The following is a 47,920-nucleotide window of genomic DNA, read 5'->3' on the forward strand; positions in this document are numbered from 1 at the left end:
GGAGCCTGGGCCGCGGCCGGAGGTGCCGGCGCGGGGGCGGCCTGGGCCGGAGCAGGCGCAGGCGCCGGGGGGGCCGGCGGTGCGGTTGCGGGCGGGGATTTGGCCATCGCGCCCGGCGGCTCGACGGCAGGCGCAGATACCGGCGGCTGGCTTTCGGCTGGCGGCTTTTCCGGCGGCGGCGGTTCGGCAGGCGAGGATGCGGCCGGCGGGGTCGCCGATGCGGCGCCTGCCGCCGGGGCGGGCTCCGCCGGCGCAGGCATTGGTTCGGCAGGCGGCAAAGCGGGCGCGGCCGGCTTCGCCGCCAATTCCGTCGCGCGTTGCGCCACCGGCGGCGGCTCGCCCTGCCACCACAGCCAGCCGACGAACAGGCCCATGGCCACGAACAGGGCCAAGCCAACAGCCGCGGGCGGGCTCATGCGCCGCCGGCCCCCACCGGACGGATCAACCCGGGCCGTAGACCGATCGTTCATGCCATCCGACGCAGCCCCTGGCGACCCCGGTGGGGTCGCCGCTTATCGGTTTATTTGGTCGCGGGGGCGGATCGAGCACCGAGCTGCGGGCCGCTGCGCAGCAGCTCGAGCGCCCGCTGCAGCTGCGGATCGCTCTGCAGGTCGGTCGGGATCGGTCCCGCCTCGAGCGGCGCCGCCGGCTTGCCGTCTTCCTCCGGCTTGCTCGGATCGCCCGAGAGGTGATTGCGCAGGTCGGCCTCGCCGCGGCGTGTCGCCTGATCGGCGCCTTCGGCCTTGACCTGATGCACTTCGACATCCGGCTCGATGCCGACCGCCTGGATCGAGCGGCCCGACGGCGTGTAGTAGCGCTGCGTCGTCAGCTTCAGCGCGCCCTGACCCTGCAGCGGGATGATGGTCTGCACCGAGCCCTTGCCGAACGACTTGGTGCCGATCACGACGGCGCGCTTGTGGTCCTGCAGCGCGCCGGCGACGATCTCGGAGGCCGAGGCCGAGCCGCCGTTGATCAGCACCACGACCGGCTTGCCGTCGGTGATGTCGCCGCGCTTGGAGTTGAAGCGCGTGCCCTCGTCCTGCTTGCGCCCGCGTGTCGAGACGATCTCGCCCTGGTTCAGGAAAGCGTCGGAGACCGACACTGCCTGGTCGAGCAGGCCGCCCGGATTGTTGCGCAAGTCGATGACGTAGCCCTCGATCTTGTCGGCGCCGATCTCCGATCGCAGCTTGTCGACCGCGCGGCCCAGACCGCCCGAGGTCTGCTCGTTGAACGTCGTGATGCGGATATAGGCGGCGTTGCCCTCGCGGCGCGAACGCACCGACTGCACCTTGATGGTGTCGCGGGCAAGCGTCACGTCGAACGGCTTCTCGACATTCTTGCGCCGGATCGTCAGCAGGATGCGCGAGCCGACCGCCCCGCGCATCTTCTCCACCGCTTCCTGCAGGGTCAGGCCCATGACGGGCTTGCCGTCGATGCCGGCAATCAGGTCGCCCGGCAGCAGGCCGGCGCGGCTCGCGGGCGTGTCGTCGATCGGCGCCACCACCTTGACCAGGCCGTTCTCCATGGTGACTTCGATGCCGAGGCCGCCGAACTCGCCCCGGGTCTGCACCTGCATCTCCCGGAAGCTCTTGGGATTGAGGTACTGGGAATGCGGATCGAGCGAGGCGAGCATGCCGTTGATGGCGCTCTCGATCAGCTCGCCCTCGTTGACCGTGTCGACGTAGTCGCTCCGCACCTTCTCCAGCACGTCGCCGAACAGGTCGAGCCGCCGATAGGTTTCGGAACTGGCCGCTTCCAGCGGGCCGACCGGCAGCGTCAACACCGCCGCCACCCCGGTCAGCGCCAGCGCACTGACCGCACCGAGCATGAAATTACGCATCAGCCGTCGACCTTTCGTTCTGCTTGCGCGAGCCAGGATTGGGGGTTAACGGGCTCGCCCTTCCGGCGCAGTTCCACATAGAGAAGCGGCTCAGCATCCGCCTCTTCGGCCATGAAGCCAATCGGTTCACCCAGAGCGACCGCTTGGCCCACATTCGCATCGATACGCCCGAAACCAGCGATGAGTAGATGATATCCGTCGCCATGCGCCAGGATCAAGAGTTGGCCATAGCCGCGGAACGGGCCGGCAAAGATCACTTTGCCGTCAGTCGGCGCATAGATTGCCGCGCCAAGGGTTGCCGCGATCTTAAGACCCTTCTCCACTTGGCCGCGCTCACCCGGATCGCCGAAACGGCTGACCACCCGGCCGCGCACCGGCAGGATCACTCCTCCCTCGCCGGAGGGTACCTGGATACGCGGCGCCGGCGTCAGCGCGGCCATCTCGGTCGGTTGCCGCTCCGAAATTGCCGTCTCGCGCGCTTCGGCTCCCGCCGCGGCTTGGTTCCCTGCCTCGCTCAGGGCCTGAACCTGCGCCTGGACCTGAGCCTGCATCTGGGCCCGGGCGCGGGCCTGTTCAAGAGCCTGCTGGCGGGCCTCCTCCTGCGTCCGGCGGCGCTCCTCCGCGGCAAGCCGCTCGATCAGCTGCTTCACGTCGCGCGCTTCGGCGGCAAGCTTGCCGAGCCGTTCGCGCTCCGCCTTGCGCGCCGCCTCGGCTCCGGCAAGCGCCGCATCGCGCTCGGCCAGGCTGGCGCGCAGCGCCTGGCGCCGCTCTTCCAATGCGCTGGTCGCCCCGGCCAGGCGCTCGCGCTGGCGCCGCGCGTCCGCCTGCAGGGCAACGAGCCGGTCGAGCGTCTCGCGCAGCGCCGTGGCATCGGTTTCCAGCCGCCCGGCGGAACCGCCGAGCAACAGCGCGGCACGCCGCGTATCGACCGGCGAGGTGCCGACCAGGGTGGCGAAGCCTTCGGGCAGCCGCGCGACCACCACGAGCCCGCGCAGGCTGCGTTCCAGCTCGGCGCGGCGCTGCTTCAACTCGTCGGCCATTGCCGCTTCGTCCGCCGCGAGCGCCGCGAGATGCTCTTCGATGGCGCCGACCTGCGCCTCTTGGTTCTGCAGCGCCCGCCCGGCATCGCGGATGGCCCGCCGCAGGCGCCCCTGCTCCGATGCGATCGTGGCGGCGCTGCGGTTCAACTCCTGCACCCGCTTCTGCGCCTCGCGGGCTTCCTGCTGGATTTCCTGCAAGCGATCTCCGGGCGCGGGGTCGGCGAGACCTCCGCGCGGCCATACCGCCGTCAGAGCGGCGCCAACGAGCGCGATCCGGACAACGCTAGGCAACGGCCCTCTCGCCGGCTCTTTTCCCGGCGGCGTCGACCAGCAAGGGTGTGCCGGTCATCTCCGGCGGCTGCGCAAGCCCCAGGAAGCGCAGCAGCGTCGGCGCGAGATCGCAAAGCCGCCCATCGGCCAGGCGCCAGGCGCCGGCGCCAGGCCCGCTCAGCACCGCCGGCACCGGATTGGTGGTGTGCTGGGTGTGCGGCGAGCCGCTCGACGGATCCCACATCTCCTCGAGATTGCCGTGATCGGCCGAAATCAGCAGCACGCCGCCGGCCTTGTCCACTGCCGCTTCCAGCCGGCCAAGGCAGACATCGATGGTCTCCGCCGCCTGCACCGCCGCCGCCAGGACGCCGGTATGCCCGACCATGTCGGGATTGGCGTAGTTGACCACGATCAGGTCGTAGGTCCCGGCCTCGATCGCGCCGACCAGCCGGTCGGTCACCTCCGGCGCCGACATCGAAGGCTGCAGGTCGTAGGTCGCCACCTTGGGCGAGGGCACCAAAATGCGATCCTCGCCCGGGAAGACCGCCTCCTCGCCGCCGTTGAGGAAGAAGGTGACGTGGGCGTATTTCTCGGTCTCGGCGATGCGGAGCTGCTTCAGGCCCGCCGCCGCCACGACCTCGCCCAGGGTCTTCGGATAGCGGACCGGCGGGAACATGGTGGCGAGGTAGGGGTTGAGCGCGGCCGAATACTCGGCCATGCCGGTGGCCGCCGTGAAATCGACGACGCGGCCGCGCGCGAAACCGTCGAATACCGGATCGAGCAGCGCGGTCAGGAGCTCGCGTGCGCGGTCGGCGCGGAAATTGGCCATCACCAGCCCGTCGCCGTCGCGCATGCCGGCATAGCCTTCCAGGACGGTCGGCAGCACGAACTCGTCGGTCTCCTTGCGCCCCGCCGCGGCGGCGACGGCAGCCGCCGCATCGGCGGCGCGCTCGCCCTGGGCGTCGACCAGGGCCGCATAGGCCTTGGCGACGCGGTCCCAGCGCTTGTCGCGGTCCATCGCATAGTAGCGGCCGGAGATGGTGGCCATGCGGACGCCCTTCAGGCCTGCCACGTCGCGCTGGAACTGGGCCAGGTATTCCGCGGCGCTGGAGGGCGGCGTGTCGCGGCCGTCGAGGAAGGCATGCACCGCGACCGGAACGCCTGCTTTCGCCGCTGCCTTGGCGAGGGCCGCCATATGGTCCTGGTGCGAATGGACGCCGCCGGGCGAGAGCAAGCCGAGCAGGTGCAGGGTGCCGCCCGAGGCCTTGGTCTTGGCGAGCAGCTCCTGCAATGCCGGATTGTCGAAGAAGCTGCCGTCGGCGATGGCGTTGTCGATGCGCGGCAGGTCCGGCACGGCGATGCGGCCGGCGCCGATATTCATGTGCCCGACCTCGGAATTGCCCATCTGGCCGGGTGGGAGGCCCACATCGGTGCCGGAGGTGCCGATGCGCGACCATGGCTTGCTGCGCATCAGGCGGGTCCAGTTGGGCAGCCTGGCCTGGGCGAGCGCGTTGTTCTCGCGGGCATCGCGCAGGCCCCATCCGTCCAGGATGCAGAGCACCACGGGACGCGGGCGTTCGTTAACGGCCTTGCTCATGACGGGCGATTGCCGATTCGTGACGAGCTCAACATGGGATGCCTATATAGCGCAGCCTATGGGAGACGAGTTGATAATTGGCTGTAACGGCGGGATGCGGCTAAAACATGGCCCGAGGAAACGCTTAACGAAGAGGGCCGCCCGTGAACTTCGATTTCTCGGATGATGAGAAGCGGCTGAAGGAGGAGGCGCACGGCTTCCTGAACGACCGCTGCCCGCCCAAGGCCGTGCGCCGGGTGCTGGAAGGGGAGCTGCCGTTCGACCGCGATCTGTGGCGCGGGGTGGCCGAGCTTGGCTGGACCGGCGCGGCGATCCCGGAGGCCTATGGCGGCGTCGGTCTCGGCCATGTCGGGCTCTGCGCCCTCGCCGAGGAGCTGGGCGCGGCGCTGGCGCCGATCCCCTTCGCCTCCTCGATCTACCTCGCGGCCGAGGCGCTGCTGCTCGCGGGCACCGAGGCCCAGAAATCGCGCTGGCTGCCCAAGCTCGCCACGGGCCAGCTGATCGGCACCATCGCGGTCGCCGAAGGCGCGGAAGCGCGCAGCGGCAAGCCGCTCGCGACCTCGGCCGAGGGCGGCCGGCTTTCCGGCACGAAGCTGCCGGTCGCCGACGGCGCCTATGCCGACATCGCCATCGTGGCGGCCCGCACGGCGAAGTCGCCGCTGGCGCTGTATGTGGTCGAGCTGAACCAACCGGAGATCGACCGCGCGCCGGTCAAGACCATCGATCCGAGCCGCGGGCATGCCCGGCTCACCTTCCGCGGCGCCAAGGCGGAGCCGCTCGGCAGCGAAGCCGACGGCGAAGCGATCCTGAAGCGGCTCTACGACCGCGCGGCGATCCTGGTCGGCTTCGAGCAGGTCGGCGGTGCCTCGGTGGCGCTCGACATGGCCTGCAATTATGCCCGCGAGCGCTATGCCTTCGGCCGGCCGATCGGCAGCCAGCAGGCCGTCAAGCACAAGCTGGCCGACGTCTATTGCGCGGTCGAGCTCGCGCGCTCCAACGCCTATTGGGGCGCCTGGGCGCTGGGTGCCGATGCGCCGGAGCTGCCGCTGGCCGCCGCCACTGCGCGCGTGGCCGGCAGCCGCGCCTTCTACGTCGCCTCGAAAGAGAACATCCAGGTGCATGGCGGCATGGGCTTCACCTGGGAAGGCGATTGCCACCTCTACTACCGGCGGGCCAAGCATCTCGCGCTGATGCTGGGCGCGGCGCCGGAGTGGAAGGAAAAGCTGGTCAACGAGATCGAGCGCCGCAACGCGGCCTGAGGAGAGGATTGGCCATGGATTTCAACGACAGCCCCGAAGAGGCCGCCTTCCGCGCCGAGGCGCGCGCCTTCTTCGAGAAGAACGCGACTCGAAAGTCCGGCCACGCCGCAGCGCAGCGCTCGCGCGCCGACGACGCGGCGAACCTCGCCGCGGCGAAGGACTTCCAGCGCCGCAAGGCGGAAGCGGGCTTCGCCGCCATCACCTGGCCGAAGGCCTTCGGCGGCCGCGGCCTGCCGCCGATCATGCAGGTGATCTTCAACCAGGAGCAGGCGAGCTTCGAAGTGCCGCGCGGCTTCTTCGAGATCGGGCTCGGCATGTGCATCCCGACCCTGATGAAGCACGGCACGCCGGAGCATGCGAAGCGCTACGTGCCGCCGGCCGTGCGGGGCGACGAGATCTGGTGCCAGCTGTTCTCCGAGCCGGTCGGCGGCTCCGACCTCGCCGGCCTGATCACGCGCGCGGTGCGCGACGGCGACGACTGGGTGATCAACGGCCAGAAGATCTGGACTTCCGGCGCACATTACTGCGACTTCGGCATCATCGTGGTGCGCACCGACCCGAACGTGGCGAAGCATGAAGGCCTGACCATGTTCTTCCTCGACATGAAGTCGCCCGGCATCGAGGTGCGGCGGATCAAGCAGGTCTCCGGCACGTCGAACTTCAACGAGGTGTTCTTCACCGATGTCCGCGTGCCGGACAGCCAGCGGCTGGGCGCCGTCGGCGAAGGCTGGAAGGTCTCGCTCACCACGCTGATGAACGAGCGGCTGGCGGTGGGCGAGGCGCCGGCACCGGATTTCGACGACATCTTCCATCTGGCGCGGGAGGTGACCGTCGAGGGCAAGCCCGCCATCGCCGACCGCGCCATGCGCGAGAAGCTGGCCGACTGGTATGTCGAGACCCAGGGCCTGAAGCTGACCAAGTTCCGCACCATGACGGCGCTGTCGCGCAGCCAGACGCCGGGCCCCGAGGCCTCCATCACCAAGCTGGTCAGCGCCACCAAGCTGCAGGAGATCGCCTCGACCGGCATGGACCTGCTGGGCGAGGGCGGCAGCCTGATGGAGGAAAGCGAGGTTCCGGCGGCCGCGCTGTTCCAGCAGGCGCTGCTCTACAGCCCGGGTCTGCGCATCGCCGGCGGCACCGACGAGATCCTGCGCAACATCATCGCCGAGCGCGTGCTCGGCCTGCCGGCCGACATGCGGGCCGACAAGGAGCTGCCTTTCAACAAGATTCCGCGGGGCAAGCGCTGATAGATCTTGAAATTCGCGGTTTGCGAAGCATTTGTGACAGCCGAGATTCCGCTTGCGTCGACGGGCAATTTTGGCCAGTTAGTGCGCCCTCGCGACGGGATCGCGGCTTAACCGGACAGCTTGTCCAAGGAGGGTCCGAGGAATGGCGAAATCGCAGACCAGCGTCCGCAAGCTCGAGGTGGTGGAGAACAGCCTGCCGCCATGGCTTCCGGAATCCGGCGGTTTCGTCGTCAAGGACGGACTCACCTATGCCGGTACGCATCTGACCATCGATCTCTGGGGCGCCAAGCGTCTGGACGATCTGGGCTTCATCGAGCGCGCCATGCGCGAAGCGGTGGCCGCGACCGGCGCCACCCTGCTGCGCATCGACCTGCACCATTTCGAGCCGAATGGCGGCGTCAGCGGCGTGGCGCTGCTCGCCGAGAGCCATATGAGCATCCACACATGGCCGGAACGCGGCTATGCCGCGCTGGACGTCTTCACCTGCGGCACCTGCGAACCGCACAAGGCGGTGCCGGTGTTGAAGCGCGCCTTCGAGCCGGATGCGGTGCAGCTGAACGAGCTGAAGCGGGGCATATCGCTCTGACGGCGCCGGTGCCGCCATGGCCTGGTACGGCGAAAATCTCTATCCCGACGTAGCGCAGACCTTCGAGCTGCGCGCCGAGATCCTGCGCGCGCGCACGGCCTACCAATCGCTCTTGATCGTCGACACGGTGCGGTTCGGACGCATGCTGGTGCTGGACGATATCGTGCAGACCACCGAGGCCGACGAGGCCGCCTATCACGAGATGATGGTGCATCCGGCGCTGTTCGCCCACGGCGCGCCGCGGCGCGTGCTGGTGATCGGCGGCGGCGACGGCGGCATCATCCGGCAGGTGCTGAAGCACAGATCGGTCGAGCGCTGCGTGATGGTGGAGATCGACGGCGAGGTCGTGCAGGCGTGCCGCGACCACCTGCCGGCGGTCAGCCGCGGTGCGTTCGACGACCCGCGGCTGGAGCTGATCATCGGCGACGGCGCGAAATTCGTCGCCGAGGCGGCCGAAAGCTTCGACGTGGTCGTCACCGATTCCGGCGACCCGATCGGCCCTGCCGAAGTGCTGTTCGACAGTCCGTTCTATGCCGCCTGCCGCGACCGCCTCGACCCCGACGGAATCCTGGTGACCCAGAACGGCGTGCCGTTCCTGCAGCCCGAGGAAACCACTTCCACCTGGCGGAAGCTCGGCCGCCTGTTCGCGCATCGCGGCTTCCACCTGTCGCCGGTGCCGACCTATTACGGCGGCCACATGGCCTTCGCCTGGGGCGCCGCGCACGACCTCTATGCGCAGGACTGGGAGGCGGTGGCGCAGCGCATCGCCGCCGCGGCGCTGGATCTCGAGCACTACAACGCGGAAATCCACCGGGCCGTCTATGCGCACCCGGCCTGGTTCAAGCGGCTGCTGCGGAACTGACCGGCGGGGCGGCGATCAGCGCCGCCATGAAAGTCTCGCGCCAATGCGTGATGTCGTGCCGGCGCACGATGTCCATCATGCCGCTCCAGCGGGCACGCCGTTCATCGAGCGGCATGCGCAGCGCCCGGTGCATGGCGGCGGCCAGCTGGTCGATATCGAACGGATTGACGATCAGCGCACCGTCGAGCTCGCGCGCCGCGCCGGCGAAGCGCGAGAGGATCAGAACACCCGGATCGGCCGGATCCTGCGCGGCCACGTATTCCTTGGCGACCAGGTTCATGCCGTCGCGCAAGGGCGTGACGAGGCCGACGCAGGCGAAACGGTAGAAGCCCGCGAGCGTGGTGCGCACGAAGGCCCGGTTGAGATAGCGCACCGGCGCCCAGTCGAACTCCGCATACTTGCCGTTGATGCGGCCGGCGAGACCTTCGAGCTCGCGCCGCAAGGTCCGGTACTGCGCCACCTCGCCGCGCGAGATCGGCGCGATCTGCATGAAAGTGACCTTGCCGCGATGCTCGGGATGCGTGCCGAGCAGCTCCTGGAAAGCCTCGAAGCGCTTCGGCAGGCCCTTGCTGTGGTCCAGCCGGTCGACGCCGATCATCAGGCGACGGCCGGCCAGGCTGTCCTTCAGGCGCTGCGTTTCTTCCGAGGCGGCGGCCTTCACGGCGGCCTCGGCGAAGGCTTCTGCATCGATGCCGATCGGGAAGGCGCCGACGCGGAGCCGCCGGCCGAAGGCCTCGACCCAGCCGTCGCCGACCCGCCCGCCCGCCTCGCTGGCGATGTAACCCTGGAAGGCCTCGACGTCGCCCTGGGTCTGAAAGCCGACGAGATCATAGGCGCAGAGATCGGCGACCAACCGCTCATGGCCCGGCAGCGCGGTCAGCACCTCCTTGGCCGGGAACGGAATGTGCAAGAAGAAGCCGATGCGATTGCGCAGGCCAAGCTTCCTGAGCTTGGTCGCCATCGGGATGAAGTGATAGTCGTGCACCCAAACGAGATCGTCGGGCTCCACCATCGGCGCGAGCGCCGCGGCGAAGCGCCGGTTGACGCCAAGATAGGCCTCGAAGGCGGCGCGACGGAAGTCGATCAGGCCGAGCCGGTAGTGGAACAGCGGCCACAAGGTCGAGTTGGCGAAGCCGACATAGAAACCCGCATGCTCCGCCTCGGAGAGGTCGAGCGTCGCATAGGCGCCCTGTGGCGTGCGCAGCACACGGGGCGTGTCGCTCGCCTCGGCGGAGGTCTCGCCGCTCCAGCCGAACCAGAGGCCGCCGTGCTTGGCCAGGGCCTCGCGCAGCGCCACCGCCAGCCCACCGGCCCTCGCACCGCGCTCACGCGGCAGTGCCACCCGGTTGGAGACGATCACGAGCCGCGCCAAAACGCCTCCTCCCAGCTTTTGGACAGACGCATGGCACAAACAATGACACCGACCATCGAGTAAGTCTGCGGAAAATTGCCCCACAGCTCGCCGGTGGCCGGGTCGATATCCTCGGAGAGCATGCCGAGATGGTTGCGGCTGGCGAGCAATTTCTCGAACAGCTCGCGCGCCTCATCCCGCCGCCCCACCGCCGCCAAGGCGTCGATATACCAGAAGGAACAAACGTTGAAGGCGGTCGTCGGTTCCCCGAAATCGTCCGGCGCCGCGTAGCGCAACAGGTGATCGCCGCGGCGAAGCTCGCGCTCGATGGCCTCCAGCGTCGAGACGAAGCGCGGATCGGAGGCGGACAGAAATCCAATCTCCTGCAAGAGCAGCAGGCTCGCATCCAGATCCTTGCCGCCGAAGCTTTCGACGAAGGAATTGCGCTCCGGGCTCCAGGCCTCGGCCAGGATGCGCTTCCTGATGCGGTCGGCCTCGCCGCGCCAGCGCTCGACCCGCTGCTGGTCGCCGAGCGCGCTCGCGATCTTCGCCAGGCGATGACAGGCGGCCCAGCACATGGCGACGGAATGCGTATGGATGCGGGCGCGGCCGCGATATTCCCACAGGCCCGCATCCGGCTCGAAGGCGAGCTTCGCCGCCTGTTCGCCGAGCTTCTCCAGCCGCTCCAGCAGCGCGAGGTCGCCGGGTTCCGGCAGGCGCATGTCGAAGAAGGTCTGCGCCGCGGCCAGGATGACGCTGCCGTAGACGTCGTTCTGCACCTGCATCGCCGCCTGGTTGCCGACGCGGACCGGGCCCATGCCGCGATAGCCGGCGAGATGCGGCACGATGTGCTCGTCGAGCGGTGCGTCCGGCACGATGCCGTAGACCGGCTTCAGCCGGCCGGCCGGATCCATCGCGGCGACCGAGGTGATGTAGCGCAGGAAGTCCTGCATGGTTCGGGTGGCGCCGAGGCGATTCAGCGCCTGCACCACGAAATAGGAATCCCTGAGCCAGCAATGCCGGTAGTCCCAGTTGCGCGGCGTATCGGCGGCCTCGGGCACCGAGGTGGTGAGGGCCGCGACGATGGCGCCGGTCTCCTGGAAGGCGCAGAGCTTGAGGGTGATGGCGGCGCGTATCACCGCCTCCTGCCACTCGAACGGCACGGCGAGCGAGCGCGACCAGTCGACCCAGTACTCCCGCGTGCGGCCGAAGAATTCGCGCGCGACATGGGTGATGGAGGCGGTGAAGCTTTCGTCCGGCCCGAAGATCAGCATGATCGGCTCGGTCAGGACGAAGGTGTGCTCGCCCTCGAGGTAGGCCACCGGCCCGTCGGTGGTGACGCGGAGCGTGTTCTCGGGCGAGACATAGCGGATGTGATTGCTGCCGACGGTGCAGGTCGGCGCGAACGCGCCATAGCCGAAGCGCGGCCGGATGCGGATGCGAATGCGGGCGAGACCCGATACCGGCTCGATGCGACGGAACAGCATGCCCGGCCGATAGATGCGATCGAACTGGCGGAACCGCGGCACGAAGTCGGTGATGCGGATCGAGGCGCCGGTCTGGTCGGTCAGCGTGGTCTGCAGGATCGCGGTGTTCGGCATATAGGCCTGCTCCGAGGCCACGATGCGATCCATCTCGACATCCGTGTAGCCGGTGTCGTCGTCGCCGGCGAGCAGGTTGCAGAACACCGGATCGCCGTCGAGCCGGGGCAGGCACCACCAGACGATGCGGGCGTTGCGGTCGACCAGCGCACCGACGATGCAGTTGCCGACGACACCGAGATCGAGCGTTTGCCGGCTCATGATGCGCCACCTTCGAGCCCGGCCACGAAATCGCGCAGCCAGTCCCGCACGGCGGCCGCGTCGTGGAAGGCCGCCGCGCGCGGCGTGTGCAGATCGCCGACCGGCAATGCGATGCCGCCGAGCTGCTCCACCATGGCAAAGCCGTCGGCATCGGTGACGTCGTCGCCGATGAAAACCGGACGCCGCCCCTTGAACGGCGCATCGGCCATGAACGACTTGACCGCCTGTCCCTTGTCGCGATGCATCGGGCGGACTTCCCAGACGAATTTGCCCGCCATCAGATCGGCCGTCTCGCCGCTTTCCTGAATGAGGGCCGCGAGCTGGGCCGCCAGCGCGTCGCCGAGTTCGGGCCGGGCTCGATAGTGGACGGCGACGGTCAAGCCCTTGTCCTCCACCAGCACATCGGCGATCTGCGACATGGCGTTCGCGATGGTCTGACGCAGCGCGGCGGACGGCGATTCGACGACCCGCATGGCGGGCCGGGTGCCGCCGAGCCGCATCTCCGCGCCGTGCTGGCCGGCAGTGGGAAGCCGCAAGGGATCGAACAGTTGGTCGAGCTCGGCGATCGTGCGGCCGCTGACGAAGGCGAGCGCGCCGCCGAACGCATCGGTTGCGCGCCGCAGCGTCTCGATCAGCGTGCGCGGGACGGCGACCTCGTCAGGGCGTTCGGCGATGTCGAGCAATGTGCCGTCGACATCGAGAAACAGTGCCCAATCCGCTGCCGGCAAGGGTGGATCGATCCGAGTGGGTGCGGCGAGCGTCGGCAAGGTGCGGTCAGTCCGGCGTGTTGACAGGCAGGTCGAGCAGCGCACGGCGGCGCAGCCACAGGCTCGGCCGGTAGCGATCGTCGCCGGTGACCGCCTGGATGCGTCCGAGAATCTCGTGCACGCGCCGCGCGCCGCCGAGGAAATCCACCATTTCGAGCGAGCCGCGCGGATAGTTGAGGCCGAGCTTCATGGCGAGGTCGATATCGGCGGGACTGGCGATGCCGATCTGCGCCATCTCGCAGCCGAGATTGCCGATCATCGCCACCACGCGCTGCACGACGAAGCCCGGGCTGTCCTTGATCACCGTCACCTTGGCGCCGGTCTGGGCCAGACGGGAAACCGCGGCCGCCACCGCTGCGGGATCCGCGCCGGGCGGCCGCATGGCGGTGAGGCGCTTGGCGATATTGCCGCTGAGATCGACGCAGACGAGGCGCCGCGCATCGAGGCCGAGCCGGGCGGCAAAGGTCGAGGCGTCCTCGCCGAGCGGCGCGCCGACGATCGGGCTTGCGCCGTCATCGCGCGCCAGGAGCTCGGCGCCGGCTTCGAGCAGCAGCTTCGACAACGCCTCATCGCGTTCGGCCAGAACCAGCTTCGCCGCCGGCGTGGCGCTCGCCGGCGCGTCGGTCGGCTGCGGCACGAGCTTTCCGTCCGTGTCATAGGCATACCAGCCGCCGCCGGTCTTGCGACCGAGCTGGCCGCTTTCCGCCATCGCCTGATGCAGCGGCCAGGTCGCCAGCCGCCGATCCTGGAAATAGCCGTCGTACATGATCTTCGCGGCCGGAAAATTCACGTCGAGCCCGGTCAGATCCATCAATTCGAACGGGCCCATGCGGAATCCGACCGCATCGCGCAGGATGGCATCGATCTCGGCCGGGCTGGCCACGCCTTCCATGGCGAGGCGCACCGCCTCGGTCGAAAACGGCCGGTTGCCGAGATTGACCAGGAAGCCTGGGCTGTCGCTGACCGTGACCGGAACCCGGCCCATGCGCTTGCCGAGCGCGGTCAGCGCCTCCACGACAGCCGGCGCGGTAGCCGGGGCGCGGATCACCTCGACCAGCTTCATCAGCGGCACCGGGTTGAAGAAATGCATGCCGGCCACGCGCGCCTTGTTGGTGCAGGCGGCGGCGATGGAGGCGATGCGGATCGACGAGGTGTTGGAGGCGATCACCGCGTCCGGCCGCAGGATCGCCTCGAGCTGGCGGAACAGGTCGCGCTTGGCGTCGAGCGCTTCGACGATAGCCTCGATCACCGCATCGGCCGGTGCCAGATCCTCCATCGCGCCGATCACGTGGATGCGGGCCACCGCCGCCTCGGCCTCGGCCGGCGCAAGCCGCCCCTTCCTGGCAGCGCCATCCAGCATCTCCGCGATATAGGCACGGGCCCTCTCCGCGGCCCCGGATGCGGCATCGAACAGCAGCACCTTGAGCCCGCCCTGGGCCGCCACCTGGGCGATACCGCGTCCCATCGCGCCGGTGCCGATCACCGCCACCGTTGCCTCGTCGCGCGACCAATCCATTGCCATTCCTGCTGCTCCCCACGGCGGCAAGTTCCAAACTTACCTGATACCCGCGCCGATTCAACGGGTTAACTGGGTCTTGAAGCGGTGGCGAGGCGACACCAGTTAATATTCGTCACCGGTGCCGCGCGTTGGGCCGGGGGCATCACGGGGCCGAGTGGGCCCGCCCGAACGACACGCTCCTGGAGGAGGTGGCTCGATGTCACGATTGCCGCAGTTCAGCCATCCGCTGCTGCTTGGTTTCGACCGGATCGAACGCATGATCGACCGGGTGGCCAAGGCTTCGAGCGACGGCTATCCCCCTTACAACATTGAGCAAACGGGCGACGACAGCCTGCGCATCACGCTCGCCGTCGCCGGCTTCCGGGATGAGGATTTGTCAATCACCTTGGAGGACAATCAGCTGGTGGTGCGAGGCCGGCAGCAGGACGATGAGAAGGACCGCGTTTTCCTGCACCGCGGCATTGCAGCCCGGCAGTTCCAGCGCGGCTTCGTGCTGGCGGAAGGGATCGAAGTGGTCGGCGCCGAGTTGAACAACGGGCTGCTGCATGTCGATCTGCGGCGGCCGAAGCCGGAGACGACCACACGGCAGATCCAGATCCGCCGTACCGGCGCCGGCAGCAGCCGGGCAGTCAACCAGGCGAGTTCGGGGGAAAGCTTAGAGATCGAAAGGAGCCGGTCATGATGGACCATGCCCATGAGAGCGAAGTCAGGACGCTGACCCCCGAGGCGCTGCTTGAGCTCGGCGGACCGAACCTCGTCTATATCCGCGCCGTGCCTACGCCGGGCGGCACCGCCTGGGGGATCTTCGCCCAGAACGGTCAGCCGATGGGTGTGGTGGACGGCCGCGACAACGCCTTCGCCGCAGCCCGTCAGCACGAGCTGGAGCCGGTCGACGTACACTGACGGCAGCAGGAACTCACAACCGAGTAGACGCCCGGCCGTGGCTCACGGCCGGGCGTTTCCGTTTCAGAGATCGCTGCGGAGCTTGACCGGGGCGGTGCGGCGCCGCCGCCTCGCCGCCAGGTTGAGGGCCTCCACCAGCACCGAGAATCCCATCGCCGCGTAGATGTAGCCCTTCGGGATGTGGAAGCCGAAGCCGTCGGCAATCAGCGCCGTGCCGATCAGCAGCAGGAACGCCAGCGCCAGCATCTTCACCGTCGGATGGCGGGAGACGAAGTCGGACAGCGGATTGGCGGCGGCCAGCATGACGATCATGGCGATGACCACGGCCGTCACCATCACCCAGAGCTCGCGCACCATGCCGACCGCGGTGATCACCGAATCGAGCGAGAAGACGATATCGATGATGCCGATCTGGACGACGACGCCGACAAATCCGACGGCGGCCTTGCCGGCGGCCGAGCCGTGATCCTCCTCGCCCTCCAGGCTGCCGTGGATCTCGTGCGTCGACTTGGCGATGAGGAAGATGCCGCCGGCGATCAGGATGATGTCCCGCCAGGAGATCGGCTGCTCGAACAGAGTGAGTACGGGCTGAGTGAGGCCGACGATCCAGGCCAATGTCGCCAGCAGCATGAGCCGGGTAATGAGCGCCACCGCAAGACCGAGCCGGCGCGCGGCCGGCCGCTGATGCGCCGGCAGGCGGTCCGACAGGATGGCGATGAAGACGAGGTTGTCGACGCCGAGCACGATCTCGAGCACGGCCAAGGTGACCAGGCTGATCCAGATCTGCGGATCGAGAAGGAATTCCATGGCGGACGATACCCCGGGATGGGCAACGAAAAGGCGGGCCGCCTTTCGCGCGGCCCGCCGCTAGATCATGACCGGTAGACGCCTTTGCGTCACGTGTTCATGGAATCGAAGAAGTCCTGATTGGTCTTGCTCTGCTTCAGCTTGTCGATCAGGAACTCCATCGCATCGACCACGCCCATCGGCATCAGGATGCGGCGCAGCACCCACATCTTGGCCAAGGTCGCCTTGTCGACCAGCAGCTCTTCCTTGCGGGTGCCCGACTTGGTGATGTCGATCGCCGGGAAGGTGCGCTTGTCGGCGAGCTTGCGGTCGAGGATGATTTCCGAGTTACCGGTGCCCTTGAACTCCTCGAAGATCACCTCGTCCATGCGGCTGCCGGTATCGACCAGCGCCGTCGCGATGATGGTGAGCGAGCCGCCCTGCTCGATATTGCGGGCGGCGCCGAAGAAGCGCTTCGGCCGCTGCAGCGCATTGGCGTCGACGCCGCCGGTCAGCACCTTGCCCGAGGACGGCACCACGGTGTTGTAGGCGCGCGCCAGGCGGGTGATCGAATCGAGCAGGATCACCACGTCGCGCTTGTGCTCGACCAGGCGCTTGGCCTTCTCGATCACCATCTCCGCCACCTGGACGTGGCGCACCGCCATCTCGTCGAAGGTGGAGGAGATCACCTCGCCCTTCACCGAGCGCTGCATGTCGGTCACTTCCTCCGGCCGCTCGTCGATCAGCAGCACGATGAGGTAGACCTCGGGGTGGTTGGCGGTGATCGAATGGGCGATGTTCTGCAGCAGCATCGTCTTGCCGGTGCGCGGCGGGGCCACGATCAGCGCGCGCTGGCCCTTGCCCTGCGGCGCGATCAGGTCGATCACCCGGTGCGAGATGTCGCGGCTCGACGTCTTGCTCTCGGCCAGCTGCTTCGGATCGCGCTCCAGCTTGAAGCGCTCTTCCGGGTAGAGCGGCGTCAGGTTGTCGAAGACCACCTTGTGACGGGCCTTCTCCGGGTCCTCGAAATTGATCGTGTTGACCTTCAGCAGCGCGAAGTAGCGCTCGCCATCGGAAGGCGAGCGGATCTGACCTTCCACCGTGTCCCCGGTGCGGAGGCCGAAGCGGCGGATCTGCGAGGGCGAGACGTAGATGTCGTCCGGGCCCGGCAGGTAGTTCGCCTCCGGCGAGCGCAGGAAGCCGAAGCCGTCCTGCAGGATCTCCAGCACGCCGTCGCCGGTGATCTCGATATCGCGCTCGGCCAGCTGCTTCAGGATGGCGAACAGCATGTCCTGCTTGCGGAGGGTCGAGGCGTTCTCGACCTGCAACTCCTCGGCGAATTCGAGCAGCTCGGTCGGGGTCTTCAGCTTCAGGTCCTGAAGATTGATGGGACTGGTGAGCACGTGGGATCCCATGGATGTATGGACGTGGGGCCGGACTCCCGCCGGGAGCCCCGTCGCCGGCACGAAATGCCGGACGAACGGTTGATCTTGGAGTTCCGGGTTCGGATCCCGGGCTCGATCGGCGAGGTCGTTGAGGTGGTGCGATCGGGAGAATCCCGCGCGAAAATGAAGGGACCATAAATCCCGGTCGAAATCAAGAGGGCCCCGCAAGTGGGCCGCGGTCGCCCATTCGTTTCCCCGAACCGGCGGGGTTTCAGCGGCTTAGCGGCGATTGGCGGGGCGATCGCCGCCCGGACCCGGCGGCCGGAGCCCGACTTCGGGTCGCGTTGACACCGTACCCCCCCGTGCTTATCTCTGCCGAAAGCCCTGCCCTCCGCAAATTTCGGGACCTCTCTCATGCTTGGCGCGCTCGCCCGCAAAGTATTCGGCACTGCGAACGACCGGCAGGTGCGCGTCTATCAGAAGCGTGTTCCCGCCATCAACGCGCTGGAGCCGGAGCTGGAGAAGCTGAGCGACGAGGAGCTGAAGGCGCGCACGGTCCGGTTCCGCGAGGAAGTGGCGAACGGGCGCGAGTTGGACGACATCCTGCCGGAGGCCTTCGCCACCGTGCGCGAGGCCGCCAAGCGCACCCTGGGCCAGCGGCATTTCGACGTGCAGCTGGTCGGCGGCATGGTGCTGCACGCGGGCAAGATCGCCGAGATGAAGACCGGCGAAGGCAAGACGCTGGTCGCCACCCTGCCGGCCTATCTCAACGCCCTTGCCGGCAAGGGCGTGCATATCGTGACCGTGAACGACTATCTGGCCCGGCGCGATGCGGAATGGATGGGCCGGATCTACGGCTTCCTCGGCCTGACGGTCGGCTGCATCGTGCATGGCATGGACGACCTGCAGCGTCAGCAGGCCTATGCCTGCGACGTCACCTACGGCACCAACAACGAGCTGGGCTTCGACTATCTGCGCGACAACATGAAGTTCCAGCTCGAGGCGATGGCGCACCGGCCGTTCAATTTCGCCATCGTCGACGAGGTGGACTCGATCCTGATCGACGAAGCGCGCACACCGCTGATCATCTCGGGCCCGACCGAGGACACTTCCGAGCTCTATATCGCCGTCGACCGGCTGATCCCCAACCTGGTGCCGGAGGATTTCGAGAAGGACGAGAAGCAGCGCACGGTCCACTTCTCCGAGACCGGCACCGAGAAGATGGAGGAGATGCTGCGCGGGGCCGGGCTGCTCAAGGGCGGCTCGCTCTACGATCTCGACAACGTCACCGTCGTCCATCACATGAACCAGGCGCTGCGCGCCCACAAGCTGTTCGCGCGCGACACCGACTACATCGTCAAGGACGACAAGGTCATCATCATCGACGAGTTCACCGGCCGCATGATGGAAGGCCGGCGCTATTCCGACGGCCTGCACCAGGCGCTGGAGGCGAAGGAGCACGTCCGCATCCAGCCGGAGAACCAGACGCTCGCGTCCATCACCTTCCAGAATTACTTCCGCCTGTATCCGAAGCTGGCCGGCATGACCGGCACCGCGGCGACCGAGGCGCAGGAATTCGGCGACATCTACAAGCTGGAAGTCATCGAGGTGCCGACCAACGTGGCGGTCAAGCGCATCGACAACGACGACGAGGTCTATCGGACCGGCGGGGAAAAGATCCTCGCCATCGTGAGCGAGATCGAGGCCTGCCGGAAGAAGGGCCAGCCGGTGCTGGTCGGCACGGTTTCGATCGAGAAGTCCGAGGCGCTGTCGGCGGAGCTGACCAAGCGCGGCATCGAGCACAACGTGCTGAACGCGCGCTATCACGAGCAGGAAGCCGAGATCATCGCCCAGGCCGGCCGGATCGGCGCCGTCACCATCGCCACCAACATGGCCGGCCGCGGTACCGACATCCAGCTCGGCGGCAATGTCGAGATGCGGGTGCGCCGCGAGGCGGAAGCGATCGAGGATCAGGCGGCACGCGAGGCCAAGATCGCCGCCATCCGCAGCGAGGTGCTGGCGGCGCGCGAGACCGTGCTGGCCGCCGGCGGGCTGCACATCATCGGCACCGAGCGACACGAGAGCCGGCGCATCGACAACCAGCTGCGCGGCCGGTCCGGCCGCCAGGGCGATCCGGGCTCCTCCAAGTTCTTCCTGTCGCTGGAAGACGACCTGATGCGGATCTTCGGTTCCGACCGGATGGACGGCATCCTCAAGCGCCTTGGCCTGAAGGAGAACGAGGCGATCATCCATCCCTGGATCAACAAGGCGCTGGAGAAGGCGCAGCAGAAGGTCGAGGCGCGCAACTACGAGATCCGCAAGAACCTGCTGCGCTTCGACGACGTGATGAACGACCAGCGCAAGGTGATCTACGAGCAGCGCATCGAGCTGATGCGGGCGAGCGACGTGGCCGACACCGTCGGCGAGATGCGGTCCGAGACGGTGGAGCGCATGGTCTCCGCCGCCATTCCGGAGAATGCCTATCCCGAGCAGTGGGACACGGCGAGCCTGGCGGACGAGGTCAAGCGCGTGTTCGGGCTGGACCTGCCGGTCGCCGACTGGGCGAAGGAGGAGGGCATCGCGGACGAGGAGATCCGCCGCCGCATCCTCGACGTCGCCGACAAGCAGATCGCCGAGAAGGCCGCCAATTACGGCCCCGACGTGATGCGTATGGTGGAGAAGAGCCTGCTTCTGCAGATCCTCGACCAAGCCTGGAAGGAGCATCTGCTGCATCTCGATCATTTGCGGCAGGGCATCGGGCTGCGCGCCTATGGTCAGCGCGACCCGCTGAACGAGTACAAGCGCGAGGCCTTCAACCTGTTCGAGGCGATGCTGACGCGGCTGCGCGAGCAGGTGACCGGCGTGCTCGCCCATGTCGAGCTGCGCATCGACCAGCCGCCGCCGATGCCGCAGGAGCCGCCGCCCGGCCTGTTCCATGCCGAGCACATCAATCCGCTGACCGGCGAGAACGAGATGGAGACGGCGACGGCGACGCTGCCGCGGGTGCGGCGCGGCGGCGCCGGCGCTGCGGCGGTCGATCCGGCCGATCCCTCGACCTGGGCGCGGACCTCGCGCAACGCTGCCTGCCCCTGCGGCTCGGGCAAGAAGTACAAGCACTGTCACGGCCGCCTCTAGGCGGCCGGCCTCGGGAGAGAAACGGGCGATGCACCAGCCGCTTCCGGGACAGCCCTTCCGTGTCGCGGTGCCGGACAGCACGCTTGCCGATCTGCAGTTACGACTTGGCCGCACCCGCTGGCCGAACGAGCCGGTGCAGGCCGGCTGGCGCTGGGGCGCCAAACTCGATTATGTCCGCCGCCTGGTCGCTCATTGGCAGGCCGGCTTCGACTGGCGGGCCTGGGAAGCCAGAATCAACGGCTTCGACCAGCGCCTGATCGAGGTCGACGGCCTCAAGATTCACACGCTGATCGAGCCGGGCTCGGGATCGAAGCCGCTGCCGCTGATCCTCACGCATGGCTGGCCCGGCTCGTTCCTCGAGTTCATCGACATCATCGAGCCGCTGGCGCATCCGGAACGGTTCGGCGGCAGCGCCGACGATGCCTTCACGGTGATCGTGCCGAGCCTGCCGGGCTATGGCTTTTCCGACCCGCCGCCCTCGCCGATCACGCCGCGTGACGTGGCGGCGCTGTGGCACAAGCTCGCGGTCGAGAAGCTCGGGCTGACCCGCTACGTCGCACAGGGCGGGGATTGGGGCAGCGCCGTCACCTCCTGGCTCGCGCTCGACCATCCGGCCAATCTCGCCGCCATCCACCTCAACATGACCGGGCTCAGGCCCTGGACCGGCGCAGGCGCGGCGCCGGTGACCGACGAAGAGAAGGGGTGGATCGCACGCATCCAGAAGCACCTGGCGCGCGAGACCGCCTATCAGCAGATTCAGGGCACCAAGCCGCAGACGCTCGCCTATGCGCTCACGGATTCGCCGGCGGGCCTCGCCGGCTGGATCGTGGAGAAATTCCATGGCTGGACCGTCGGCGGCGAGGACCGCGACCCGCCCTTCGACATGGACTGGCTGCTCGCCAATGTGATGCTCTACTGGCTGAACGGCATCAACGCGGCGAACTGGCTGTACGTGTCAATCGTGGAAGGTAAGGCCGGCGCATTAAAGGCCGGCGAGCGGGTCGGTGTGCCGACCGGGCTCTCGCTGTTCCCGCGCGACCTCCTGCTGCCCCCGCCGCGGAGCTGGGTGGAGCGCGCGTACGATGTTCGCTACTACCGCGTCTTCGAGCAGGGCGGACATTTCCCGGCGGTCGAGCAAGCCCCGCTTCTCGCCGACGAAATCCGCGCCTTCTTCCGCGACTACCGCTAGGAGAGTTCCGTGACCGTCGACGTCGATGCCAATATCGCTTCCATCAAGAACGGCATGGCCGCGCTGAACCAGGCCATCCCGGATGTGCTGAAGGGCTTCACCGATATCGGCAAGGCCGTCTACAAGGACGGCGCACTGCCTGCCAAGACCAAGGAGCTGCTCGCCCTTGCTTCCGCCATCGCGGCACGTTGCGAGGGCTGTGTCGTCGCGCATGTCAGGAACTCCATGCGGCACGGCATGACCAAGGCAGAACTGGAGGAGCTGATCGGCGTCGCCGTGCATATGGGCGGCGGGCCGTCGCTGACCTATGGCATCAAGGCGCTGGAGAGCTTCGAACAGCTTTCCGCGCAGGCGCAGAAGCGATGAACTCGCGCTATTTCGAGGATTACGAGCAGGGCGAGATCATCCGCGGCGCCGGCATCACGCTGAGCGAGAGCGACATCATCGAGTTTGCCTTCAAATACGATCCGCAGCCCTTCCACATCGACAAGATCGCCGCATCGGCGTCGATCTATGGCGGGCTGATCGCCAGCGGCTGGCATGTCATGGCGGTCAGCTTCCGCATGCTGGTGCAGGCAGGATTTCTGGGGGAAGGCAGCATGGGTTCGCCCGGCCTGGACGAACTGCGCTGGCACCTGCCGACCCGCCCCGGCGATACGCTGCTGCCCGAGGTAGAGGTGATGGAGATGCGGCCGTCCAGCTCCAAGCCCGACCGCGGCATCGTGATGATGGCCTACCGCATCAAGAACCAGAAGGGCGAGCTGGTGATGAGCCTGAAAAGCGCCCAACTGGTGAAGAAGCGCCCAGCCTAGATGGCCCTGCGGTGAGCGATCGTCGCTTCCAGATTCCGGCGGAGGCCGTCGAAGAGCGCTTCGTGCGTGCCTCCGGCCCGGGCGGCCAGAACGTCAACAAAGTCTCCACCGCGGTGGAGCTGCGCGTCGATATCACCAAGCTCGATCTGCACCCCGCGATGCTGGCGCGGTTTGCGGTGCTGGCCGGCCGCCGGCTGACCAAGGACGGCGTGCTGGTGATCGACGCCGACCGGTTCCGCTCGCAGGACCGCAATCGCGAAGATGCCTATGCGCGGGTTCACGAGCTGCTGGCGCGCGCCGCCGAGCGGCCGAAGCCGCGCCGCCCGTCAAAACCGACCAAGGCCTCCAAGGAACGCCGCCTGGAATCGAAGCGACAGCGCCAGACCACCAAGCAGCAGCGCGGGCGAGTGAGCCGCGAGGATTAGATGCCGCGGCCCATATCGAGGAACTTGCGCCGCCGCTGCTCCCGCAGCGCGTTCGGATCCTGCCCGGCCAGCTGGTCGAGATGACGGCCGACGGCATCGCCGACGCTGCGCACCGTATCCTCCGCGGCGCGATGGGCGCCGCCGAGCGGCTCCGGCACGATCTCGTCGATCACGCCGAGGCGAAGCAGGTCGGCGGCGGTGACCTTGAGCGCCTCGGCGGCGTCCGGCGCCTTGTCGGAGGCATGCCAGAGGATCGACGCGCAGGCCTCGGGCGAGGCGACCGAATAGATCGCATGCTCGAGCATCAGCACGCGGTCGGCAGCGCCGATGGCGATGGCGCCGCCCGAGCCGCCCTCGCCCACGACGGCCGCGACCAGCGGCACCTTAATGTCGAGGCAGCAGTCGATGGCGCGGGCGATCGCCTCGGCCTGGCCGCGTGCTTCGGCATCGACGCCGGGATAGGCGCCGGGCGTGTCGATGAAGGTGACGACCGGCACGCGGAACCGGTCGGCCATGCGCATCAGGCGGATCGCCTTGCGATAGCCCTCCGGCCGGGCCATGCCGAAATTGTGCTTGATCCGGCCTTCGGTGCCGCGGCCCTTCTCGTGGCCGATCACCATGACCGAGCGGCCGCGGAGACGGCCGAGCCCGCCCACGATCGCGGTGTCGTCGGCAAAGCCGCGATCGCCGGCCAAGGCTACGAATTCCTCGATCAACCCGCCGATATAATCCTCGAAATGCGGCCGGTCCTGGTGGCGCGCCACCTGGGTTTTCTGCCAGGGCTCGAGCTTGCCGTAGACGGTGCGGATCATCGCCTCCGCCTTGGCGCGCAGCCGCGTCAGCTCGTCGGCGACGTTGACATTGCCACCCTCCGCCGTCCGCTCCAGCTCGCGGATGGAGTTCTCCAGCTCGGCGATCGGTTTCTCGAAATCCAGGTAGACCCGCATCCGGCCCTTCTAGCACGGATGGGCGCGCCGACAAGCTGCCGCTAAGCTCCAGGAAACATGGGAGGAACAGGATGAGACCCCAGGCCCAGCCTCTGCCGCTTCTGCCCACCATGGGGGTCGGTTCCTACGCCTCGCCGGGCTGGTTCACCCTTGGCCGCAGCCGGATCCGCGAGGGCGAGCTTGGCCCCGCCGATATCGACGAGATGTTCGAGGACGCGACCCGCATCGCCATCGCCGACCAGATCGAGGCCGGCATCGACATCGTTTCCGATGGCGAACTGAGGCGACAGCGCTTCGTCTACGAGATGTTCGACCGCCTGAGCGGCCTGAAGCGCGTGCCTTCGCGCCGCAAGCTCGGCGTGCCGTTCTACGACATGGCGCCCGGCTTCTCCGTGGAGGGCGAGGTGACGGCGCCAAACGGGCTTGGCGTGGCGATTGAATTCGAGGCGCTGAAGCGCCTGGCACCGGGCCACGCATTGAAGGTGGCGCTCCCCGGCCCGCTGACTTTCGCGGGCAGCATCATGCCGGCGCGGGGTCAGGAGCGCGCAACGCTCGATCGGCTGTCAGACATCTTGCGGGACGAGCTTGCGCGCCTCGTGGCGGCCGGTGCCGATTGCATCCAGCTCGACGAGCCGGGCTTTGCCGAGCCGCCTTATGGCCTTTCCTCCGCCGAGGCGGCGCTGGTCATCAACCGCACCATCGAAGGGCTGGATGCGCGCATGGCCGTGCATGTCTGCTTCGGCAACAATGCCGGCCGGCCGAAGCGCCCACGCGCCATGCGGCCGCTGATGGATGGCATGGCGACGCTCGCCTGCCAACAGCTGGTCCTGGAATTCGCCAACCGCGAGATGGCCGACCTGGAATTGCTGTCGGAACTGTCCATGCGTTTCGATATCGCCGCCGGCGTGGTCGATGTGAAAAGCTTCCACGTCGAAACGCCGGCCGAGGTCGCGGCGCGGATCGAGCGATGCCTCGACCACGTGAAGCCCGATCGGCTGACGGTGACAGCCGATTGCGGCTTCTCCGCCCTGCCCCGCTTCCTCGCCCGTGCCAAAATGCAGGCAATGGTGGAAGGCGCGCGCCTGGTCCGTGCGCGCCTCGATGCGTCCTAGCCGCGCGCGGCGATCCGGTCGGCCATCTTGACGATCACCTCGGCCTGGCGGATCGAGGCATAGTCGATCAGCTTGCCGTCCAGCGCCGCCGCGCCCTGCCCGCTCGCCTCGGCCTGGCGCATCGCCTCGATAATGCGGCGGGCCTGTTTCACTTCCGCCTCGCTCGGGCTGAACAGCTGGTTGGCCAGCGGAATCTGCGCCGGATGGATCGCCCACTTGCCCTCGCAGCCGAGCGCCGCGGCACGGTTCGCCTGCGCGGTGTAGCCGTCCGGATCCTTGAAATCGCCGAACGGGCCGTCGATGGCACGCAGGCCGTTGGCGCGCGCGGCGACGACCAGCCGCGAAATGGCGTAGTGCCACATATCGCCCCACACGAAGTCGCGCCGGCCGGACGCGTCGAGCGGATCGGTCAGCACGCCGTAGAGCTTGTTCGGCCCGCCGATATTGGTGATCTTGGCCTTGGTCGAGGCGGCGTAGTCGGCCACACCGAAGTGGAGCGATTCGTTCCGCGGACTGGCGGCGGCGATCTCGGCGATGTTCTGCATGCCGAGCGCGGTTTCGATGATCAGCTCGAAGCCGATCTTCTTCTTGCGGCCCTTGGCCTTCTCGATCTGCGTCACCAGCATGTCGACGGCGTAGACATCCGCGGCGGTGCCGACCTTGGGGATCATGATCAGGTCGATGCGGTCGCCCGCGCCCTCCAGCACCTCGACCACGTCGCGGTACATGAAATGGGTGTCGAGCCCGTTGATACGGACCGACATGGTCTTGTTGCCCCAGTCGATCTCGTTCAGCGCCTGGATGATGTTCTTGCGCGCCTGCGGCTTGTCGTCCGGCGCCACCGCATCCTCGAGGTCGAGGAAGATCACGTCGGCATCGCCCTTGGCGGCCTTCTCGAACAGCTTGGTGCTGCTGCCCGGAACCGAGAGTTCCGACCGGTTGACGCGCGCCGGCGCCGGCTCGACCAACTTGAAGCTCACACCACACCTCCGTTGCGAGAACGGCGCAAATTGCTGCGCTGCCGCAAAACTGTCAACGCGCTGGCTTGGCCTTGGCGAGCGGGTGGTGCACGGTCACGAGCTGGCGCAGCCGATCCTCCAGGACGTGGGTGTAGATCTGCGTCGTCGCGATATCGGCATGGCCCAGCATGCGCTGCACGGCCCGGAGGTCGGCGCCGCCCGCCAGCAGATGCGTGGCAAAGGCGTGCCGCAGCACATGCGGCGAGATCCGGGCGGGGTCGATGCCCGCCTCGATGGCCACGGCGTCGAGCAGCTGGTGAAACCGCGCCCGGGTGAGATGCCCCTCTTTCGAGCGCGAGGGAAACAGCCAGCGAGAGGTCTTGGCGCCCTTGGGCAGGAAATGACCGCGCACCGCCCCGTAGGCACGAAGCGCCGCAATGGCGGCGTCGTGCAGCGGCACCACCCGCTCCTTGTCGCCCTTGCCCCGAACCAGCAGCAGCCGGGGATCGCCTTCGGTCGGCGGATAGGGCAGACCGACCAGCTCCGACACCCGCAGCCCGGCGCCGTAGAGCAGTTCCAGCAGGCAGGCGAGCCGGACCGCATCGGGCCCGTCGCGCTTCGCGATGACCTCGAACAGCCGCTCGACCTCCGCCTCGGACAGCACCTTGGGCAGCGGACGGCCCCGCTTCGGCGCGTCGAGCACCGTCGTCGGATTGTCCGCCCGCAGGCCTTCGCCATGCAGGAAGCCGAAAAACTGGCGCAGGGCCGAAAGCCGCCGTGCCGATGTCGCCGGCGCCATGCCGGCACGGTGCAGGGCACGGAGATAGCCGCGCAGGTCGGTATCCGTCGCCGTGGCGAACGAGACGCGCTTCCCGGTCAGTTGTGCCGAAGCGTGCTCCAGGTCTCGGCGATAGGCGTCGACGGTATTGGCGGCGGCGCCGCGCTCGGCAACGAGCATTTCCAGGAAGCGATCGATGAGCTGGCTGTCCGCCGCGGCGCTCACAGGCCGCGCCCGATCGCCGCCTCCAGGGCCAGCCGCCGTGCCTCGCGCTCGAAGCCGATGCGGACGAGCGAGTCGAGCACCGTGGCGAGCGCGTCGGCCTCTAGCGCCGCCGCGCTGTCGCCTCCCAGCGCAATCAGCGCGTAGGCGATGGTTTCCCCCATCCGGCCGGCCTGGGCCGAGGCCCGCATCGCCTGCATGGTGGCGACGTTGGGCCGCCGGCCCACCGTCGTCCCGCCGGCGGCGGCGAGCCGGCCCCAGACATCCGGGGGCACCTCGCGGCCCAGTCCCTGCAGCGCGGAGAGCAGGGCGACGGCGCGGCCCTCGAAACCCTCGATCGGACCGCCGGCCCGCCAGGCATCGATCCAGTCGCGCAGGTCGGCGGGTTCGAGCCGCTCGCCGGCGGCGACGGCCAACAACGGCACCAGCCGCACGGCCTCGCGTGCCGCCTGCAGCGCGCCGCCGCGCCCTTCCAGCCGCAGCAACTGCTCCCACCCATCGGCCGCCGCTTCCTGGCCGGCGACCAGCAGCAGGCGGGCGGCCTTGGGCGCCAGGCCGATCGCTTCCGGAACAGGATCGATCCCCAGAAGCGCATCGAGATGCACCATCGCAAGCCGCGTATCGAGCCCGCCTTCACGGGCACGCAATCGCTCGAGCGCGGTGCTCAGCACCTTGCTGCGTTCGCCTTCGGCGGCACGCTGCACCGCCCGAAACAGGGCAGCGCGAAACCGCGCATTGTCGGCCGTCCGGGCAGCGAGCGCCGCCGCGAGGTCCTTGGCGGCGATCTCCTCCCGGCCATAGGCGGTGCGCAGCGCTTCGACCGGCATGGCGCCGTACACGAAGGCCCGTTCCGCCGCGAGCCACCGGATCTCGGCGGGCACTTTCGCGATTTCGGCGACCAGCCGCGCGCCGGCCGGCGGCATCGCCTCGACCGTTGCCCCGGTCGGCGCCTTGTTCGCCGCCTTCAGCATCGCAATCTGCAACGGTGTCGGTGACTTGATGTCGATCAGCTTGTCATCGCCATATCCGGAGAGCTGGGCGATCAGGGCCTGAAAGGCCGGATCGGCCTCGCCGCGTTCGCGCAGCAGGCCGGCCTGCAGATTGGCGCCGGCCAGGTCCTTGGCAAGCGCCCGGCAGAAGGCAAAGGCCTTGCTCCAGGCAGCGTCGCGCCCGCTGTCGGGAATCGAGGGAAGCGTCGCGCAGGCATCCTGCGGCCGGTCGGCGAGGAATGCCGCATCGACCGTCCGCATCGTCGCCATGCTGCCCGGGGCGAGGCGCGCCAGCCGGAACGCCGAGTCGGGATCGCCGATCGCCGTCAGCCGCTCGATGCGGGATGCAAAAAGGCCGGACTGCCCCCCATCGGCAGGAGGCATGTCCGCCTCACTCAGCAGCAGGCGGCGCGCCAGGTTCAGCGCGGCAGGCGACGGCGTCGGTTGAATCGCCGCCACCAAGCGGTCGATCTGCGCCCGGTCGGTGCCCTGCCAGAAGCTCCGGGGCAATCCGCCATCGGTCTCCCGCAGCAGGCCGAGGCCGGCGGAATCGACGGCGCCCAGCCGCTCGATCTGGACGCCTTCCGGAACAGCGCCGGATGGCTGTCCTTCCGCCGGACGCTGATCCGAGGCGGGCGCCGCGCCGCCACGCAGCCCCGGAATCAGAGGAACCGGGCCGCCTTGCGCCAAAGCGACGATCGGCGCCGCCAGGACGATGAGGCCGAACAGGGCCCCGAGGCTAGCGCGGCAACCGCCCATCGGGGATGACCTTCTCCACCGGCTGGGTCGGCGCCGGAATGTCCCACAAGGCGAGATAGGCGATACCGCCGCCCAACAGCAGGACGACGACCACGGCGATCGCGATAATCAGTTTGAGCATCCAGGGTGCCTTTGGCGTCGACGGCGTCGGCCCGCCCCGCCGCATCGCCTTGCAACGATTCGATGTTCTGGCACTGTACCGGCCTTGATCGCCCGCGCAAGAACCGCCGTTGCGGCTTGTCGGCGGAACGACCGGAGAATGAGGTTTGGCGGCGAAGAGCGTGGTCCTGGTCGGCCTGATGGGCGCCGGCAAAAGCTCGATCGGCCGGCGGCTGGCGGCCCGGCTCGGCATGCCGTTCGTCGATGCCGATACCGAGATCGAGAAGGCGGCCGGGATGACCATCGAGGAGATCTTCGCCCGTCATGGCGAGACGCATTTCCGCGACGGCGAGCGCAAGGTGATCGCACGGCTTCTGGACGGGCCACCGCTGGTCCTGGCGACGGGCGGCGGCGCTTTCATGAACCCGGAGACGCGCGAGCGCATCAAACGCGGCAGCATCTCGATCTGGCTCAAGGCGGAACTCGACGTGCTGCTGAAACGGTGTCTGCGGCGCACCAATCGCCCGCTGTTGAAGCAGGGCGATCCACGCGAGGTGCTGACCCGGTTGATGGCAGAGCGCGAGCCGGTCTATGCCGAGGCCGACCACGTGGTCCCCTCGGGCGATGGGCCGCACGAGGCCGTGGTGGAGGAAATCATCGGACTGCTGGCCCGACGCAACGCCCACGCGCCGGCCGAGGCCGGCGCATGACCGGCGAGACCGTCGCGGTCGCCCTGGGCGACCGCGCTTACGACATACGCGTCGAACCGGGCCTGCTTGGCCGGTCGGGCGAGGCGGTGGGCGATCTTCTGGGAAGGCCCTATCTGCCGATCGTGACCGACGAAACCGTGGCGCAGCTGCACTTGCCGGCGGTCGAGGCCGGTCTACGGGCGGAAGGGATCGAGCCCGCCGCCATCGTCCTGCCGCCAGGGGAAGGCACCAAGTCGTTCCATCACCTGGAGCAGCTGCTGGACGAGCTGGTCACGCGCAAGATCGAACGGCGCGACACCATCCTGGCCCTGGGCGGCGGCGTGATCGGCGACCTGGTCGGTTTTGCCGCCGCTTTGCTTCGCCGCGGCGTGCCGTTCGTACAGGCGCCAACCACCCTGCTCGCCCAGGTGGACAGCGCGGTCGGCGGCAAGACGGCAATCAACAGCCGGCACGGCAAGAACCTGATCGGCGTGTTCAACCAGCCGCGCCGTGTGCTGGCCGACGTGGCCGCGCTCGACACGCTGCCGCGGCGCGAAATGCTCGCCGGCTATGCCGAAGTGGTGAAATACGGGCTGCTGGGCGACGCGACTTTCTTCGGCTGGCTGGAGGCGAATGGCGAGCGGCTGCTGGCCGGCGACCGCACTGCCCGCATCCACGCCGTGGTGCATTCCTGCCGGATGAAAGCTGCGATCGTCGCCCGCGATGAGCGCGAGGAGGGCGACCGCGCCCTGCTCAATCTCGGCCACACCTTCGGCCACGCGCTTGAAGCCGAGACGGGCTTCGGCAGCCGGTTGCTGCATGGCGAATCCGTCGCTATCGGCTGCGTCCTGGCCTTTGCGTTGTCGGCGCGGCTCGGCCTCTGCCCGGCCGAGGACGCCGCGCGCGTGCGGCGCCATTTCGCCGCGGTGGGCCTGCCTGTGGCCATTGCGCCGTATACCAACGACGCGCGCATGCTGCTCGAGCACATGCGGCAGGACAAGAAGGTGGTCGGCGGCCGCATGACCTTCATCCTCGCGCGCGGCATCGGCCAGGCCTTCATCACGCGCGACGTGGCGGAGGCCGAGGTTCTGGCGACGCTGGAAGGGGCGCTCGCCGCCTAGCTCTCGTCGGGGGTCAATGCGGTGAGGGCGAGCGCATGCACGCGGCCTGCGAGCTCCTCCGCCAGCAGCTTGTAGACCAGGCGCTGCCGCGCCACCCGGTTCTGGCCGGCGAAGGCGGGGGACACGACGGTGACGCGGAAATGCGTCTCGCCGCCTTCCTGGTAGCCGGCATGACCGTGATGGCGCGACGATTCGTCCTCGATCTCGAGCCGGGTCGGATGCAGCGCCTCGGTCAGCTTGCGTTCGATCGATGCGGCGACCGACATCTCAAGCCGCTCCGCCGCGCTTGATCTCGATTTCGACGAAAGCGATCTCCTGCGCGGTGTCGTTGATTACGTCGTGCTCCACGCCGGCCGGGCGCGAATAGGCGATCCCGTGCCTCAACTCGCTCTGCACGCGGCCATCACGATTGGCGATCGTCAGCGTGCCGTTGGTGACCGGCACCACGACATAGTCGAATTCATGGCGGTGCCACCCGGTCGCCGTGCCGGGCGGGAACCGCCATTCGGTCACCCGCACCCGCTCGTCATCGACCTGCACTGTCGGAATGGCGGCACCCGGCATCCACGCACCTCGCACTGAGCCGAAGCAGGCTAGCATACCGGCGGTGCAGGTAGGCAATGGCGGCGCCCCCCGCTATGGTCCCGCCGGAGGTGCATATGAGCGATCAACGCAAGCGGATCTCCTCAGGCTCGTCGTTCGAGAAGATTGCCGGCTACAGCCGCGCGGTAGCCGACGGCGGCCTGGTCTTCGTCGCGGGAACGACCGGCTTCGACTACGCGACCATGACCATCGAACCGGAGGTCGAGGCACAAACGCATCAGACCTTCCGCAATATCGCCGCCGCCCTGGCCGAAGCGGGCGCGAGCCTCGATGACGTGGTGCGCGTGCGCTACTATCTGACCAATGCCGACGACTTCCAGAGAGTAGCGCCGATCTTCGGCCAGTACCTTGGCAAGGCACGACCGGCGGCGACGGCCCTGATCTGTGCCCTGGTCGATCCGGCGATGCGGATCGAGATCGAAGTCACCGCGAAGAAGCACTGACATGCTGACGGAAGAACAGCGCCTGATCCGCGACACCGCGCGGGATTTTGCCCGCGAGCAGCTGGCACCCTTCGCCGCCGAGCGCGACCGCGAGGCCAAGGCGCCGATGGAGGTCCTGCATGCCATGGGCAGGCTCGGCCTGATGGGCATGACGGTGGCGCCCGAATGGGGCGGCGCGGGCGCAGACTTCCTCTCCTACGTGCTGGCGATGGAGGAGATCGCGGCGGGCGATGGCGGCATTTCCACCATCATGTCGGTCAACAACTCGCCGGTCTGCGCCGCCATCGAAACCTATGGCAGCGAGGCGCAGAAGCGGCAATGGCTGACCAAAGTGGCCCGCGGCGAGGCGATGGGCGCCTTTCTGCTGACCGAGCCGCATGCGGGCTCGGACGCCTCCAACCTGAAGACGCGCGCACGGCGCGACGGCAATGGCTGGCGGCTCTCCGGCGTGAAGCAGTTCATCACCTCAGGCTCCATCGCCGACATCGCCATGGTCTTCGCGGCGAGCGATCCGGCGGCCGGCAAGCGCGGCATCAGCTGTTTCCTGGTGCCGACCGACAGCGAAGGATGGAAGGTCGCCGCCGTCGAGAAGAAACTCGGCCAGCGTACTTCCGACACCTGTCAGATCCTGCTGGAGGACGTGTTCGTGCCGGCCGACATGATGCTTGGACGCGAGGGCGAGGGCTATAGGATCGCGCTGGCCAACCTGGAGAGCGGGCGCATCGGCATCGCTGCACAAGCGGTCGGCATGGCGCGCGCCGCCTTCGAGACGGCCCATGCCTATGCGCGGGAGCGCGAGGCCTTCGGCATCGCGATCGTCAACCACCAGGCGGTCGCCTTCCGCCTCGCCGACATGGCGACGCAGATCGAGGCGGCGCACCAGATGGTCCTGAACGCTGCCCGCCTGAAGGATGCCAAGGCGCCGTGCCTGAAGGAAGCGTCGATGGCAAAGCTGTTCGCGTCCGAAATGGCGGAGAAGGTCTGCTCCGCCGCCATCCAGATTCATGGCGGCTATGGCTATCTCGAAGGCAAGGTCGAGCGCATCTACCGCGACGTGCGGGTATGTCAGATCTACGAAGGCACCAGCGACGTGCAGCGCATCGTGATCAGCCGGGCGCTGGCCGGCGACGCGTAAGGGGAGAAGACCGATGACGACGGAGCTCTGGCGCTGGGATGCGGTCGATCTCGCGCGGGCCATAAGGCTCGGCCAGGTCTCGAGCCGTGATGCCGTCGAAAGCTGTCTCAAGCGGCTGGAGGCAGTGAACCCCAAGCTGAACGCGGTCACGGTCGTGCTGGCCGACCAGGCTCGCAAGGACGCGGAGGCGGCGGATAAGGCGGTGAAGGCGGGCGCGCCGCTCGGCCTGCTGCATGGCGTGCCCGTCACCATCAAGGAGAATATCGATCAGGCGGGACAGGCGACGACGAACGGCGTGGTGGCGTTCAGGGACATGGTCGCGACCACGGACAGCCCGCCGGTGGCGAACTGGAAGAAGGCCGGCGCCGTCATCATCGGCCGCACCAACACGCCGGCCTTTTCGCTGCGCTGGCACACCGACAACGAACTGCGCGGCCGCACGTTCAATCCGTGGGTGCAGGAAGTGACGCCGGGCGGTTCCTCGGGCGGTGCGGGCGCTGCCGTCGCGGCCGGCATGTGCCCGCTGGCGCATGGCAACGATTATGGCGGCTCGATCCGCTATCCCGCCTATGCCTGCGGCATCGCCGGCATCAAGCCGACCTTCGGCCGCGTGCCGACCTTCAATCCGAGCGGTGCCGAGGAGCGGCCGCCGACCGCGCAGATGATGGCCGTACAGGGCCCGCTCGCACGCAAGGTGCGCGACCTGCGCCTCGGCCTCGCCGCCATGGCGGCACGCGATCCACGCGATCCCTGGTGGGTGCCGGCGCCGCCCGAGGGCGCCCCCGCGCCGCGGCCGATCAAAGTCGCGCTGATCGTCGATCCGGGCAAGGGCGGCGTCGATCCGGCCGTCGCCGCCGCGGTCCGCCGCGCCGGCGATGCGCTGGCGGATGCCGGCTATGCCGTCGAGGAGGCGGAACCGTTGATGATCAGCGAAGCGGCGGAGCTTTGGCGGCTGCTTGTCTTGAACGAGGTGCGGCACTTGTCGGCCGCGCAGATGCGGGAGCTTGGCGGCGCGCAGCTGAAGCGGGCGGTCGATCTGCAGCTCGAGATCGTCCCGGATCTCGATCTCGTCACCTACATGAAGAGCCTGGGTCAGCGCGCGCGGCACCTGCGCGAATGGATGCTGTTCTTCGAGCGCTATCCCATCGTGGTCGGGCCGGTCTCGACCGAGCCGCCGTTCAAGGTCGGCTTCGATACCGGCGATACCAGGCGGATGAAGGAAGTGCTGCACGCTCAGCGTTTGCTGGTCGCCGTCAATCACCTGGGACTGCCGGGTGTCGCCGTGCCTGCGGGCAATGCCGACGGCATTCCGCTCGGCGTGCAGGTGATCGCCGGCCGCTACCGCGAGGACTTGGCGCTCGACGCCGCCGAGGCCATCGAAGCTCGCCACGGCCTCGCTACGCCGATAGACCCACGTTGGTGAGCGGTGCGCACCGCTACATCTGGCTCTGCAGGTAGTTCTGCACGCCGACCTTGTCGATCAGCTCGAGCTGCGTCTCGAGCCAGTCGATATGCTCTTCGGTGTCCTTCAGGATCTCGCGCAGAATCTCGCGCGACACATAGTCATGTGCCGCCTCGCAGGCCGGGATCGCCTTGCCGAGATCTGCCTTGCCCTTTTTCTCCAGCTCCAGATTCGACTTGAGCCCTTCGGGCACGTCCTCGCCGATGCGGAGCTTGCCGAGATCCTGCAGGTTGGGCACGCCGTTCAACATCAGGATGCGCTCGACCAGCTTGTCGGCGTGCTTCATCTCGTCGATCGACTCGTCGTATTCCTTCTTGCCGATCTTCTCGAAGCCCCAGTGCCGCCACATGCGGGCGTGCAGAAAATACTGGTTGATCGCGGTCAGCTCGTTGAACAGGACGCCGTTGAGATGCTTGATGACGTCCTTGTTGCCCTGCATCGCCCGACCCTCCGTTTGGGGACCTCGGCGGTGCTAGGAGCGAATGCCCACCACACGTCGCGCACGCGCCGCAGTTTCGAGTCGGATGATATCGAGGGAAAGCTTGAGCTTCCAGGCGATCACGCCGACGCCGCCGAGGGCGATGGCAAGGGCGACAAGGCCGCCGGCGCTCATTCGGCAGCGTCCAGGAACTGCATCGGAGAGGCGACCGATGCTTCACGCAGCAGCGATCGCACCTCGGGCACGCATTTGCAGCAGCGCGCGCCCTCACCGCAGATGGCCCGATAAACCGCGCCCGGCGTGCGGCAACCCTGCGCGGCCGCGGCCCGCACGTCCCGATCGGTGAAACCGTGGCAAAGGCAGACGTACATGGGGCTCCCGGGGCGCTGGCGCAGCGGTGCAATGAATAGTGCGGATCATTCGCAATAGCAACCCGAACGGATGGCCTATCCGCGCCGCGCCAAGCACGATTGACCGCGCAGCCGAACACGGCCAAACTGTCGATATAACCCTCGTGGAGGTTAGCCATGGCCGATGCGGAACCCCTGATCCTGTTCAGCCACAAGGGCTGGGGCTCGGTCCTCGCCGAAGCGATGCTGGAATTGGCCGGCATGCCGTATCGGGTCGAAGCGATCGACATGACCAAGGCCGACACCGCGATGGAGAAACTGCGCGCCGCCAATCCGCTGGCCCAGATCCCGACCCTGTTGCTGCCGGACGGCACGGTGATGACCGAGAGCGCGGCGATCGCGCTCTATCTCAACGACCTCGCGCCGCAGGCAGGCCTGATGCCGCCGCCCGGCGATCCGACGCGTCCGGTCTTCCTGCGCTGGCTCGCCTTTCTCGTGGCGGCGGTCTATCCCACTTTCACCTATGGCGACTTTCCGTCGCGCTGGGTCGACGATGGGCCGGCCGCGGAGCTGCTGCGCGCCTCGACCGACCGCCATCGCGAATGGCTGTGGCGGCAGATCGAAGGGCAGATCGCGCCGGCCCCATGGTTCCTGGGGGAGCGCTTCTCGGCGCTCGATATCTACATCGGGGCGATGACCCGCTGGCGCCCGCGCCGGGAATGGTTCGCCGAGCATTGCCCAAAGCTGCACGCGGTGGCCTTGCTCGCCGACGGTCTCGACAAGCTCAAGCCGATCTGGCGCCGCAATTTCGACGCCTGAGCGCGGCTGTTGAACGCGAGCAGCCCTCCGCTAGTGTCGGGCCCGCGCTGAACGACAAGCCGAGGAACGCATGGCCGCCGATACGCTCGCCGGCATCAAGGTGATCGAGTTCGGGCAGAATCTGGCGGGCCCCTATGCCGGCCAGATCCTGGCCTTCCTCGGCGCCGAGGTGATCAAGATCGAACGGCCCGAGGGCGACGACGCGCGCGGCTGGGGCCCGCCCTTCATCGACGGCGACGCGGTCGGCTTCATCGCGCTCAACCGCGGCAAGCAGTCGATCGCGATCGACCTGACCAAGCCGGCGGACAAGGCACGTCTGATCGAGTTGATCGGCGGCGCCGACGTGTTCCTGCACAATCTGAGGCCCGACGTTCCGGCGAAGTTCGGCATCGACGACGACAGCATGACGAAGCGCTTCCCGCGCCTCGTCTATGCCGATCTCTCGGCCTTCGGCCATACCGGGCCGTGGGCGACACGGCCGGGCTATGAGCCGATCATCCAGGCGACCGCCGGCCTGATCAGCATCAACGGCGACCCCGACGGCCCGCCGGCACGCATCGGCGTTTCCATCATCGATCTCTCGACCGGGATGTGGACGGCGATCGGGATCCTGGCGGCGCTGCAGCGGCGCGAGCGCACCGGCCAGGGCGGCATCGTGCAGACTTCGCTGTTCGAGACCGGGCTGATGTGGCTCTCCAATCACATCGCGGGCTTCACCAATTCCGGCAAGGTATCGCCGCGCCAGGGCACCGGACACCCGAATCTGGCACCCTATCAGGCATTTCAATGCACCAACGGCCTGCTGATGGTGACGCCGGGCAATCAGCGGCTATGGACGAAATTCGCCGAGGTGCTGGGCCATCCGGAATGGCCGGCCGATCCACGCTTCACCACCAATATCGAGCGCATGCGGCATCGCGACCTGCTGATCGGCATGATCGAGGCGATCATGCGCCGCGACACCAAGGAGGCCTGGGCCGAGCGCCTGATGGCCGCCGGCGTCCCTTGCGGGCCGATCAATGAGGTTCCGGAGGTGATCGCGCAGGCCCAGGTCGCGGCGCTCGCCATGCTGGTGGCGCCCTACGCCGGCAACCCGACCCTTTTCCACGGCCTGCCGATTTCCTTCGAAGGCAACCGCGCCGGCGACGACCGGCCGGCACCGAAGACCGGCCAGGATACTTAGGAGAACTTCACGTACTGGAAATCGGCCGGCTGGTTGTTGATGCCGCGCGCCGGCGGTGCGATCCAGGACGCGAACTTGCCGGGCTCGCGCACCGGCTTCATCAGAGACTGGACATGCGCGCGATCCTGCTCGGTCGGCAGCCAGCGATCGACGGCCGCGTTCCACGTCTCCTTCGAGATCACCTCACCTTCCGGCGTCACATGCATGTTGGCGAAAGCGCCGATTCGCCGGTTGAAGGCCTGGTGCGGCAGCTTCAGCTCGAAATCGATGCCGTGCCGCTTGATGACCTGGTTCCAGCGCACCACGCCGCGGGCGCAATCGGTGGAGTAGTCATCGCGCAGGCGGGCGTTGAGCGAGGTCAGCGCCGGCTCGTCGCGGCTGGCGACGCGGCCGCCATCCAGCGCCAGCACGGGATAGAACGCGTCGGTCAGCCTGTGATCGTCCTCGCGCCGGCCTTCCTCGAACCGGCCCTTCAGGCCCATCGAGTAGAAGTTCGCCGCATTGGTCGAGATCTCGGAGCCGAACAGGTCGAGCGAGACCGAGTAGTGGAAGTTGAGATAGCGCTGCATGGTGTCGAGGTTGATGGCGCCGAACGGCGCCACGTCATGCACCTTGTGCTCGCGCATCAACTCGCAGGTGCGCTGGATGACGCGGCCGATACCGGTCTCGCCCACAAACATGTGGTGCGCTTCCTCGGTCAGCATGAAGCGGCAGGTGCGCGCCAGCGGATCGAAGCCGGACTCGGCGAGGCTCGCCAGCTGGTACTTGCCGTCGCGGTCGGTGAAATATGTGAACATGAAGAAGGAAAGCCAGTCCGGCGTCTTCTCGTTGAAGGCACCTAGGATGCGTGGCTTGTCCTCGTCGCCGGAGCGGCGCTCGAGCAAGGTCTCCGCCTCCTCGCGGCCGTCGCGGCCGAAATAGGCGTGCAGCAGGTAGACCATGGCCCAGAGGTGGCGGCCTTCCTCCACATTGACCTGGAACAGGTTGCGCAGGTCGTAGAGCGAGGGCGCGGTATGGCCGAGATGGCGCTGCTGCTCGACGCTGGCCGGCTCGGTATCGCCCTGCGTCACGATCAGGCGGCGCAGCACGCCGCGATACTCGCCCGGCACCTCCTGCCAGACCGGCTCGCCCTTGTGCTCGCCGAAGCCGATGGTGCGGCCGGCCTCCGGCTCGGCGAGGAAGATGCCCCAACGATATTCCGGCATCTTCACATGGCCGAAACTGGCCCAGCCTTTGGCGTCGACCGAGGTGGCGGTGCGCAGGTAGACATCGAGGCCCTGGTAGCTCTCCGGCCCCATCTCGCGCCACCAGTCGAGATAGCGCGGCTGCCATTCCTCCAGCGCGCGCTGCAGGCGACGATCGCGCGAGAGATCGACGTTGTTCGGAATCCGCTCGATATAGTCGATCGCCATCTAGACCCTCCCGCGGTCGAATTCGGGCCGTTGCCCGGTGCCGTAGCGCTTCAAGGCGCCGGCTGGTCCAACGGCATTGGGCCGCTGGAAGATCCAGTTCTGCCAGGCCGAGAGACGGGCGAAGATCTTGCTCTCCATCGTCTCCGGCCCGGGGAAGCGCAAGCTCGCCTCGAGCCCGGTCAGCGCGTCGGGCGAAAAGGCCGCGCGCTCCTCGATGGCGAGGCGCACCTCGTCCTCCCAGTCGATCTCGTCCGGCGTGAAGGTGGCGAGGCCGAGCTTCTCGGCCTCGGCGGCGTCGAGATCCTCGCCGATCCGGGCTGCCGCGTCGGCGATGGCGGTCGCGTCGTCCTGCAGGCGGGCCTTGAGCCGGGTCAGGCCGGTGACCATCGGATAGGCGCCGAAATTCATCGGCGTGAGACGCACGCGCGCCGGCGGGCGGTTGTCGCCCTCGATGCTGCCGTCCAGCATGTAGACGCGGTCGGCGGCCAGCAGGAGCTCGGCCAGGGTGCCGGCAAAGCAGGAGCCCGGCTCCACCAAGCCGAAGATCGTGCGGGCCGAGAGGTCGAGCCGCTTCAGCACGCGCTTGAGATAGAGCGTGGCCTCGCGGATGAACCAGTCGGAAGAGTCTCGCGCCAGCAGCGCGTCATAGGCGGCGACGGCGTCGAGCATGCCTTCGCTGCGCAACACCCAAGTGCCGATCGTTTCCTCGTTGAAGCGCAGATGCAGGATGGCATCGTCGAGTGCGCGGGCCAGCGAGAGTGGCCAGAACGCGGCGCCCTGCCGCTTGGCGACGGCGACGTCGTACGGCGGCGCATCCGTTGGCCCTTTGACAATGATCTCGACGGCCCCACGCTCGCGGTCGATCCGCAGCGTCAGCGTGTCGTAATCGATGCGGTCGCCATCGATGGCCCGCGCCAGCGGCGGAAGCGCGATTCCGGACTCTCCGGCGGGGCGTGCGCTCTGGGCGGCGAGCTCGGTCGCGCGCGCGGCGACGGTGTCGGTGAAGCGCGAGCGCGGCACCACCTCGTCGACCAGGCGCCATTCGACGGCCCGCTTGCCGCGCAGGCCTTCCTCTGTCGTGCAGAAGAAATCAGCCCGGTCGCGCCGCACCTTGCGCTTGTCGACAAGGCGGGTCAGCCCGCCGGTGCCGGGCAGCACCGCGAGCAGCGGCACTTCCGGCAGCGAGACGGCGGAGCTGCCGTCGTCGATCAGCAGGATCTTCTCGCAGGCGAGCGCCAGTTCGTAGCCGCCGCCGGCGCAGGCGCCGTTCACCGCCGCCAGCCAGACCTGGCCGGAATGCACCGAAGCATCCTCGATGGCGTTGCGCGTCTCGTTGGTGAACTTGCAGAAGTTGACCTTGTGGCCATGCGTGGCGCCGCTCAGCATGCGGATGTTCGCGCCGGCGCAGAACACGCGGTCCTTGGCCGAGGTGACCACCACGGCGCCGACTTCCGGATGCTCGAAGCGCAGCCGCAACATCGCATCCGCAAGCTCGATATCGACGCCGAGATCGTAGGAATTGAGCTTCAGCTCATAGCCGGGGAAGAGGCCGCCGCCTTCCGCCACGTCGAGCGCCAGCGTCGCCACCCGGCCCTCGACGGCGAGCTTCCAATGCTTGTAGCGGGAGGGGTCGGTGCGGAACTCGAGCATGCCGGCTACCGGGCTGTTTCATGCATTATAATGCATGTTGCCGGAGAAATCTGCATTATTTTTGAGATCTCGCCGGCCAGACCTGCGCGCTCAGGGCTGGCCGTGGCGCTCGCCCCGTTCCTGATTGGATATCCGGGCCTCCAGCGAACGGAGGCGATCGCGCACCCCGTCCCGCTCGGTTTCCAGCCGCCCGATGGCGATCTCTACCTGCTTGAGCGACTGGTTCAGCTGGTCCAGCGAGCGGTCGATCCGGTTGAAGCCCCAGACCAGGATGCCGGCGACGAGCACGATCGCGCCACGTGAGAGCACGTTGGCAATCGCGGCTTTTGCCTGAACGTCCCGGTGCGTTTCGGGATCAGCGTCCATTGCCGGCATGGAACACCTCCTGTCGAACCGTGACCAGGGCCGAGTCCAATCGGACGACCCCGGCCAGGCAGCAGGAATCGCGACAGCGCTCGAGCGCTGCCCACGCCAATCCGTCGAGATCTCTGGCTGGCTACTCCGCCGCCTGCTGCCGCGCCGCAATCTGGTCGCGGATCTCGTTCTCCACGACCTGGCGCGAGACATCGCGGATCACGCCCTCGATGCCGATGACATCGACCTCCGCCAGGTCGATGGGACCCAGCGATTTCGGCAGTCCGTAAACGAAGCCCTCGTAACTGACGATGTCATAGTCCTCGATAGAGGCCATCAGCTGCGGGACATGCAGCACCTCGCCCGCCGGCCCGCTGCCGCGTTCGGCGGACTTCCGGATTTGCTTCCCGGCTTCGGCACCGGCGCGCTCGCGGATCGTCCGCATGACGGTTTGCGCGTCGTCCGCAATGATGATGCCGGACTGACTTGTCGAGCCGGTTTCCCGCCACTTCACCTTCATGCCGTCGGGCACGCCGTAGAAGAGGCCATCAAACTCGATCAGCTTATAGCCGTGCAGCGAGGTCAGCGGCGTCGGCTTGGCATCCTGGCTGATCGCGCGAGCGGCAACGATATCCGTACCTGGAATCGGCTGCGGTACGGCAATGCGCGACCGGCCCGAACCGATCCGCGTGGCACCGGCGACGGCCTGGACCAGACCGCGCGGCGCGACATCGGATTTCTTCCGCGCGATTGCATGGTGTCGCGACGGCCAGATCGACCGCAGCTCCTGTCGCATCTTCTTCGGCAGAATGGCCTTGGTGATTCGCTCGTACGCCCAGGCGAGCTGCGACGGCGCGACGAGCTTGTCACGATCGATCGCGATGTAGTCGCCGCCGAGAGAGATGATCAATGGCCGTTCGGCCAAGGCAACCTGCTCGCCCTCGTCGCCGATCGCGCTGCCGGCACGGAACAGCGTTCCCGCCTGCCGCTGGCGCTCCTGCGAATCATATTGTCCGCGCGAATCCGCCCACTTGTTCGTGCGTTCGATCTCGACCAGGAGGACGGTGTCATCCTCCGCCGTCAGCACGCCCGCGATCGGCTTGCCTTCCGCCGCCGGCGCGAGATCGACCTCGCCGAGCTCATGCGGAACCGCGTACCATCGCTCCTTGAAGCGGTACACCTTATGCGTTTCCAGGTCGTGCACCAGCACCGGCGCATCGTTCGCCGCGGCCGGCGCGGCCTTATAGGAGCCGCCAGCGCGAGCCCCTCGATCGGTCGAGCGCACATCGGCAACGATCTGATCGACCCAAGCGCCCATCTTGAAGCCGGAATCGTAGAGCTTGGTGACGATGCGTTCGAACCGCTCTTTCCTGACCTGGGCGTCGATATAGGGCTCGACGCTGTACCAGGCATCGGCCGGCACATAGCGCTGGTTCTCGGCGTAGAGCTGCTCCTTGGAGGTGCGGAAGCGGATGCCGTACCGCTCCGGATCGATCCAGTAGACGCTGCCGTTGACCAGGATCAGTGGGTTGATGTTGGCGACCCGCCCGATATAGCGCCGGTTCTCCAGGATCAGGTCGACGCCCTCGTCGCAATCGGCGTCCGTCTCGCCCGGCACGCCGATGACCCAGTTGACCTCGGTATAAATGCCGGCTTCCCAGCAATCCCTGAGGTTCTGCCGGACCATGTCGACGGTATAGCCCTTCTTCTGCAGGCGCAGCGTGTTCTCGGAGAAGGCGTCGACGCCGAAGCGCAGCGCGACGAAGCCGGCGGCGTGCAGCTTGTCGAAAAAGGCGCGGTCGCTCGTCTTTTGAATGCGAAGCTGGCCGGAGAGCCGCACCTTGATATCGCGGCGGATAATCTCGTCGCAGATTTCCAGCAGCTTGTCCGGCATGCCGTTCAGGTCGCTCTCGTTGAACATGAAGAGCGTGCAGCCCTGCTCGACCAGCCATTCCAATTCGTCGACGAAGTTCTGCGGCGAACGGATGCGCCAGTAGAATCGCTCCGCGCAGAAGGTACAGCGCGACCAGCGGCAGCCGCGGCTCGCGATGATCGGGACCAGCTGATAGCCGTTGTAATTCCGGTAGATGCTGAGATCAGCCCATTCGTAGCGCGGCATGTCGAGCTGATCGAGATTGTGCTGCATCGGCGCCGGCACGAACATGCGGCCAGGCGTATCGTGACGCGACAGCACGCCGGGCACATCCTTCGGCCGCTCTCCAGCAGCAAGGCGCTTCACCAGGGGCCCGACGACGAGGTCGGCCTCGCCGATGCACATGTACTCGGCCTCGGGAAAGGCGCGCAGCCCGACATCAGCGTTGTAGCAGCTGAAGCCGCCGACCAGGATGACGATGTCGGGCAATCCCGCGCGCACCTTGTTGACCAGCAGCCGCGAGCATTTCTCGTTGCACTGCTGGATGGAGAGACCGAGAATCCTCGGGCGCGCCCTGATGATCTCGTTCGCCGCCTCCTCGATGATCGGCGCCAGATAGGCCAGTAGCTCCGGATTGTCCCAGAGATCGTAGTTCTCCGCCTGCCATGGATCGGTCGGCAGGATGCGCCCGCTGGGCAGGACGATCCTGCCGCCTTCATCGAACAGGCGACGGATGTGGAAGCGGTGATAAGCGACGATATCGAGATCGAAGGTCTCGAGATTGATGCCGGCCCGCTTCAGCGCATTGTGAACGTAGGCGAGGCCGTTCGGCATCAGCGCCAGATTGCGTGCCGGACAGTCGAGCAGGATCATATCCGTCGATCCGCTGAACTTTATGCGCGGCACCTTGATCGGATATATGTTGCGCGCGATCGGCGTCCAAGCCCGCATCGGGATCACGTCGAAGGCGATCTCCGAAAGCACGGTGGCGTCGATCACATCGAGGTCGTCGCGCAGGCCCTCTTCGGCCAGCATGCGCTCGACCGCGCGGGTTTCGCAGAGAAAGACCGTCTTCACGTCGCCAGGCAGCGCGTCCGGGGCGCAAACCGGAATGCCGGCCACGGCGCCCGAAACAGGACCTACCTCCGGCGTGATCACGTGCAGAATCTTCTGGCGCAGTTCCGGCGCCCGTTCGAGCAGGGGCTCGAGCAAGGGGCCGTTCCATAGGGCAAGGCCCGGCTTGCCCGCGAGATGGGCCGCCAGGCGACCGAGCAACGCGCGGCTTTCCGCGTCCATGACGGCGAAGCACTGGTACGGGCTGAAGCAGACCCGCGTACCCTCGACCTGCCAGTGCAGGCTGTTCCGCTCCAGGGTGACGTTTACGATGCCATTCAAGCGCTTGATCCTGTGCCAGGGCGCGGAGCACGGGGGTGACGACGACCCGCCAGCGTCTGATCCGGGCACGGCCGGCGCCTTAGCCACTGCCGATCCAAGCCGTCACCTCGGTCAATACAACCTTCCCAACGATAAATTGCAGGGAGTCTCACCGCAAGGGAGACGCCGCCGGTTCCGGCGCCGGCAGCGCCGCCACGATCTGCGTCGCATCCCAGCCGACGCGCAGATCCACCAGCTCGGCCGCCTCCGGCATCATCGCCTCGGCGCCATGTGCCGGTAAGCCGATGATGCGCTTGCCGTATTTGCGCGCCATCTCGACCTCCAGAAGGATCCATTTCCGCGCGCTCTTGCTCTCGAATACGCTGGACAACAGGATGACGGCGCAGGTCGGTGCGATCTGCTGCTCCAGCCACAGATGCACGCGCTGGCGGCCGACCTCGGTATTCGGGTCCAGGCCGGGGTCGTACCAGGGCACGCTGAAATTGCGCCACGACGATTTCAGCGTCGCGTCGAGCAGATCGCTCAGCCTGGTCCAATCGTCGTGGTATCGCCACGCATGCGTGATGAAAATATCGTAGACCTGCTCGTCCATCCTCGATGATTCCGCTCCGGTCGCCGCGGGCATTTCCGGCACCATAACAGATCGAGGGCGGTCACACCGAAAGCCCGTCGACGGAAATCTGCCTCGCTCGGCGTTGCGCCGCCGACGGCGCGGCTTGTAGTTTGGCTGGGCGCGGCTTATGTCGGCCTGGGCTCGTTCGTCGAAATCTCGAATCGAGAGCGCGGGACGTGGATTTCTATTTCTCGATCTGGAATCACCACAAGAACTCGCGCGAGATCATCCTGGATATTGCCGAGCCGGTGATAGCTGGGCTGCGGGACATCGGACACAATGTCGAGCTGGGTGACATGCCGCCGCGGCGGCATGTCATGAACATCGTGGTCGAGAATTTTCACTACCGGCGCGTGGCCGCTCAAGTGCGACCCTTTGATTTCGTTCTGGTCGCAACCGAGCGTCTCGACGGCGACGGTTTCAATGGCGAGCGCGGCACGCATTGGCGCAAGCGCTGGGCCAACTTTCCCCGCGTCGCGCGCGAAGCAGCAGCCATCTGGGCGGTCGGCGACTTCAATGCGGCTGGATACGAGGCCTTTGCGCCGACGGCGCAGATCACGCTCGGATGGTCGCCGCGCCTGGAAGCCGTGACGCGCGCCGAGCCGCCGCGCTTCGACATCTGTGCCTATGGCAACATGACCGGCGAGGCGAGGCGCGCGACGATCAAGACGCTGAGCAGCAGCCTGCGCGTCGGCACGGTCGATCTCGCAACCAAGGCCGAGCGGGACCGATTGCTGTCGCAGAGCCTGTTCTCTTACGGTTTCCGGCCGAATGCCGAAATGGCCTGCGCGTCGGTATCCCGCATCGTCTCTTCGCTCCGTCTCGGCATACCCGTGATCCAGGAGCGGGTGCAGATGCCGACGCCCCTGGTCGAAGCGCTGGAGATCGTCGAAGGGCCGGAGGAGTTGCTCGCCCGCTGGGACGAACTGCGGGCGAACCGCGCTTCAATTCTTGCCCGTCAGCTCGAAGCCTGGCGCCGCATCCCAGCCTCTAAGGTGATGAGCGATGCACTGGCTGTACTGCGACCAAAGCCGCAGCGCTTCTGGCGCACTGTGGAGCAGATCTTGCGCGCGAGCATTCCGAACAGGGGATACGTGCAACTTGCGCGCTGAGGCAAGCAGAATTCAAACGCAAGATACAATTGGCTGAGCGGGAGCGCTTCAAGGCCGTTTGCTTTCAGGTGAGCTGAGTGCCGGCATATTAGTCGAACACAACGCCCTCTTCGTCGACCGACAGCCCATCAGATCTTGAGCGTCCGGACGTTAGCGCGCTTGATGAAGGTCAGCAAATTGGGCTCCTCTTGCCACATTCGCTTGGAGACGCGCTTCAGAAAAAAACGACGCTGTTTGAGCGTAAGAAAGCTAGGAGCGAAATAGTGTGCGCCCTTAAGAGCGATGGGGGCGAACTCGCCGCCCTTAAACTGCAGCACCCAGAACCCTTCGTACCTGGTAACTCGGCCGAAGGCTTCATGCACTGCAAGCGTTACGCCCGGGTGGAAGCTTTTCTCCGGATCCGCATCCGAGTGAAATTCAAGATTGAGCCTAGCTTTCACCTCTTCGAGCGGCACGTCCGGTATCTGCAGATCCAGATCGTCGCCTGTTATCAAACCTCCATCCGCCAGAACTCGCTTGGACTCCCGGATGTCAAACGCAACATCTTCATATTTGTGGGAACCATCAATGTAGATCAGATCATAGGAACGATCAGGGAGGCCAGGGAGAACGTCCGTAGATAAGCCCCGCGTGTGATGAATCCTCACGCCGAACGCCTTCTCGGCAACTGCCGCATTGTGGCAGAAGATCTCATAGGCCTCGCCCGTCGCAGCCGCGTCGGTCATAGCGCGATGCCACTCGCCCAGTTCGAGTTCTTCCTGGGTGAAATACGGGACCCAGGGGTCGACACAATGAATATGTGACTCACGGCATTGCGAAGGGGTTCCATAACGCGCAATCGCCTCAGCAATCAATGCAGCAGAGAATCCGCACCAGGAACCGATCTCAAGGATGCGAATCGGCTGGCCTCGAACTAGTGCGAAGCGAACCGCTGCTTCGGCGTACGCCTGCTTCACCGGCGGCATTGCTTCGTGAGAGACGCCGCCTTTCAAGTGCCGGTACCGATGGACCAAGGTGCCACGGCTTCCAAGGCGCCCTAATAACCCCCGCATTCGAAACCCATGTCTTCTGTTTGAGGCCTTATAGCAACCGCATTCTGCGCCGAACAGGCGCCTCCTAAACTGTTCCCACCAGTTTGATTTCGGACTCAAGAACTCGCCGCGCATCCAAAATCGAACTCGGGCACACGGCCTGCAGCTGCGCCGGGCTTCTGGCTTCGCTGATCAACGGCGCAATCGCGGAAGGCATGTCGCGTAGTCTCTGTCTCAATGCGGCGATCGCCACAAATTCTGTCTTGTCCACTTGTTCCAATGCTCTTTGAGCGATGCGATCAGTCGCACGCAGCAAATCGTTTCTAGCTTTCCGGAGCGCGGTCAGTTGCAGTGCTCGCGCCTGTTCCATATCAACTAGAATGGCCCCGTCCACGAGCTTCCATGCGTTTCGGAACGTGCGATCGTCCGGTAGAGCGCTGGCGTCAAGAAGAACAACCTCGGCCCCTAACTCACGGACTTCCTCAGCAACGCGGATGGCGAATTGGTCCTCGCTTTCCGCGAACTCCGGTTCAAATCCTGCTGTCAGCAACCCATCCAATTGGTCGAGGCTAACCGCCGAGACAAACCGGATTGCCAAGCCAGCCCGCTGCATCCCCGAGACTAGACGCGCGCCAGGAGCGGGATAGACCACGGAAACGCCGCCTTGGGACCGGCTGTAGATGATAGCCTTCATGCTAGAGATCCCCGAAAAAGATCGCGCTTGCGTACAAGGCGTCACGAAGAGCGTTCGAATCGCCGACTGTCAGGAATCGGAACGAGGTCGTGGTTGGGTCAATGAAGTTCGGCCCAAGCGCGCTACGCTCTAGACCGCCGCCGCCGCCGGGGCCCGCAGACGTGGCAAAGGCATATCCGGCCGTTGAGAACGGCGTAGAGAAATTCACGGAGTAATCGCCTACACCGTTGTCCGTGATCGAAGCGACGTTGTAGGAACTACGAATGGTCACCGCGCCTGTTCCATTAAAGCATACCCACGCCTTCGCCACGCCCGGGTGCCACTTCATCGCGAGCGGCGAGACAACCGCCGCGTTGGAGACGGCGGCTTCCATCTCCGCCTGAGTCGCAATTGTCAGCGGCGGCGTCGTCGCCCGCTGATAGGCCACGCAGCGCACCACGCCGCCGGCAAAGCCGCGGAACACCGCCACGTCGCCGGCCGCCGTCGCGATATTCGCCGCGCCGGGCAGCACAAGGCTCGCGCCATGCGTCAGGATCAGCGCGCCGGTGAAGCGCACCGCGCGCATGCGGCCGGCACCGAGCGTGATGGCCGTGATCGTCGTCGTGCCGGTCACGTCCACCTGGTCGCCGGTGGCGGCGTCGAGGTTGAGGGTCGCGGCGCTGGCGATGTCGGCGCCGTTGGCGCGCGTTGCGTCCTGCGCGGCCACGGCGCTCGCCGCCTGGAACACCGCCGCACCCCCGGCACCCGCGCCGAGCGTGGCCCGAGCGGTCGCGGCGTCGCCGTCATCGAGCAAGGTGGCGGCGAAGCCGGAGACGAGCAGGGACGGCGCCGCGCCGGCGATCGCCACCGGCGCGCCGGCAAGGTCGAAGCCGAGCAGGTGCCCGGCGCGCGCGGGCACAGCC

General features: G+C 67.2%; 46 protein-coding genes and 2 pseudogenes. 20 read left to right on the top strand and 28 right to left on the bottom strand.

Translation table 11 applies throughout. The features are described 5' to 3' along the window. The 4 genes and pseudogenes from DT074_RS28555 to gpmI all read right to left on the bottom strand — a co-directional run. Positions 1-392 (bottom strand): annotated as a pseudogene (locus DT074_RS28555) (hypothetical protein); the annotation flags it as partial. A gap of 128 nt (positions 393-520) precedes the next feature. After that, complete coding sequence (locus DT074_RS19910) at positions 521-1,840, bottom strand: S41 family peptidase (protein WP_368744791.1); 1,320 nt, start codon at positions 1,838-1,840, stop codon at positions 521-523. Then, the gene (locus DT074_RS19915; protein ID WP_119421618.1) at positions 1,840-3,078 is read right to left on the bottom strand and encodes a murein hydrolase activator EnvC family protein; all 1,239 of its coding nucleotides are present in this window, start codon (positions 3,076-3,078) and stop codon (positions 1,840-1,842) included. Before DT074_RS19915 ends, DT074_RS19910 begins: the two co-directional genes overlap by 1 nt. A gap of 85 nt (positions 3,079-3,163) precedes the next feature. Further along, a complete protein-coding gene (gpmI, locus tag DT074_RS19920; RefSeq protein ID WP_119421619.1) occupies positions 3,164-4,747 on the bottom strand; it encodes a 2,3-bisphosphoglycerate-independent phosphoglycerate mutase in 1,584 nt (527 codons plus the stop codon). A 143-nt stretch (positions 4,748-4,890) separates the two neighbouring features. Between gpmI and DT074_RS19925 the strand changes: the two genes are divergently transcribed. From DT074_RS19925 to speE, 4 genes are all read left to right on the top strand, one after another. After that, positions 4,891-6,006, top strand: coding sequence for an acyl-CoA dehydrogenase family protein (locus DT074_RS19925; protein WP_119421620.1), 1,116 nt, complete (start codon positions 4,891-4,893; stop codon positions 6,004-6,006). Between the two features lie 14 nt (positions 6,007-6,020). Continuing rightward, positions 6,021-7,253 (top strand): acyl-CoA dehydrogenase family protein, encoded by a 1,233-nt coding sequence (locus DT074_RS19930; RefSeq protein WP_119421621.1) that lies wholly within the window; start codon positions 6,021-6,023, stop codon positions 7,251-7,253. Positions 7,254-7,395: 142 nt separating this feature from the next. Then, positions 7,396-7,839, top strand: coding sequence for an adenosylmethionine decarboxylase (gene speD / locus DT074_RS19935; protein WP_119421622.1), 444 nt, complete (start codon positions 7,396-7,398; stop codon positions 7,837-7,839). 16 nt (positions 7,840-7,855) lie between these two features. After that, entirely contained in the window at positions 7,856-8,701 is an 846-nt protein-coding gene (gene speE / locus DT074_RS19940; RefSeq protein WP_119421623.1) for a polyamine aminopropyltransferase, read from the top strand. Here speE and otsA read toward each other — a convergent pair. Genes otsA through DT074_RS19960 form a run of 4 tightly spaced genes read right to left on the bottom strand, consistent with a single transcriptional unit; the run spans position 8,679 to position 14,137 of the window. Continuing rightward, on the bottom strand, positions 8,679-10,073 hold the full coding sequence (gene otsA / locus DT074_RS19945; RefSeq protein ID WP_119421624.1) for an alpha,alpha-trehalose-phosphate synthase (UDP-forming): 1,395 nt from the start codon (positions 10,071-10,073) through the stop codon (positions 8,679-8,681). The two genes, speE and otsA, sit on opposite strands and share 23 nt — an antisense overlap. Next, positions 10,058-11,854, bottom strand: coding sequence for a glycoside hydrolase family 15 protein (locus DT074_RS19950; RefSeq protein ID WP_119421625.1), 1,797 nt, complete (start codon positions 11,852-11,854; stop codon positions 10,058-10,060). The genes otsA and DT074_RS19950 overlap by 16 nt, the downstream gene beginning before the upstream one ends. Then, positions 11,851-12,621: a trehalose-phosphatase gene (gene otsB, locus DT074_RS19955; protein WP_162915032.1), complete on the bottom strand. Its 771-nt coding sequence runs from the start codon at positions 12,619-12,621 to the stop codon at positions 11,851-11,853. The genes DT074_RS19950 and otsB overlap by 4 nt, the downstream gene beginning before the upstream one ends. A 7-nt stretch (positions 12,622-12,628) precedes the next feature. Next, complete coding sequence (locus DT074_RS19960) at positions 12,629-14,137, bottom strand: 3-hydroxyacyl-CoA dehydrogenase (RefSeq protein ID WP_119421627.1); 1,509 nt, start codon at positions 14,135-14,137, stop codon at positions 12,629-12,631. Positions 14,138-14,336: 199 nt separating this feature from the next. Here DT074_RS19960 and DT074_RS19965 point away from each other — a divergent pair, with 199 nt between their 5' ends. Together DT074_RS19965 and DT074_RS19970 are read left to right on the top strand one after the other, a co-directional pair. After that, positions 14,337-14,822: an Hsp20 family protein gene (locus tag DT074_RS19965; protein WP_119421628.1), complete on the top strand. Its 486-nt coding sequence runs from the start codon at positions 14,337-14,339 to the stop codon at positions 14,820-14,822. Then, positions 14,819-15,043, top strand: a complete 225-nt coding sequence (locus tag DT074_RS19970; RefSeq protein WP_119421629.1) for a DUF1150 family protein — start codon at positions 14,819-14,821, stop codon at positions 15,041-15,043. The genes DT074_RS19965 and DT074_RS19970 overlap by 4 nt, the downstream gene beginning before the upstream one ends. Before the next feature lie 63 nt (positions 15,044-15,106). On the opposite strand, the gene DT074_RS19975 is transcribed toward DT074_RS19970, so the two are convergent. Together DT074_RS19975 and rho are read right to left on the bottom strand one after the other, a co-directional pair. Next, complete coding sequence (locus DT074_RS19975) at positions 15,107-15,850, bottom strand: TerC family protein (RefSeq protein ID WP_119421630.1); 744 nt, start codon at positions 15,848-15,850, stop codon at positions 15,107-15,109. An 89-nt stretch (positions 15,851-15,939) separates the two neighbouring features. Further along, complete coding sequence (gene rho, locus DT074_RS19980) at positions 15,940-17,217, bottom strand: transcription termination factor Rho (RefSeq protein ID WP_119421660.1); 1,278 nt, start codon at positions 17,215-17,217, stop codon at positions 15,940-15,942. Between the two features lie 411 nt (positions 17,218-17,628). Here rho and secA point away from each other — a divergent pair, with 411 nt between their 5' ends. Genes secA through arfB form a run of 5 tightly spaced genes read left to right on the top strand, consistent with a single transcriptional unit; the run spans position 17,629 to position 22,775 of the window. Next, positions 17,629-20,349, top strand: a complete 2,721-nt coding sequence (gene secA, locus DT074_RS19985) for a preprotein translocase subunit SecA (protein ID WP_119421631.1) — start codon at positions 17,629-17,631, stop codon at positions 20,347-20,349. A 28-nt stretch (positions 20,350-20,377) separates the two neighbouring features. Then, positions 20,378-21,538, top strand: coding sequence for an epoxide hydrolase family protein (locus tag DT074_RS19990; RefSeq protein WP_119421632.1), 1,161 nt, complete (start codon positions 20,378-20,380; stop codon positions 21,536-21,538). Positions 21,539-21,547: 9 nt separating this feature from the next. Next, positions 21,548-21,904, top strand: a complete 357-nt coding sequence (locus DT074_RS19995; RefSeq protein ID WP_368744792.1) for a carboxymuconolactone decarboxylase family protein — start codon at positions 21,548-21,550, stop codon at positions 21,902-21,904. Continuing rightward, the gene (locus DT074_RS20000) at positions 21,901-22,350 is read left to right on the top strand and encodes a MaoC family dehydratase (RefSeq protein WP_119421633.1); all 450 of its coding nucleotides are present in this window, start codon (positions 21,901-21,903) and stop codon (positions 22,348-22,350) included. Before DT074_RS19995 ends, DT074_RS20000 begins: the two co-directional genes overlap by 4 nt. An 11-nt stretch (positions 22,351-22,361) precedes the next feature. Further along, a complete protein-coding gene (gene arfB, locus DT074_RS20005) occupies positions 22,362-22,775 on the top strand; it encodes an alternative ribosome rescue aminoacyl-tRNA hydrolase ArfB (RefSeq protein WP_119421634.1) in 414 nt (137 codons plus the stop codon). On the opposite strand, the gene DT074_RS20010 is transcribed toward arfB, so the two are convergent. Then, a complete protein-coding gene (locus DT074_RS20010) occupies positions 22,772-23,722 on the bottom strand; it encodes an acetyl-CoA carboxylase carboxyltransferase subunit alpha (RefSeq protein ID WP_119421635.1) in 951 nt (316 codons plus the stop codon). The genes arfB and DT074_RS20010 overlap by 4 nt on opposite strands. Before the next feature lie 71 nt (positions 23,723-23,793). Between DT074_RS20010 and DT074_RS20015 the strand changes: the two genes are divergently transcribed. Next, a complete protein-coding gene (locus DT074_RS20015) occupies positions 23,794-24,834 on the top strand; it encodes a uroporphyrinogen decarboxylase/cobalamine-independent methonine synthase family protein (RefSeq protein ID WP_119421636.1) in 1,041 nt (346 codons plus the stop codon). On the opposite strand, the gene DT074_RS20020 is transcribed toward DT074_RS20015, so the two are convergent. From DT074_RS20020 to DT074_RS20035, 4 genes are read right to left on the bottom strand one after another with little or no spacing between them, the layout of a single operon-like run. After that, on the bottom strand, positions 24,831-25,814 hold the full coding sequence (locus DT074_RS20020; RefSeq protein ID WP_119421637.1) for an HpcH/HpaI aldolase/citrate lyase family protein: 984 nt from the start codon (positions 25,812-25,814) through the stop codon (positions 24,831-24,833). The genes DT074_RS20015 and DT074_RS20020 overlap by 4 nt on opposite strands. A gap of 52 nt (positions 25,815-25,866) precedes the next feature. Next, the gene (locus DT074_RS20025; RefSeq protein WP_119421638.1) at positions 25,867-26,796 is read right to left on the bottom strand and encodes a site-specific tyrosine recombinase XerD; all 930 of its coding nucleotides are present in this window, start codon (positions 26,794-26,796) and stop codon (positions 25,867-25,869) included. Further along, the gene (locus tag DT074_RS20030; protein WP_119421639.1) at positions 26,793-28,541 is read right to left on the bottom strand and encodes a hypothetical protein; all 1,749 of its coding nucleotides are present in this window, start codon (positions 28,539-28,541) and stop codon (positions 26,793-26,795) included. Before DT074_RS20030 ends, DT074_RS20025 begins: the two co-directional genes overlap by 4 nt. Further along, positions 28,522-28,662, bottom strand: a complete 141-nt coding sequence (locus DT074_RS20035; protein WP_162915033.1) for a hypothetical protein — start codon at positions 28,660-28,662, stop codon at positions 28,522-28,524. The genes DT074_RS20030 and DT074_RS20035 overlap by 20 nt, the downstream gene beginning before the upstream one ends. 178 nt (positions 28,663-28,840) lie before the next feature. On the opposite strand from DT074_RS20035, the gene DT074_RS20040 reads away from it, so the two are divergent. Together DT074_RS20040 and aroB are read left to right on the top strand one after the other, a co-directional pair. Continuing rightward, a complete protein-coding gene (locus DT074_RS20040) occupies positions 28,841-29,350 on the top strand; it encodes a shikimate kinase (RefSeq protein WP_119421662.1) in 510 nt (169 codons plus the stop codon). Next, positions 29,347-30,450, top strand: coding sequence for a 3-dehydroquinate synthase (aroB, locus tag DT074_RS20045; protein WP_119421641.1), 1,104 nt, complete (start codon positions 29,347-29,349; stop codon positions 30,448-30,450). Before DT074_RS20040 ends, aroB begins: the two co-directional genes overlap by 4 nt. On the opposite strand, the gene DT074_RS20050 is transcribed toward aroB, so the two are convergent. Further along, the gene (locus DT074_RS20050) at positions 30,447-30,716 is read right to left on the bottom strand and encodes a BolA family protein (RefSeq protein WP_119421642.1); all 270 of its coding nucleotides are present in this window, start codon (positions 30,714-30,716) and stop codon (positions 30,447-30,449) included. The two genes, aroB and DT074_RS20050, sit on opposite strands and share 4 nt — an antisense overlap. Before the next feature lies 1 nt (position 30,717). Further along, positions 30,718-31,014, bottom strand: a complete 297-nt coding sequence (locus DT074_RS20055) for a cupin domain-containing protein (RefSeq protein WP_119421643.1) — start codon at positions 31,012-31,014, stop codon at positions 30,718-30,720. A gap of 95 nt (positions 31,015-31,109) precedes the next feature. Between DT074_RS20055 and DT074_RS20060 the strand changes: the two genes are divergently transcribed. From DT074_RS20060 to DT074_RS20070, 3 genes are read left to right on the top strand one after another with little or no spacing between them, the layout of a single operon-like run. Continuing rightward, complete coding sequence (locus DT074_RS20060) at positions 31,110-31,496, top strand: RidA family protein (RefSeq protein ID WP_119421663.1); 387 nt, start codon at positions 31,110-31,112, stop codon at positions 31,494-31,496. Between the two features lies 1 nt (position 31,497). Further along, positions 31,498-32,631 (top strand): acyl-CoA dehydrogenase family protein, encoded by a 1,134-nt coding sequence (locus tag DT074_RS20065; protein WP_119421644.1) that lies wholly within the window; start codon positions 31,498-31,500, stop codon positions 32,629-32,631. Between the two features lie 13 nt (positions 32,632-32,644). Next, positions 32,645-34,054, top strand: a complete 1,410-nt coding sequence (locus DT074_RS20070; RefSeq protein WP_119421645.1) for an amidase family protein — start codon at positions 32,645-32,647, stop codon at positions 34,052-34,054. Positions 34,055-34,067: 13 nt separating this feature from the next. Here the strand turns inward: DT074_RS20070 and bfr are convergent, their stop codons facing one another. From bfr to DT074_RS20080, 3 genes are read right to left on the bottom strand one after another with little or no spacing between them, the layout of a single operon-like run. Beyond that, positions 34,068-34,532 carry a bacterioferritin gene (gene bfr, locus DT074_RS20075; RefSeq protein WP_119421646.1) on the bottom strand — a complete coding sequence of 155 codons (465 nt, stop codon included), beginning with the start codon at positions 34,530-34,532 and terminating at the stop codon, positions 34,068-34,070. Positions 34,533-34,565: 33 nt separating this feature from the next. Continuing rightward, on the bottom strand, positions 34,566-34,706 hold the full coding sequence (locus tag DT074_RS28155; protein WP_162915034.1) for a hypothetical protein: 141 nt from the start codon (positions 34,704-34,706) through the stop codon (positions 34,566-34,568). Next, positions 34,703-34,903: a (2Fe-2S)-binding protein gene (locus DT074_RS20080; RefSeq protein WP_119421647.1), complete on the bottom strand. Its 201-nt coding sequence runs from the start codon at positions 34,901-34,903 to the stop codon at positions 34,703-34,705. The genes DT074_RS28155 and DT074_RS20080 overlap by 4 nt, the downstream gene beginning before the upstream one ends. Before the next feature lie 156 nt (positions 34,904-35,059). On the opposite strand from DT074_RS20080, the gene DT074_RS20085 reads away from it, so the two are divergent. After that, the gene (locus tag DT074_RS20085) at positions 35,060-35,701 is read left to right on the top strand and encodes a glutathione S-transferase family protein (protein WP_119421648.1); all 642 of its coding nucleotides are present in this window, start codon (positions 35,060-35,062) and stop codon (positions 35,699-35,701) included. Positions 35,702-35,771: 70 nt separating this feature from the next. After that, complete coding sequence (locus DT074_RS20090) at positions 35,772-36,884, top strand: CaiB/BaiF CoA transferase family protein (RefSeq protein WP_119421649.1); 1,113 nt, start codon at positions 35,772-35,774, stop codon at positions 36,882-36,884. Here DT074_RS20090 and boxB read toward each other — a convergent pair. The 5 genes from boxB to DT074_RS20115 form a co-directional block, all read right to left on the bottom strand. Then, positions 36,881-38,296, bottom strand: a complete 1,416-nt coding sequence (gene boxB / locus DT074_RS20095; protein WP_119421650.1) for a benzoyl-CoA 2,3-epoxidase subunit BoxB — start codon at positions 38,294-38,296, stop codon at positions 36,881-36,883. The genes DT074_RS20090 and boxB overlap by 4 nt on opposite strands. Then, complete coding sequence (gene boxC / locus DT074_RS20100) at positions 38,297-39,946, bottom strand: 2,3-epoxybenzoyl-CoA dihydrolase (RefSeq protein ID WP_119421651.1); 1,650 nt, start codon at positions 39,944-39,946, stop codon at positions 38,297-38,299. 90 nt (positions 39,947-40,036) lie between these two features. After that, entirely contained in the window at positions 40,037-40,321 is a 285-nt protein-coding gene (locus DT074_RS20105; protein WP_162915035.1) for a hypothetical protein, read from the bottom strand. A gap of 121 nt (positions 40,322-40,442) precedes the next feature. Continuing rightward, on the bottom strand, positions 40,443-43,568 hold the full coding sequence (locus DT074_RS20110) for a B12-binding domain-containing radical SAM protein (protein WP_119421653.1): 3,126 nt from the start codon (positions 43,566-43,568) through the stop codon (positions 40,443-40,445). A 148-nt stretch (positions 43,569-43,716) separates the two neighbouring features. Beyond that, a complete protein-coding gene (locus tag DT074_RS20115; protein WP_162915036.1) occupies positions 43,717-44,160 on the bottom strand; it encodes a TIR domain-containing protein in 444 nt (147 codons plus the stop codon). 197 nt (positions 44,161-44,357) lie between these two features. Between DT074_RS20115 and DT074_RS20120 the strand changes: the two genes are divergently transcribed. Beyond that, positions 44,358-45,293 (top strand): hypothetical protein, encoded by a 936-nt coding sequence (locus tag DT074_RS20120; RefSeq protein WP_119421655.1) that lies wholly within the window; start codon positions 44,358-44,360, stop codon positions 45,291-45,293. A 128-nt stretch (positions 45,294-45,421) separates the two neighbouring features. Here the strand turns inward: DT074_RS20120 and DT074_RS20125 are convergent, their stop codons facing one another. The 3 genes and pseudogenes from DT074_RS20125 to DT074_RS20135 all read right to left on the bottom strand — a co-directional run. Further along, positions 45,422-46,249 carry a class I SAM-dependent methyltransferase gene (locus DT074_RS20125; protein ID WP_162915037.1) on the bottom strand — a complete coding sequence of 276 codons (828 nt, stop codon included), beginning with the start codon at positions 46,247-46,249 and terminating at the stop codon, positions 45,422-45,424. 160 nt (positions 46,250-46,409) lie between these two features. After that, the gene (locus tag DT074_RS20130) at positions 46,410-47,018 is read right to left on the bottom strand and encodes a hypothetical protein (protein ID WP_119421657.1); all 609 of its coding nucleotides are present in this window, start codon (positions 47,016-47,018) and stop codon (positions 46,410-46,412) included. Position 47,019: 1 nt separating this feature from the next. Further along, a pseudogene (locus tag DT074_RS20135) lies at positions 47,020-47,920 on the bottom strand (hypothetical protein); the annotation flags it as partial.

The sequence above is a fragment of the Desertibaculum subflavum genome, assembly GCA_003576705.1.
Classification (GTDB): Bacteria; Pseudomonadota; Alphaproteobacteria; order Ferrovibrionales; family Ferrovibrionaceae; genus Desertibaculum; species Desertibaculum subflavum.

Excerpts from the sequence above, each read along its gene's own strand:
- secA (WP_119421631.1), top strand. The coding sequence starts at position 17,629 with ATGCTTGGCGCGCTCGCCCGCAAAGTATTCGGCACTGCGAACGACCGG.
- DT074_RS20010 (WP_119421635.1), bottom strand. The coding sequence starts at position 23,722 with ATGCGGGTCTACCTGGATTTCGAGAAACCGATCGCCGAGCTGGAGAAC.
- DT074_RS28155 (WP_162915034.1), bottom strand. The coding sequence starts at position 34,706 with ATGAGCGCCGGCGGCCTTGTCGCCCTTGCCATCGCCCTCGGCGGCGTC.
- DT074_RS20035 (WP_162915033.1), bottom strand. The coding sequence starts at position 28,662 with ATGCTCAAACTGATTATCGCGATCGCCGTGGTCGTCGTCCTGCTGTTG.
- DT074_RS19970 (WP_119421629.1), top strand. The coding sequence starts at position 14,819 with ATGATGGACCATGCCCATGAGAGCGAAGTCAGGACGCTGACCCCCGAG.
- speD (WP_119421622.1), top strand. The coding sequence starts at position 7,396 with ATGGCGAAATCGCAGACCAGCGTCCGCAAGCTCGAGGTGGTGGAGAAC.
- DT074_RS20015 (WP_119421636.1), top strand. The coding sequence starts at position 23,794 with ATGAGACCCCAGGCCCAGCCTCTGCCGCTTCTGCCCACCATGGGGGTC.
- DT074_RS20080 (WP_119421647.1), bottom strand. The coding sequence starts at position 34,903 with ATGTACGTCTGCCTTTGCCACGGTTTCACCGATCGGGACGTGCGGGCC.
- DT074_RS19960 (WP_119421627.1), bottom strand. The coding sequence starts at position 14,137 with ATGGATTGGTCGCGCGACGAGGCAACGGTGGCGGTGATCGGCACCGGC.
- DT074_RS19990 (WP_119421632.1), top strand. The coding sequence starts at position 20,378 with ATGCACCAGCCGCTTCCGGGACAGCCCTTCCGTGTCGCGGTGCCGGAC.
- DT074_RS20065 (WP_119421644.1), top strand. The coding sequence starts at position 31,498 with ATGCTGACGGAAGAACAGCGCCTGATCCGCGACACCGCGCGGGATTTT.
- DT074_RS20055 (WP_119421643.1), bottom strand. The coding sequence starts at position 31,014 with ATGCCGGGTGCCGCCATTCCGACAGTGCAGGTCGATGACGAGCGGGTG.
- DT074_RS20060 (WP_119421663.1), top strand. The coding sequence starts at position 31,110 with ATGAGCGATCAACGCAAGCGGATCTCCTCAGGCTCGTCGTTCGAGAAG.
- DT074_RS20115 (WP_162915036.1), bottom strand. The coding sequence starts at position 44,160 with ATGGACGAGCAGGTCTACGATATTTTCATCACGCATGCGTGGCGATAC.
- DT074_RS19930 (WP_119421621.1), top strand. The coding sequence starts at position 6,021 with ATGGATTTCAACGACAGCCCCGAAGAGGCCGCCTTCCGCGCCGAGGCG.
- DT074_RS20070 (WP_119421645.1), top strand. The coding sequence starts at position 32,645 with ATGACGACGGAGCTCTGGCGCTGGGATGCGGTCGATCTCGCGCGGGCC.
- DT074_RS20000 (WP_119421633.1), top strand. The coding sequence starts at position 21,901 with ATGAACTCGCGCTATTTCGAGGATTACGAGCAGGGCGAGATCATCCGC.
- boxB (WP_119421650.1), bottom strand. The coding sequence starts at position 38,296 with ATGGCGATCGACTATATCGAGCGGATTCCGAACAACGTCGATCTCTCG.
- DT074_RS19950 (WP_119421625.1), bottom strand. The coding sequence starts at position 11,854 with ATGAGCCGGCAAACGCTCGATCTCGGTGTCGTCGGCAACTGCATCGTC.
- gpmI (WP_119421619.1), bottom strand. The coding sequence starts at position 4,747 with ATGAGCAAGGCCGTTAACGAACGCCCGCGTCCCGTGGTGCTCTGCATC.
- DT074_RS20105 (WP_162915035.1), bottom strand. The coding sequence starts at position 40,321 with ATGCCGGCAATGGACGCTGATCCCGAAACGCACCGGGACGTTCAGGCA.
- DT074_RS20030 (WP_119421639.1), bottom strand. The coding sequence starts at position 28,541 with ATGGGCGGTTGCCGCGCTAGCCTCGGGGCCCTGTTCGGCCTCATCGTC.
- aroB (WP_119421641.1), top strand. The coding sequence starts at position 29,347 with ATGACCGGCGAGACCGTCGCGGTCGCCCTGGGCGACCGCGCTTACGAC.
- DT074_RS19965 (WP_119421628.1), top strand. The coding sequence starts at position 14,337 with ATGTCACGATTGCCGCAGTTCAGCCATCCGCTGCTGCTTGGTTTCGAC.
- DT074_RS19910 (WP_368744791.1), bottom strand. The coding sequence starts at position 1,840 with ATGCGTAATTTCATGCTCGGTGCGGTCAGTGCGCTGGCGCTGACCGGG.
- DT074_RS20050 (WP_119421642.1), bottom strand. The coding sequence starts at position 30,716 with ATGTCGGTCGCCGCATCGATCGAACGCAAGCTGACCGAGGCGCTGCAT.
- DT074_RS20090 (WP_119421649.1), top strand. The coding sequence starts at position 35,772 with ATGGCCGCCGATACGCTCGCCGGCATCAAGGTGATCGAGTTCGGGCAG.
- DT074_RS20040 (WP_119421662.1), top strand. The coding sequence starts at position 28,841 with ATGGGCGCCGGCAAAAGCTCGATCGGCCGGCGGCTGGCGGCCCGGCTC.
- DT074_RS20130 (WP_119421657.1), bottom strand. The coding sequence starts at position 47,018 with ATGAAGGCTATCATCTACAGCCGGTCCCAAGGCGGCGTTTCCGTGGTC.
- boxC (WP_119421651.1), bottom strand. The coding sequence starts at position 39,946 with ATGCTCGAGTTCCGCACCGACCCCTCCCGCTACAAGCATTGGAAGCTC.
- DT074_RS20085 (WP_119421648.1), top strand. The coding sequence starts at position 35,060 with ATGGCCGATGCGGAACCCCTGATCCTGTTCAGCCACAAGGGCTGGGGC.
- DT074_RS19975 (WP_119421630.1), bottom strand. The coding sequence starts at position 15,850 with ATGGAATTCCTTCTCGATCCGCAGATCTGGATCAGCCTGGTCACCTTG.
- speE (WP_119421623.1), top strand. The coding sequence starts at position 7,856 with ATGGCCTGGTACGGCGAAAATCTCTATCCCGACGTAGCGCAGACCTTC.
- bfr (WP_119421646.1), bottom strand. The coding sequence starts at position 34,532 with ATGCAGGGCAACAAGGACGTCATCAAGCATCTCAACGGCGTCCTGTTC.